This window comes from Escherichia sp. WS3227_2, from assembly GCF_046486495.1.
Taxonomy (GTDB): domain Bacteria; phylum Pseudomonadota; class Gammaproteobacteria; order Enterobacterales; family Enterobacteriaceae; genus Escherichia; species Escherichia coli.
The window spans coordinates 1-54,160 of sequence record NZ_JBJQLG010000016.1; the positions used below are offsets into that span (position 1 = coordinate 1).

68 protein-coding genes and 1 pseudogene (1 of these 69 cut by a window edge) are annotated in these 54,160 nt (G+C 52.8%); 30 read left to right on the plus strand and 39 right to left on the minus strand.

The annotated features are described in order from the left end of the window. Positions 1-193: 193 nt before the first annotated feature. On the minus strand, positions 194-745 hold the full coding sequence (gene smrB, locus ACJHXB_RS19860; RefSeq protein ID WP_000730820.1) for an endonuclease SmrB: 552 nt from the start codon (positions 743-745) through the stop codon (positions 194-196). A 165-nt stretch (positions 746-910) separates the two neighbouring features. Between smrB and prmB the strand changes: the two genes are divergently transcribed. From prmB to ACJHXB_RS19890, 6 genes are read left to right on the plus strand one after another with little or no spacing between them, the layout of a single operon-like run. Next, entirely contained in the window at positions 911-1,843 is a 933-nt protein-coding gene (gene prmB / locus ACJHXB_RS19865; RefSeq protein ID WP_001306448.1) for a 50S ribosomal protein L3 N(5)-glutamine methyltransferase, read from the plus strand. 34 nt (positions 1,844-1,877) lie between these two features. Then, positions 1,878-2,963, plus strand: a complete 1,086-nt coding sequence (gene aroC / locus ACJHXB_RS19870; RefSeq protein ID WP_001297933.1) for a chorismate synthase — start codon at positions 1,878-1,880, stop codon at positions 2,961-2,963. Positions 2,964-2,966: 3 nt separating this feature from the next. Beyond that, positions 2,967-3,791, plus strand: a complete 825-nt coding sequence (gene mepA, locus ACJHXB_RS19875; RefSeq protein WP_001043808.1) for a penicillin-insensitive murein endopeptidase — start codon at positions 2,967-2,969, stop codon at positions 3,789-3,791. Continuing rightward, entirely contained in the window at positions 3,791-4,600 is an 810-nt protein-coding gene (locus tag ACJHXB_RS19880; protein WP_000447361.1) for a sulfite exporter TauE/SafE family protein, read from the plus strand. The genes mepA and ACJHXB_RS19880 overlap by 1 nt, the downstream gene beginning before the upstream one ends. Continuing rightward, the gene (epmC, locus tag ACJHXB_RS19885) at positions 4,600-5,148 is read left to right on the plus strand and encodes an elongation factor P hydroxylase (protein WP_001089232.1); all 549 of its coding nucleotides are present in this window, start codon (positions 4,600-4,602) and stop codon (positions 5,146-5,148) included. Before ACJHXB_RS19880 ends, epmC begins: the two co-directional genes overlap by 1 nt. Before the next feature lie 33 nt (positions 5,149-5,181). Further along, positions 5,182-5,460 carry a YfcL family protein gene (locus ACJHXB_RS19890; RefSeq protein WP_000559764.1) on the plus strand — a complete coding sequence of 93 codons (279 nt, stop codon included), beginning with the start codon at positions 5,182-5,184 and terminating at the stop codon, positions 5,458-5,460. 55 nt (positions 5,461-5,515) lie between these two features. Here ACJHXB_RS19890 and mnmC read toward each other — a convergent pair whose 3' ends face one another. After that, on the minus strand, positions 5,516-7,522 hold the full coding sequence (mnmC, locus tag ACJHXB_RS19895; protein ID WP_000683760.1) for a bifunctional tRNA (5-methylaminomethyl-2-thiouridine)(34)-methyltransferase MnmD/FAD-dependent 5-carboxymethylaminomethyl-2-thiouridine(34) oxidoreductase MnmC: 2,007 nt from the start codon (positions 7,520-7,522) through the stop codon (positions 5,516-5,518). A 158-nt stretch (positions 7,523-7,680) separates the two neighbouring features. Between mnmC and fabB the strand changes: the two genes are divergently transcribed. Together fabB and ACJHXB_RS19905 are read left to right on the plus strand one after the other, a co-directional pair. Continuing rightward, on the plus strand, positions 7,681-8,901 hold the full coding sequence (fabB, locus tag ACJHXB_RS19900; protein ID WP_000817178.1) for a beta-ketoacyl-ACP synthase I: 1,221 nt from the start codon (positions 7,681-7,683) through the stop codon (positions 8,899-8,901). A gap of 274 nt (positions 8,902-9,175) precedes the next feature. Then, positions 9,176-10,354, plus strand: coding sequence for an arabinose transporter (locus ACJHXB_RS19905; RefSeq protein WP_000127765.1), 1,179 nt, complete (start codon positions 9,176-9,178; stop codon positions 10,352-10,354). Here the strand turns inward: ACJHXB_RS19905 and flk are convergent. The 6 genes from flk to ACJHXB_RS19935 all read right to left on the minus strand — a co-directional run bounded on the left by flk (position 10,351) and on the right by ACJHXB_RS19935 (position 14,194). Continuing rightward, positions 10,351-11,346 (minus strand): flagella biosynthesis regulator Flk, encoded by a 996-nt coding sequence (gene flk / locus ACJHXB_RS19910; protein WP_000615813.1) that lies wholly within the window; start codon positions 11,344-11,346, stop codon positions 10,351-10,353. The two genes, ACJHXB_RS19905 and flk, sit on opposite strands and share 4 nt — an antisense overlap. Before the next feature lie 229 nt (positions 11,347-11,575). After that, the gene (locus tag ACJHXB_RS19915; RefSeq protein ID WP_000215750.1) at positions 11,576-12,367 is read right to left on the minus strand and encodes a DNA-methyltransferase; all 792 of its coding nucleotides are present in this window, start codon (positions 12,365-12,367) and stop codon (positions 11,576-11,578) included. Next, the gene (locus tag ACJHXB_RS19920; protein WP_001353016.1) at positions 12,312-12,509 is read right to left on the minus strand and encodes a Com family DNA-binding transcriptional regulator; all 198 of its coding nucleotides are present in this window, start codon (positions 12,507-12,509) and stop codon (positions 12,312-12,314) included. The genes ACJHXB_RS19915 and ACJHXB_RS19920 overlap by 56 nt, the downstream gene beginning before the upstream one ends. A 250-nt stretch (positions 12,510-12,759) precedes the next feature. Next, positions 12,760-12,900, minus strand: coding sequence for a Hok/Gef family protein (locus ACJHXB_RS19925; RefSeq protein WP_000078916.1), 141 nt, complete (start codon positions 12,898-12,900; stop codon positions 12,760-12,762). A gap of 190 nt (positions 12,901-13,090) precedes the next feature. Next, positions 13,091-13,351 (minus strand): ogr/Delta-like zinc finger family protein, encoded by a 261-nt coding sequence (locus ACJHXB_RS19930; RefSeq protein WP_000488108.1) that lies wholly within the window; start codon positions 13,349-13,351, stop codon positions 13,091-13,093. Positions 13,352-13,393: 42 nt separating this feature from the next. After that, positions 13,394-14,194: a contractile injection system protein, VgrG/Pvc8 family gene (locus ACJHXB_RS19935; RefSeq protein WP_244448995.1), complete on the minus strand. Its 801-nt coding sequence runs from the start codon at positions 14,192-14,194 to the stop codon at positions 13,394-13,396. On the opposite strand from ACJHXB_RS19935, the pseudogene ACJHXB_RS19940 reads away from it, so the two are divergent. From ACJHXB_RS19940 to ACJHXB_RS19970, 7 genes and pseudogenes are all read left to right on the plus strand, one after another. Continuing rightward, positions 14,155-14,247 (plus strand): annotated as a pseudogene (locus ACJHXB_RS19940) (hypothetical protein); the annotation flags it as partial. The gene ACJHXB_RS19935 and the pseudogene ACJHXB_RS19940 overlap by 40 nt on opposite strands. A 413-nt stretch (positions 14,248-14,660) precedes the next feature. Beyond that, a complete protein-coding gene (locus tag ACJHXB_RS19945) occupies positions 14,661-15,845 on the plus strand; it encodes a phage tail sheath family protein (protein ID WP_000005413.1) in 1,185 nt (394 codons plus the stop codon). Continuing rightward, the gene (locus tag ACJHXB_RS19950; RefSeq protein WP_000290450.1) at positions 15,845-16,357 is read left to right on the plus strand and encodes a phage major tail tube protein; all 513 of its coding nucleotides are present in this window, start codon (positions 15,845-15,847) and stop codon (positions 16,355-16,357) included. Before ACJHXB_RS19945 ends, ACJHXB_RS19950 begins: the two co-directional genes overlap by 1 nt. A gap of 54 nt (positions 16,358-16,411) precedes the next feature. Further along, the gene (locus ACJHXB_RS19955) at positions 16,412-16,777 is read left to right on the plus strand and encodes a phage tail protein E (RefSeq protein ID WP_001504483.1); all 366 of its coding nucleotides are present in this window, start codon (positions 16,412-16,414) and stop codon (positions 16,775-16,777) included. A gap of 8 nt (positions 16,778-16,785) precedes the next feature. Next, on the plus strand, positions 16,786-16,941 hold the full coding sequence (locus ACJHXB_RS19960) for a GpE family phage tail protein (RefSeq protein ID WP_000333498.1): 156 nt from the start codon (positions 16,786-16,788) through the stop codon (positions 16,939-16,941). Then, complete coding sequence (locus tag ACJHXB_RS19965) at positions 16,928-19,735, plus strand: phage tail tape measure protein (protein WP_247849867.1); 2,808 nt, start codon at positions 16,928-16,930, stop codon at positions 19,733-19,735. Before ACJHXB_RS19960 ends, ACJHXB_RS19965 begins: the two co-directional genes overlap by 14 nt. Positions 19,736-19,747: 12 nt before the next feature. Next, positions 19,748-20,236 carry a phage tail protein gene (locus ACJHXB_RS19970; RefSeq protein WP_001504481.1) on the plus strand — a complete coding sequence of 163 codons (489 nt, stop codon included), beginning with the start codon at positions 19,748-19,750 and terminating at the stop codon, positions 20,234-20,236. Positions 20,237-20,304: 68 nt separating this feature from the next. On the opposite strand, the gene ACJHXB_RS19975 is transcribed toward ACJHXB_RS19970, so the two are convergent. The 16 genes from ACJHXB_RS19975 to ACJHXB_RS20050 form a co-directional block, all read right to left on the minus strand. After that, complete coding sequence (locus ACJHXB_RS19975) at positions 20,305-20,838, minus strand: tail fiber assembly protein (protein WP_000972118.1); 534 nt, start codon at positions 20,836-20,838, stop codon at positions 20,305-20,307. A gap of 2 nt (positions 20,839-20,840) precedes the next feature. Then, complete coding sequence (locus tag ACJHXB_RS19980; protein WP_410233532.1) at positions 20,841-23,168, minus strand: tail fiber protein; 2,328 nt, start codon at positions 23,166-23,168, stop codon at positions 20,841-20,843. A gap of 2 nt (positions 23,169-23,170) precedes the next feature. Further along, entirely contained in the window at positions 23,171-23,701 is a 531-nt protein-coding gene (locus ACJHXB_RS19985) for a phage tail protein I (protein ID WP_000071739.1), read from the minus strand. Further along, complete coding sequence (locus ACJHXB_RS19990; RefSeq protein WP_001111925.1) at positions 23,694-24,590, minus strand: baseplate J/gp47 family protein; 897 nt, start codon at positions 24,588-24,590, stop codon at positions 23,694-23,696. Before ACJHXB_RS19990 ends, ACJHXB_RS19985 begins: the two co-directional genes overlap by 8 nt. 3 nt (positions 24,591-24,593) lie before the next feature. Then, positions 24,594-24,944, minus strand: a complete 351-nt coding sequence (locus tag ACJHXB_RS19995; RefSeq protein ID WP_000213447.1) for a GPW/gp25 family protein — start codon at positions 24,942-24,944, stop codon at positions 24,594-24,596. Then, a complete protein-coding gene (locus ACJHXB_RS20000) occupies positions 24,941-25,507 on the minus strand; it encodes a phage baseplate assembly protein V (RefSeq protein ID WP_072056551.1) in 567 nt (188 codons plus the stop codon). The genes ACJHXB_RS19995 and ACJHXB_RS20000 overlap by 4 nt, the downstream gene beginning before the upstream one ends. A gap of 11 nt (positions 25,508-25,518) precedes the next feature. Continuing rightward, positions 25,519-26,154 carry a phage virion morphogenesis protein gene (locus ACJHXB_RS20005; protein WP_000356347.1) on the minus strand — a complete coding sequence of 212 codons (636 nt, stop codon included), beginning with the start codon at positions 26,152-26,154 and terminating at the stop codon, positions 25,519-25,521. Continuing rightward, positions 26,147-26,614, minus strand: coding sequence for a phage tail protein (locus tag ACJHXB_RS20010; protein WP_000920602.1), 468 nt, complete (start codon positions 26,612-26,614; stop codon positions 26,147-26,149). Before ACJHXB_RS20010 ends, ACJHXB_RS20005 begins: the two co-directional genes overlap by 8 nt. Positions 26,615-26,751: 137 nt before the next feature. Continuing rightward, on the minus strand, positions 26,752-27,159 hold the full coding sequence (locus ACJHXB_RS20015) for a DUF2570 domain-containing protein (protein ID WP_247849865.1): 408 nt from the start codon (positions 27,157-27,159) through the stop codon (positions 26,752-26,754). Continuing rightward, positions 27,156-27,548, minus strand: a complete 393-nt coding sequence (locus ACJHXB_RS20020) for a M15 family metallopeptidase (protein WP_000072327.1) — start codon at positions 27,546-27,548, stop codon at positions 27,156-27,158. Before ACJHXB_RS20020 ends, ACJHXB_RS20015 begins: the two co-directional genes overlap by 4 nt. After that, a complete protein-coding gene (locus tag ACJHXB_RS20025; protein WP_000104342.1) occupies positions 27,545-27,868 on the minus strand; it encodes a phage holin, lambda family in 324 nt (107 codons plus the stop codon). Before ACJHXB_RS20025 ends, ACJHXB_RS20020 begins: the two co-directional genes overlap by 4 nt. A gap of 2 nt (positions 27,869-27,870) precedes the next feature. After that, positions 27,871-28,071 carry a tail protein X gene (locus ACJHXB_RS20030; protein WP_000864897.1) on the minus strand — a complete coding sequence of 67 codons (201 nt, stop codon included), beginning with the start codon at positions 28,069-28,071 and terminating at the stop codon, positions 27,871-27,873. After that, entirely contained in the window at positions 28,071-28,565 is a 495-nt protein-coding gene (locus ACJHXB_RS20035; RefSeq protein ID WP_000063082.1) for a head completion/stabilization protein, read from the minus strand. The genes ACJHXB_RS20030 and ACJHXB_RS20035 overlap by 1 nt, the downstream gene beginning before the upstream one ends. Before the next feature lie 102 nt (positions 28,566-28,667). Continuing rightward, a complete protein-coding gene (gene gpM, locus ACJHXB_RS20040) occupies positions 28,668-29,468 on the minus strand; it encodes a phage terminase small subunit (protein WP_000632339.1) in 801 nt (266 codons plus the stop codon). A 45-nt stretch (positions 29,469-29,513) separates the two neighbouring features. Beyond that, positions 29,514-30,566, minus strand: a complete 1,053-nt coding sequence (locus tag ACJHXB_RS20045) for a phage major capsid protein, P2 family (protein WP_247849864.1) — start codon at positions 30,564-30,566, stop codon at positions 29,514-29,516. A 22-nt stretch (positions 30,567-30,588) separates the two neighbouring features. After that, on the minus strand, positions 30,589-31,425 hold the full coding sequence (locus ACJHXB_RS20050) for a GPO family capsid scaffolding protein (RefSeq protein ID WP_001262673.1): 837 nt from the start codon (positions 31,423-31,425) through the stop codon (positions 30,589-30,591). A gap of 154 nt (positions 31,426-31,579) precedes the next feature. On the opposite strand from ACJHXB_RS20050, the gene ACJHXB_RS20055 reads away from it, so the two are divergent. Both ACJHXB_RS20055 and ACJHXB_RS20060 read left to right on the plus strand, forming a co-directional pair. Beyond that, complete coding sequence (locus ACJHXB_RS20055; RefSeq protein ID WP_247849863.1) at positions 31,580-33,331, plus strand: terminase large subunit domain-containing protein; 1,752 nt, start codon at positions 31,580-31,582, stop codon at positions 33,329-33,331. Further along, a complete protein-coding gene (locus tag ACJHXB_RS20060) occupies positions 33,331-34,377 on the plus strand; it encodes a phage portal protein (RefSeq protein WP_085452401.1) in 1,047 nt (348 codons plus the stop codon). Before ACJHXB_RS20055 ends, ACJHXB_RS20060 begins: the two co-directional genes overlap by 1 nt. A gap of 216 nt (positions 34,378-34,593) precedes the next feature. On the opposite strand, the gene ACJHXB_RS20065 is transcribed toward ACJHXB_RS20060, so the two are convergent. Then, positions 34,594-34,737 carry a hypothetical protein gene (locus ACJHXB_RS20065; RefSeq protein WP_001369023.1) on the minus strand — a complete coding sequence of 48 codons (144 nt, stop codon included), beginning with the start codon at positions 34,735-34,737 and terminating at the stop codon, positions 34,594-34,596. 288 nt (positions 34,738-35,025) lie between these two features. Between ACJHXB_RS20065 and ACJHXB_RS20070 the strand changes: the two genes are divergently transcribed. Both ACJHXB_RS20070 and ACJHXB_RS20075 read left to right on the plus strand, forming a co-directional pair. Further along, on the plus strand, positions 35,026-35,523 hold the full coding sequence (locus ACJHXB_RS20070; protein ID WP_001068329.1) for a DUF4760 domain-containing protein: 498 nt from the start codon (positions 35,026-35,028) through the stop codon (positions 35,521-35,523). A gap of 39 nt (positions 35,524-35,562) precedes the next feature. Continuing rightward, positions 35,563-36,405, plus strand: coding sequence for a hypothetical protein (locus ACJHXB_RS20075; RefSeq protein WP_127675012.1), 843 nt, complete (start codon positions 35,563-35,565; stop codon positions 36,403-36,405). Between the two features lie 83 nt (positions 36,406-36,488). On the opposite strand, the gene ACJHXB_RS20080 is transcribed toward ACJHXB_RS20075, so the two are convergent. From ACJHXB_RS20080 to ACJHXB_RS20145, 14 genes are all read right to left on the minus strand, one after another. Beyond that, positions 36,489-36,803 carry a plasmid partitioning/stability family protein gene (locus tag ACJHXB_RS20080; protein WP_000211282.1) on the minus strand — a complete coding sequence of 105 codons (315 nt, stop codon included), beginning with the start codon at positions 36,801-36,803 and terminating at the stop codon, positions 36,489-36,491. Positions 36,804-36,807: 4 nt separating this feature from the next. After that, positions 36,808-37,767 carry a plasmid segregation protein ParM gene (locus ACJHXB_RS20085; protein WP_127675013.1) on the minus strand — a complete coding sequence of 320 codons (960 nt, stop codon included), beginning with the start codon at positions 37,765-37,767 and terminating at the stop codon, positions 36,808-36,810. Positions 37,768-37,843: 76 nt separating this feature from the next. Further along, entirely contained in the window at positions 37,844-40,684 is a 2,841-nt protein-coding gene (locus ACJHXB_RS20090; protein WP_262933916.1) for a replication endonuclease, read from the minus strand. Next, positions 40,681-41,070, minus strand: a complete 390-nt coding sequence (locus ACJHXB_RS20095) for a hypothetical protein (RefSeq protein ID WP_000564228.1) — start codon at positions 41,068-41,070, stop codon at positions 40,681-40,683. Before ACJHXB_RS20095 ends, ACJHXB_RS20090 begins: the two co-directional genes overlap by 4 nt. A 72-nt stretch (positions 41,071-41,142) precedes the next feature. Beyond that, positions 41,143-41,373: a hypothetical protein gene (locus tag ACJHXB_RS20100; RefSeq protein WP_000775058.1), complete on the minus strand. Its 231-nt coding sequence runs from the start codon at positions 41,371-41,373 to the stop codon at positions 41,143-41,145. 322 nt (positions 41,374-41,695) lie between these two features. Continuing rightward, a complete protein-coding gene (locus tag ACJHXB_RS20105) occupies positions 41,696-41,995 on the minus strand; it encodes a hypothetical protein (protein WP_000104305.1) in 300 nt (99 codons plus the stop codon). Beyond that, positions 41,992-42,237 carry a MarR family transcriptional regulator gene (locus ACJHXB_RS20110; protein WP_000153674.1) on the minus strand — a complete coding sequence of 82 codons (246 nt, stop codon included), beginning with the start codon at positions 42,235-42,237 and terminating at the stop codon, positions 41,992-41,994. Before ACJHXB_RS20110 ends, ACJHXB_RS20105 begins: the two co-directional genes overlap by 4 nt. After that, the gene (locus ACJHXB_RS20115) at positions 42,234-42,437 is read right to left on the minus strand and encodes a hypothetical protein (RefSeq protein ID WP_000985159.1); all 204 of its coding nucleotides are present in this window, start codon (positions 42,435-42,437) and stop codon (positions 42,234-42,236) included. Before ACJHXB_RS20115 ends, ACJHXB_RS20110 begins: the two co-directional genes overlap by 4 nt. A gap of 86 nt (positions 42,438-42,523) precedes the next feature. Beyond that, a complete protein-coding gene (locus ACJHXB_RS20120; RefSeq protein WP_000021656.1) occupies positions 42,524-42,637 on the minus strand; it encodes a hypothetical protein in 114 nt (37 codons plus the stop codon). Beyond that, positions 42,634-42,876 carry a DUF4754 family protein gene (locus tag ACJHXB_RS20125; protein ID WP_000514283.1) on the minus strand — a complete coding sequence of 81 codons (243 nt, stop codon included), beginning with the start codon at positions 42,874-42,876 and terminating at the stop codon, positions 42,634-42,636. Before ACJHXB_RS20125 ends, ACJHXB_RS20120 begins: the two co-directional genes overlap by 4 nt. An 11-nt stretch (positions 42,877-42,887) precedes the next feature. Beyond that, positions 42,888-43,175: a hypothetical protein gene (locus tag ACJHXB_RS20130; RefSeq protein WP_000158962.1), complete on the minus strand. Its 288-nt coding sequence runs from the start codon at positions 43,173-43,175 to the stop codon at positions 42,888-42,890. A 10-nt stretch (positions 43,176-43,185) separates the two neighbouring features. Next, the gene (locus ACJHXB_RS20135; protein ID WP_000813367.1) at positions 43,186-43,527 is read right to left on the minus strand and encodes a DUF4761 family protein; all 342 of its coding nucleotides are present in this window, start codon (positions 43,525-43,527) and stop codon (positions 43,186-43,188) included. A 252-nt stretch (positions 43,528-43,779) separates the two neighbouring features. Next, positions 43,780-43,986, minus strand: coding sequence for a hypothetical protein (locus tag ACJHXB_RS20140; protein WP_000200501.1), 207 nt, complete (start codon positions 43,984-43,986; stop codon positions 43,780-43,782). Positions 43,987-43,992: 6 nt separating this feature from the next. Beyond that, on the minus strand, positions 43,993-44,280 hold the full coding sequence (locus ACJHXB_RS20145; protein ID WP_000004249.1) for a Cox family DNA-binding protein: 288 nt from the start codon (positions 44,278-44,280) through the stop codon (positions 43,993-43,995). A 113-nt stretch (positions 44,281-44,393) separates the two neighbouring features. Here ACJHXB_RS20145 and ACJHXB_RS20150 point away from each other — a divergent pair, with 113 nt between their 5' ends. The 11 genes from ACJHXB_RS20150 to purF all read left to right on the plus strand — a co-directional run. Further along, positions 44,394-44,714 carry a helix-turn-helix domain-containing protein gene (locus ACJHXB_RS20150; RefSeq protein WP_001390705.1) on the plus strand — a complete coding sequence of 107 codons (321 nt, stop codon included), beginning with the start codon at positions 44,394-44,396 and terminating at the stop codon, positions 44,712-44,714. Between the two features lie 96 nt (positions 44,715-44,810). Continuing rightward, a complete protein-coding gene (locus tag ACJHXB_RS20155; RefSeq protein WP_046077162.1) occupies positions 44,811-45,815 on the plus strand; it encodes a tyrosine-type recombinase/integrase in 1,005 nt (334 codons plus the stop codon). 158 nt (positions 45,816-45,973) lie between these two features. Further along, complete coding sequence (pdxB, locus tag ACJHXB_RS20160) at positions 45,974-47,131, plus strand: 4-phosphoerythronate dehydrogenase PdxB (RefSeq protein ID WP_001534306.1); 1,158 nt, start codon at positions 45,974-45,976, stop codon at positions 47,129-47,131. Positions 47,132-47,196: 65 nt separating this feature from the next. Next, positions 47,197-48,210, plus strand: a complete 1,014-nt coding sequence (locus tag ACJHXB_RS20165) for an aspartate-semialdehyde dehydrogenase (protein WP_001289165.1) — start codon at positions 47,197-47,199, stop codon at positions 48,208-48,210. Then, complete coding sequence (gene truA / locus ACJHXB_RS20170) at positions 48,210-49,022, plus strand: tRNA pseudouridine(38-40) synthase TruA (RefSeq protein ID WP_001283590.1); 813 nt, start codon at positions 48,210-48,212, stop codon at positions 49,020-49,022. The genes ACJHXB_RS20165 and truA overlap by 1 nt, the downstream gene beginning before the upstream one ends. A gap of 82 nt (positions 49,023-49,104) precedes the next feature. Further along, positions 49,105-49,764, plus strand: a complete 660-nt coding sequence (locus tag ACJHXB_RS20175; RefSeq protein ID WP_000364327.1) for a DedA family protein — start codon at positions 49,105-49,107, stop codon at positions 49,762-49,764. Between the two features lie 155 nt (positions 49,765-49,919). Continuing rightward, positions 49,920-50,834, plus strand: a complete 915-nt coding sequence (accD, locus tag ACJHXB_RS20180; protein WP_000118404.1) for an acetyl-CoA carboxylase, carboxyltransferase subunit beta — start codon at positions 49,920-49,922, stop codon at positions 50,832-50,834. Positions 50,835-50,903: 69 nt separating this feature from the next. Then, the gene (folC, locus tag ACJHXB_RS20185) at positions 50,904-52,172 is read left to right on the plus strand and encodes a bifunctional tetrahydrofolate synthase/dihydrofolate synthase (RefSeq protein ID WP_000584550.1); all 1,269 of its coding nucleotides are present in this window, start codon (positions 50,904-50,906) and stop codon (positions 52,170-52,172) included. Further along, positions 52,162-52,812, plus strand: a complete 651-nt coding sequence (dedD, locus tag ACJHXB_RS20190) for a cell division protein DedD (RefSeq protein ID WP_000147000.1) — start codon at positions 52,162-52,164, stop codon at positions 52,810-52,812. The genes folC and dedD overlap by 11 nt, the downstream gene beginning before the upstream one ends. Before the next feature lie 258 nt (positions 52,813-53,070). After that, positions 53,071-53,559: a colicin V production protein gene (cvpA, locus tag ACJHXB_RS20195; protein ID WP_000262113.1), complete on the plus strand. Its 489-nt coding sequence runs from the start codon at positions 53,071-53,073 to the stop codon at positions 53,557-53,559. Between the two features lie 36 nt (positions 53,560-53,595). Further along, positions 53,596-54,160: the 5' end (the start) of an amidophosphoribosyltransferase gene (gene purF / locus ACJHXB_RS20200; RefSeq protein ID WP_000334221.1), read on the plus strand. 953 nt of this gene lie beyond the right edge of the window; 565 of the gene's 1,518 nt are visible here — the first part of the coding sequence; its start codon is at positions 53,596-53,598; its stop codon lies beyond the right edge, outside the window.

A 54,160-nucleotide genomic window follows, 5' to 3' on the forward strand; every position in this document is an offset into this window, starting at 1 on the left:
ATTTACAGCGGCAAGTTTTACTTCAAATGAATGTTTCATAAACTGCACCTTCAGATGTCAGATTATGTCCAACATTTGGGGTGCAGTTCATGACGCGTCTTATCAGGCCTAAGAAATGAATCACAATTTATTGAATTATCACATTTTATCGGCCGGATAAGGCGACGCCGCATCCGGCATTCGATGCCAGCATTCACGGTAATTCCGGCGGCAACCACTCATCCACTTCAATCAACACCAGCAATGCCGCATCACCACCGTACTCTTTTGGTGCCTGGTGAAATGCCATCACATGCGGATGTTGCGCCAGCCACAGCGGCGTTTGCTGCTTCAAAATATGCTTCCCATGACCATGCATCACGCAGGCACAAAACACATGTTCGCGGCGGCAGGCAGCAATCAATGCGCCTAATTCCTGCTTGGCTTGCAGCTGCGTCAAACCGTGCAAATCCAAAAACAGCTCCGGTGAATAATCGCCACGGCGTAACTTCTTCGCCTCAAAATGGCTTACATCCGGGCGAACATATTTCACCGGACCTTCGGTATTCAACAACGGCTGAAACTCATCGGAAAAATAATGGCTGGCATCGGCCTGCTCCTGAATCAACCGCTTTACTGGCACTTCGCTGATTTTCTTACGCTGCGGTCGGTGGACAATCGTGTCCTGCTTAAGCTTGCGAGTCCCCGCCATCAACTGGCGAAACAGCGCCTGGTCCTCCTCGCTAAGTGTTGTTTTCTTTTTCATTTATCTGTCTCTATTTCTAATTTTCCTACAGTTTACCCGACTCGTAGCGCAATCGATCGTTTTAAACGTATTTTTCCTCACTCACCGCGCGTGAATGCTGATTTATCGTCATCTTCATGGCAAACTAGCCGCCGAAATTATTGCGATCATGCCCTGGAGGAATACGTGGATAAAATTTTCGTTGATGAAGCAGTAAATGAGCTGCAAACCATTCAGGACATGTTGCGCTGGTCGGTGAGCCGCTTCAGCGCGGCAAATATCTGGTACGGTCACGGCACCGATAACCCGTGGGATGAAGCCGTACAGCTGGTGTTGCCTTCGCTCTACCTGCCGCTGGATATCCCGGAAGATATGCGCACCGCGCGTCTGACCTCCAGCGAAAAACACCGTATTGTTGAACGCGTGATCCGCCGCGTCAATGAACGCATTCCGGTGGCTTACCTGACTAACAAAGCGTGGTTCTGCGGTCATGAATTTTACGTCGATGAACGCGTGCTGGTGCCGCGCTCGCCGATTGGTGAACTGATCAACAATAAATTTGCCGGACTTATCAGCAAGCAACCGCAGCACATTCTGGATATGTGTACCGGTAGCGGCTGCATTGCGATTGCCTGTGCTTATGCTTTCCCGGAAGCGGAAGTCGATGCGGTAGATATCTCTCCCGACGCGCTGGCGGTTGCTGAACAGAACATCGAAGAACACGGTCTGATCCACAACGTCATCCCGATTCGCTCCGATCTGTTCCGTGATTTGCCGAAAGTACAGTACGACCTGATTGTCACTAACCCGCCGTATGTCGATGCGGAAGATATGTCCGACCTGCCAAATGAGTACCGTCACGAGCCGGAACTGGGCCTGGCATCTGGCACCGACGGCCTGAAACTGACGCGTCGCATTCTCGGTAACGCGGCAGATTATCTTGCTGATGATGGCGTGCTGATTTGTGAAGTCGGCAACAGCATGGTACATCTTATGGAACAATATCCGGATGTTCCGTTCACCTGGCTGGAGTTTGATAACGGCGGCGATGGTGTGTTTATGCTCACCAAAGAGCAGCTGCTGGCGGCCCGTGAACATTTCGCGATTTATAAAGATTAAGTAAACACGCAAACACAACAATAACGGAGCCGTGATGGCTGGAAACACAATTGGACAACTCTTTCGCGTAACCACCTTCGGCGAATCGCACGGGCTGGCGCTCGGCTGCATCGTCGATGGTGTTCCGCCAGGCATTCCGCTGACGGAAGCGGACCTGCAACATGACCTCGACCGTCGTCGCCCTGGGACATCGCGCTATACCACCCAGCGCCGCGAGCCGGATCAGGTCAAAATACTCTCCGGTGTTTTTGAAGGTGTTACTACCGGCACCAGCATTGGCTTGTTGATCGAAAATACCGACCAGCGTTCTCAGGATTACAGCGCCATTAAAGACGTTTTCCGTCCAGGCCATGCCGATTACACCTACGAACAAAAATACGGCCTGCGCGATTATCGCGGCGGTGGACGTTCTTCCGCCCGCGAAACCGCCATGCGCGTGGCGGCGGGGGCGATTGCCAAAAAATATCTCGCCGAGAAATTTGGCATTGAGATTCGCGGCTGCCTGACCCAGATGGGCGACATTCCGCTGGAAATCAAAGACTGGTCGCAGGTCGAGCAAAATCCATTCTTCTGCCCGGACCCGGACAAAATCGACGCGTTAGATGAACTGATGCGCGCGCTGAAAAAAGAGGGTGACTCTATTGGCGCGAAAGTCACCGTCGTTGCCAGTGGCGTACCCGCCGGACTTGGCGAGCCGGTCTTTGACCGCCTGGATGCCGACATCGCCCATGCGCTGATGAGCATCAACGCGGTGAAAGGCGTGGAAATTGGCGACGGTTTTGATGTGGTGGCGCTGCGTGGCAGCCAGAACCGCGACGAAATCACCAAAGACGGTTTCCAGAGCAACCATGCGGGCGGCATTCTTGGCGGCATCAGCAGCGGGCAGCAAATCATTGCCCATATGGCGCTGAAACCGACCTCAAGCATTACCGTGCCAGGGCGCACAATCAACCGCTTTGGCGAAGAAGTTGAGATGATCACCAAAGGCCGTCACGATCCTTGTGTCGGGATCCGTGCGGTGCCGATCGCAGAAGCGATGCTGGCGATCGTTTTGATGGATCACCTGTTACGGCAACGGGCGCAAAATGCCGATGTGAAGACTGATATTCCACGCTGGTAAAAAATGAACAAAACCGCGATTGCGCTGCTGGCCCTGCTTGCCAGTAGCGCCAGCCTGGCAGCGACGCCGTGGCAAAAAATAACCCAACCTGTGCCAGGTAGCGCACAATCGATAGGCAGTTTTTCTAATGGTTGTATCGTCGGCGCTGACACGCTGCCGATACAGTCCGAACATTATCAGGTCATGCGTACCGATCAGCGTCGCTATTTCGGACATCCGGATCTGGTGATGTTTATCCAGCGTCTGAGTAGCCAGGTGAGCAATCTGGGCTTGGGCACGGTGCTGATTGGCGATATGGGGATGCCTGCTGGTGGTCGTTTCAACGGCGGTCACGCCAGCCACCAGACCGGACTGGATGTGGACATCTTCCTGCAACTGCCAAAAACACGCTGGACCTCCGCGCAGCTCTTGCGCCCACAAGCGTTAGATTTAGTTTCCCGCGACGGTAAACACGTTGTTCCGACGCTGTGGAAGCCAGAAATTTTCAGCTTGATCAAACTCGCCGCCCAGGACAAAGACGTCACGCGCATTTTTGTTAATCCGGCGATTAAACAACAACTTTGCCTTGATGCGGGCACCGATCGCGACTGGTTGCGCAAAGTGCGACCCTGGTTCCAGCATCGCGCACATATGCATGTACGATTACGTTGTCCTGCCGATAGTCTGGAGTGTGAAGATCAACCTTTACCGCCACCGGGCGATGGTTGCGGGGCAGAACTGCAAAGCTGGTTTGAACCTCCAAAACCGGGAACAACAAAGCCTGAGAAGAAGACACCGCCTCCGTTGCCGCCTTCCTGCCAGGCGCTACTGGATGAGCACGTGATCTAATGGAAACGTTTAATAGCCTGTTTATGGTTTCCCCGCTGTTGCTGGGAGTTCTCTTTTTTGTCGCCATGCTGGCGGGATTTATCGACTCGATTGCCGGTGGCGGTGGGTTACTCACTATTCCGGCATTGATGGCAGCGGGGATGTCTCCCGCTAACGCGCTGGCAACCAATAAACTGCAAGCCTGCGGTGGTTCTATTTCCGCCACTATCTACTTTATTCGCCGCAAAGTGGTTAGTTTAAGCGATCAGAAACTCAATATCGCCATGACCTTTGTCGGCTCAATGAGCGGCGCATTGCTGGTGCAGTATGTTCAGGCTGATGTCTTACGGCAGATTTTGCCCATTCTGGTGATTTGTATCGGCCTCTATTTCTTGCTGATGCCAAAGCTGGGTGAAGAAGATCGCCAGCGCCGGATGTACGGTTTACCCTTCGCGTTAATTGCCGGTGGCTGCGTCGGTTTTTATGACGGCTTCTTTGGTCCGGCAGCGGGATCGTTTTACGCGCTGGCCTTTGTTACGCTGTGCGGATTCAACCTCGCCAAAGCCACGGCTCACGCCAAATTACTCAACGCAACGTCAAACATTGGCGGTCTGCTGCTGTTTATTCTCGGCGGCAAAGTGATTTGGGCGACGGGCTTTGTCATGCTGGTGGGGCAGTTCCTCGGCGCGCGCATGGGTTCACGACTGGTGTTGAGCAAAGGACAAAAGCTGATCCGCCCGATGATTGTTATCGTCTCGGCGGTGATGAGTGCCAAATTACTTTATGATAGCCACGGACAGGAGATCCTCCACTGGTTGGGGATGAACTAATGAACAGTACACACCACTATGAGCAGTTGATTGAGATTTTTAATAGCTGCTTTGCCGATGAATTTAATACCCGTCTGATTAAAGGCGACGACGAACCGATCTATCTTCCTGCTGATGCGGAAGTACCGTATAACCGAATCGTCTTTGCTCATGGCTTTTATGCCAGCGCAATTCATGAGATTTCGCACTGGTGTATTGCCGGGAAAGCGCGCCGTGAGCTGGTTGATTTCGGCTACTGGTATTGCCCGGACGGACGCGATGCCCAAACGCAAAGCCAGTTTGAAGATGTTGAAGTGAAGCCACAGGCGTTCGACTGGTTGTTCTGCGTGGCGGCGGGATATCCGTTTAATGTCAGTTGCGACAATCTGGAAGGGGATTTCGAACCGGATCGCGTGGTGTTTCAACGGCGGGTACATGCACAGGTGATGGATTACCTGGCAAACGGCATTCCGGAACGCCCGGCACGCTTTATTAAAGCATTACAAAATTATTATCACACGCCGGAACTTACGGCGGAACAGTTCCCGTGGCCGGAAGCGCTCAACTAAAGCCAGCGCCACGTTTTACAATGAGGAAAGAAGATGATCGCGGAGTTTGAATCACGCATTCTGGCATTAATCGACGGTATGGTTGACCATGCCAGTGATGATGAGTTGTTTGCCAGTGGGTATTTGCGTGGCCACCTGACATTAGCCATCGCAGAACTGGAAAGTGGTGATGACCACTCCGCCCAGGCGGTACATACAACCGTTAGCCAGAGTCTGGAAAAAGCGATTGGTGCCGGTGAGTTGTCGCCGCGTGACCAGGCGCTGGTGACCGATATGTGGGAAAACCTGTTTCAGCAGGCGTCACAGCAGTAAGTAATGTGCCGGATAAGGCGTTCACGCCATATCCGGCAAGCAATGCCAGAGCAGATTACCCCGCCTTAACCGCTTTCCCTTTCAACAATTTCCGCACCCATAACCGATTCGGATTTAACGCCGCCAGCGTACTGGCATCCATCGGAATCGGTTCTTCACTCATCTGTGCCGCCAGAATCTCGGCGCACAGTGGGGCAGAACACAAACCACGCGAACCTAAAGCAGCAAGCATAAAGAGATCGTCATAAACCGGCGCGCTTACCGCCTTATCTTTCTGCCCCGCCAGCGACGCATATTCCACGAGTGTTGCCTCATAATCGGGAACATTACCTACCATTGGCAGATGATCGCGGGTGGCACAACGCACACCGCAGCGCGCCTCTTTCTCACTGATATCAACCTCTTTTGCCCACTGTGCCTGCGGGAAACAATCAATCAACCGCTGGCGATTCTGCTGCTGATCTTCATCACTGTACGCCGTATCTTCGCTGCCGCGATGATAACTGGCACCAATACAATGATGCTGATTCGCCGGATTTTGTGGCGTGAGATAACCGTCATAGCACAGCACCTGCTTCAGTTTTGCCAGTTCCGGTGTCGTCGGAATATGGCTGACCTGACCGGCAACCGAATATACTGGCAGAGATGATGTTTGGCTGAAATGGCTGATTTGATGCCCGTTCGCCAGTACCACTACGCTGTGTGTTGCTTGCTGATCTCCTGCAAAATTCAACAACCAACAGTCATCCTTACGGGATAAATCCTGTAACTGATATTGATAATAAATCTGCAAACCCTGCTGTTGCGCCAGTTTCAGCACATTACGGGTCAGTTCTGCTGGGCACAGCCAACCACCTTGCGGATAAGTAATGCCGCTGCAATTTGTCGCAACGCCCGTAATTTGTTCAACCGCATTTGCCTCAACGGCTACAGCCAGTTCTTCGGGTAAATCCATTGACAACATCTGTGCGATTTTATGCTGGCTTTTTTCATCCCAGCCTAACTGCGTGACGCCGCACCAGTCATGATCAAATTTAACGGGTAATTGGTCGTAAAACCGACAAGCAAAAGTAAACGCATTAGAGAAAAAGCGGTTCAACGCCTCATCGTGTTTACTTAAGAGCGGATACAGCGCCCCCTGGCGATTGCCGGAAGCACCCAGCGCGGGGGCTTCATCCGCGCAATAAAGCGCTACCTGCCAGCCGCGCCGTAATAACGCCAGCGACAACAACGCGCTGGCAATACCGCCGCCGATAATCGCCACTTCCCGTTTGCTGCTGCCCGTGCGGTTAAACCACGGCGTGGAGCAGGGGAGGGGTAATGCTTGCTCCATCACCCCACAAAGCATTTCCCGTTTGCGCCCAAAGCCCTTACGTTTTTGCATCGTGAATCCGGCTTCCTGTAAACCACGGCGGACAAAACCGGCAGACGTAAATGTCGCCAGCGTGCCGCCCGGACGCGCCAGCCGGGCCATGGCGTTAAACAGATTTTGCGTCCACATATCCGGGTTTTTCGCTGGCGCAAAGCCGTCCAGAAACCAGGCATCTACTTTTTGATTTAGCGAATCGTCCAGTTTGCTGGTCAGTTCATTAATATCGCCAAACCATAAATCCAGCGTCACGCGGCCTTCATCGAGTAATAAACGATGGCAACCGGGCAAGGGCATTGGCCACTGCGCCTGAAGTTGTTCTGCCCACGGAGCCAGTTCCGGCCAGTGTTGATGCGCTAAGGCTAAATCCGCACGGGTGAGGGGAAATTTCTCAAAACTAATGAAATGTAAGCGTTGTAATTGCGCTTGCGGATGTGCTTCGCGAAACTGATCAAATGCCTGCCATAGCGTCAGGAAGTTTAATCCGGTGCCGAAGCCGCTCTCTGCTACCACAAACAGAGGATGTGGATGTTCAGGAAAACGTGCCTCTAAATGGTTACCCCCGAGAAAAACATAACGCGTCTCTTCAAGTCCGTTATCGTTGGAAAAATAGACATCGTCAAAATCTCGGGAAACAGGTGTACCCTCAGCATTAAATTCGAGGTTGGCAGGTTGTATGGAGTAGTGTTTCACGTAAGTTACTCGTCTTACAGGCGGTGGCTCGATCTTAGCGATGTGTGTCAGGCTGCGCAAATTTCTCTATTAATTGGCTGATCGGACTTGTTCGGCGTACAAGTGTACGCTATTGTGCATTCGAAACTTACTCTATGTGCGACTTACAGAGGTATTGAATGAAACGTGCAGTGATTACTGGCCTGGGCATTGTTTCCAGCATCGGTAATAACCAGCAGGAAGTCCTGGCATCTCTGCGTGAAGGACGTTCAGGGATCACTTTCTCTCAGGAGCTGAAGGATTCCGGCATGCGTAGCCACGTCTGGGGCAACGTAAAACTGGATACCACTGGCCTCATTGACCGCAAAGTTGTGCGCTTTATGAGCGACGCATCCATTTATGCATTCCTTTCTATGGAGCAGGCAATTGCAGATGCTGGCCTCTCCCCGGAAGCTTACCAGAATAACCCGCGCGTTGGCCTGATTGCAGGTTCCGGCGGCGGTTCCCCGCGTTTCCAGGTTTTCGGCGCTGACGCAATGCGCGGCCCGCGCGGCCTGAAAGCGGTTGGCCCGTATGTGGTCACCAAAGCGATGGCATCCGGCGTTTCTGCCTGCCTCGCCACGCCGTTTAAAATTCACGGCGTTAACTACTCCATCAGCTCCGCATGTGCGACTTCCGCGCACTGTATCGGTAACGCAGTAGAGCAGATCCAACTGGGCAAACAGGACATCGTGTTTGCTGGTGGCGGCGAAGAGCTGTGCTGGGAAATGGCTTGTGAATTCGACGCGATGGGTGCGCTGTCTACCAAATACAACGACACCCCGGAAAAAGCCTCCCGTACTTATGACGCTCACCGTGACGGTTTCGTTATCGCTGGCGGCGGCGGTATGGTGGTGGTCGAAGAACTGGAACACGCGTTGGCACGTGGTGCTCATATCTACGCTGAAATCGTTGGCTACGGCGCAACGTCTGATGGCGCAGACATGGTTGCTCCGTCTGGCGAAGGCGCAGTGCGTTGCATGAAGATGGCGATGCACGGTGTTGATACCCCAATCGACTACCTGAACTCCCACGGTACTTCGACTCCGGTTGGCGACGTGAAAGAGCTGGCGGCTATCCGTGAAGTGTTCGGCGATAAGAGCCCGGCGATTTCTGCAACCAAAGCAATGACCGGTCACTCTCTGGGCGCTGCTGGCGTACAGGAAGCTATCTACTCTCTGCTGATGCTGGAACACGGCTTTATCGCCCCGAGCATCAACATTGAAGAGCTGGACGAGCAGGCTGCGGGTCTGAACATCGTGACCGAAACGACCGATCGCGAACTGACCACCGTTATGTCTAACAGCTTCGGCTTCGGCGGCACCAACGCCACGCTGGTAATGCGCAAGCTGAAAGATTAATTCGCAGTAGGCCGGAGTAGGTCGGATAAGACGCGCCAGCGTCGCATCCAACATTACGCGCCAATGCGGCATCCGACACTAACGCAAAAGGGAACCTGATGGTTCCCTTTTTCACATTATTGACAATCGCCGCCTGTTCCAGGCAAACTTCCCGCTTTGTCGATTTCCTTCTGAAAAGACGTACGCGTTAAATCCTACCAACGCACCGTAACTCTGAAACCAGAGAGATGAGACGGGGAAATTCCTCGCCTTGCGCTGCATTCTGGAGTAATGCATGACTGCTGTAAGCCAAACCGAAACACGATCTTCTGCCAATTTTTCGCTCTTCCGCATCGCTTTTGCGGTTTTTCTCACCTACATGACCGTAGGGCTGCCGTTGCCGGTTATCCCGCTGTTTGTTCATCATGAACTGGGCTATGGCAACACCATGGTCGGTATTGCCGTCGGCATTCAGTTTCTGGCTACGGTGCTGACGCGTGGTTACGCCGGGCGACTGGCCGATCAATATGGCGCAAAACGTTCGGCGCTTCAGGGGATGTTAGCTTGCGGTCTGGCGGGGGGCGCGTTGCTGCTGGCGGCGATTTTGCCCGTCGCTGCACCGTTCAAATTTGCCCTGTTGGTCGTCGGGCGTTTGATTCTTGGCTTTGGTGAAAGCCAGTTACTGACGGGCGCTCTGACCTGGGGATTAGGCATCGTTGGGCCAAAACATTCCGGCAAAGTGATGTCATGGAACGGAATGGCGATTTACGGTGCCCTCGCTGTTGGTGCGCCGCTTGGCCTGTTGATTCATAGCCATTACGGTTTTGCCGCACTGGCGCTCACCACAATGGCATTACCCTTACTGGCGTGGGCCTGTAACGGCACAGTGCGCAAAGTACCGGCCCTGGCGGGAGAACGTCCATCGCTATGGAGCGTTGTCGGGCTTATCTGGAAACCAGGGTTAGGTCTGGCACTACAAGGCGTTGGTTTTGCGGTTATCGGGACTTTCGTTTCGCTCTACTTTGCCAGCAAAGGATGGGCGATGGCGGGCTTTACTCTTACCGCGTTTGGCGGCGCATTTGTCGTGATGCGCGTCATGTTTGGCTGGATGCCGGACCGTTTTGGCGGTGTGAAAGTGGCGATTGTCTCTCTGCTTGTAGAAACGGTGGGCTTGTTGCTGCTCTGGCAAGCCCCAGGTGCGTGGGTCGCATTAGCGGGCGCGGCGTTAACCGGAGCCGGATGTTCGCTTATCTTTCCTGCGCTGGGCGTGGAGGTGGTTAAACGCGTCCCCTCACAAGTTCGCGGCACCGCACTGGGCGGTTACGCCGCGTTTCAGGATATCGCCCTCGGCGTCTCCGGGCCGCTGGCGGGAATGCTGGCGACCACGTTTGGTTACTCTTCGGTATTTCTTGCCGGGGCGATCTCTGCGGTGCTGGGAATTATTGTCACGATACTGTCGTTTCGTCGGGGTTAACGAACCAGCCAGACCAGCATCAGGATAATCGCGACTAACAGTATCCACAGTGCGGGACGCGTTGCCATATTTTGCAACGTGTCCATCATCGGTGGAAAAGGATTAAGCAGCGGTTGCATATCACGCGGATCAATCCCTTTAACCCGCCGTTGATAAAGCTGATTAAGAATATCCTCGGCCTGGGCAGAAGAAAGCGATGATTGCGCAGAAAGGCCATATTTTTGCTGGATATATGCCGATAACGCCGCCAGTTCACTGGCATCTAAAGGTTGTTTTAGCGCCATCTGTAGTGATTCCAGTGTCGGCGTATTTTGCTGGCTTAGCGTCTGACGCGCCTGTAGCCAGGTCACCAGATGGTTAAACAGTTTCGCTGGAATTAACTCGCCATCTTTCACCCCGGAAAGTTCCAGCATCGATTGCCAGATCTGCTTGCTGGGTTCCCCCGTTGCCGCCGCAAGTTTGGTCACCAGCTGTTTAAGCGCATTGTGCTCCGCCGGTAATAAAGGACGGTCGGTCGCCTCGCGCTGCTGCGGTTGCGGAATAACCATCTTCCCTTCCTGCAACAGGGTGAGAATTGTTTTTAATTGCTCCGGTGAGAGCTGATTCAGCGGCGTCTGGCCAAAGTTATGACGGATATAATCCGTGACCGCCTGACGATTATTCCCCAGACGTAAATACTCCCCTAATTGCGCTAAAAGCTGGCGGGCAGAATGGCTTTTTTGCGCGGCCAGCAGACGTTGCGCCAGATTGTGCTCAGCGGCAGGGAAGTGACGCGAAAGCAGCGGTGAATCTCCCGACAGACCAATATCGTGCCTGATACCCGCCCACAGTTCTGCTCTTTGCTGTTGCGTCAGTGAGGTCACTTTCGTCATTAAGCTTTCCAGCGAAGTACGTTGCTGACTGGATAAAGGCTGATTGCCCGCGCCAGACGGCAGGTTATCTCCCTGACCTGGTGGTTGCCCAGGAGGAGGGCCGGAAATAGGTTGTATCATTACGTATCCTTATACCTGAAATCTTCGCAAGTATGCCTGGCCGCGAGATTATGGCACACTTGTCCGGTTAACTCTCGTCTCATACAGGTAACACAAACGTGAAAATCCTTGTTGATGAAAAAAACAAAGATTTAATTTATTGATATAAAAGGATTTGTATCAGCGTATGTCCACGCAGTGACCACATTTTCGAGAGGTAGAGTAAGCCCGCAACATTGCGGGCTTTGTCTTATGGTTCGATCGCCGTTTTGAGCCGTTGTGTTGCTACATCAAAATAATGATCACTGGTTTCTATACCAATAAATTTGCGTCCTGCTTTCAGTGCAGCCACACCCGTTGTCCCTGACCCCATAAAAGGATCAAGGACTGTTCCGCCACTATTCACAGTCCTGACCAGTTCCGCCATTAGTTCTTCTGGTTTTCCGGTTGGGTGCATTTTCTTTGACGGGATAACCGGGAACGTCATGCAGCCGTCGAACGGTCCCGAAGGCGATTTATCTAAATGGCCTTTGCTGCCCCAGACGATGTATTCGCACTGATGCCGGAAATACCCGGTATGTGGTGTTCGTGACCCCCTCCCTTTGTTCCACGCAATGATGCCGCGCCATGTAAAGCCACTGGCCTGAAACGCATCGGTTAAAGCTGGTAGTTGTCGCCAGTCAGTAAATACCAGGGCATAACCGCCCGGCCTGACTGCGCGGTGTGCCTGTGCCATCCATAATTGTGTCCAGTAAGCCCACGAACGGGCGTCCATGTTTTCACCCGCGAACCCATCAAAGCGGTGAAGGTTCTCGCCGTTCAGATATTTTGCATGGCTGCCCTGGTTGGTGCGTCCGGCCTTGTGTGTCGCACCCGAACTGTAAGGTGGGTCAGTGATTAAGGCATCAATGCTTTCTGGCTCAATCAGCGGCAATATTTCCAGCGCATTCCCACGACAGAGCGTGGCATTGTCAGTCTGATAAACCTTAGTGTGTTCCGGTGTATGTGCTGGTTGGTGCTGGATTGCGATCCCCACGGTCATAACTCCTCATGTGTGTGGGGTGCTCGATGGCTCTCGTTATCTGGTTAAGTGTTTTGCAGCGCGGACATTTTATTTCAATGTAGTGAAATGAGGCGCGGGCAAGTAGTTTGTTGCAATTTTTGCATCGTACATTTTGCGTCATTTGCGGCACCTCTTGTGTGGTTACTGCTGCCGATATGATAACAAATCGATCGTTTTTATCGATCGGATTTATTGCATCGATCTGTTATGCCTATTGCTTATGTATGGTGCCCTCATTTGTGAGGGCACCAAAAAGAAAACCCGCAGTTTTTACGCTGCGGGTTTGTTGTTCATGTCTGTGAGATAGGGTGCCTTATCGACCTTACCCTGGCAACCGATTGACGGGGGATTGCTCCCCCGTCGCGGTTTCCTTACTGCTTACACTGTAAGAACGCCGCAAACTCCGCTCCCCAGAAGCTCATCCGTATTTCGCACAGCGAACCGTGCAGCATCCAGATGATGAGGATTGCCGTCACGCAGAACGTGATGGCCGTAAGCGATTTTTGCGACATAGCGCTTGCTCCTTTTTCAGGGAGGCGCTAACCTATCACTTGCTAAGGTAATGCGGTTAGGGCCTCGGTTAAACAGAGATGTTTTCCGGGGCCTTTCCACATCTGGCCTTCGGGTATTCCCTCCGACCATCAGCCGAAAGGCACCCGCGCGTAATCTATCGCTTTTTTGTTACTCCGGCAATTCTGCCTGTTAATTCTGAGATAAAGGCAAACTCATCTGATTGTTTCCCCTGTGTGAAGCTGGCAGCTCATGCCACGGGATACCTTCTGATGAGTGAACGCCGGAGGCGTGTTTCGATGTGAATTTATGGAAAGCTTCCAGTGTTGAGAAGCATACGCCGCATTCCAGGTTGTTACACTGGTAATACTTTTGCCGCACGGTGTTTGAATCATTTTCCGGACGACTGGTGCGGATACGGGCAGATGCGCCACAAAGCGGACAACGGAACATAGCGACCTCCCTTAACGTGGTGCTGTCGCTATTCTAAGTTCCTCACTCTGTTTCCGCTATCCATTCCGGGATTTTTGCCTCAAGCTCAAGCTGCGTGGTAAAGCCACTGTTATCAATGGTGTGCTCGGCTTTTGCAATGATCCAGTCCTGATTATCAATCTCGCTTTTAAATCCTGTTACCGTACCATGCATTTCGGGGTAGAGTTCTGCACGTCCACGCGCCAGCGTGATGGAGAATGATGCGGCTCCGCGTTGTAGTTGCTGCCACTTTGCCGCCGCTGCGCGTCTTGCTGCCTGTTCGTTCTGATAGGTCTTGCGTAACACAAACACATTGCCTTCCGCGCCTTCCATATAATCACCTTCACGGCTGCTGCTTTTCTCCTTTTTGGGTTTTGGCGGTTTGCGGCGTTTCACGCTGACTTTTTTCTTTTTCCCGTAATTAAGATCAAGCCAGTAGGCGCGTACCCCCGTATACGCTTCGCGGTCCGCAATGCGGAACTGATGGCGATCGCCGCTGCTGCGTGTGATGGCGAACGATGGCAACGGCTGGCCCTGTGCGTTCACGCCACCGCCGGGCATGATGAATAACAGATTACCGCTTTTTACCGTGGTGATTGCGCCCAGCATTTCCGCCATGCGCGTAAGAAAGGACATGTCGCTTTCTTCGGTCTGGTCGGCGTGGTCGATTTCGATATCCATCAGCATTTCGCTGATTTGCGGTTTCAGACCGTACCGATGAGCGATGGCGGATACCACACGCTCAACGGTCACATCATGCCAGGACACCTCACGTTTAACGTTAAATTCATCCCGAAAATCTGCGCTTCTGGCTGAAACAGTCAGCCTGTCCGGCGGTCCTTCGTGAGCGATTTCATCAACAATGTAAGTGCCTTTTTCTGTCAGCGGTTCTCCTTTCCAGCCAATGAGAACCGTCAGGCGCGCGCCCCGTGGCGGTAGCTGCAACTGACCATCCGCATCATCCAGCGTGATGGTGAGCTGGTCCGCTTCAAATCCCCGGTTGTCGGTCAGTGACAGACTCATCAGGCGCTCTGCCACGCCTGACAGCGTTTTACCCTCCGCGAGAATATCAAAATCCGGCATTTTCACGGGGTCTGTGCCCTGACTGAGCAATTGCATGGTGGTATCGGTCATCTGTTCCCTCCCTGTGCGGCATGGTCGCATGTGCGTGCGGAGGGGGTTACTGCTTTTTGTTGTCGCCGGGTCGGGAGAACGGCGCAGGGGTGAGATTACGCGCGTGGTGGGTGATGATTGTTGCCGAATCATTTAACGGATACAAGGGGCTGAAGCTATGAGTGAAACTCGTTTTCATGGTGCCCGTGTTACGGAAAATACCGACCTGGTAACAGCGATTAACGATGTTGATTCCAGCGTTATCGGTATCGTGGCAACGGCGGATGATGCGGACGCGAAGCTGTTCCCGCTGAACAAGCCCACACTGCTGACCCGCGTCAATGACGTGCTGGGAAAATGCGGGACAACGGGGACGCTTTATCGTGCGCTTAAGGCCATTGCAGACCAGGTGAGCACAAAGGTGATCGTCGTTCGCGTGGCTGAACACAAAGAAGAAGACGGAAAGACGCAGGATCAACTGGTTATCGGTGGTTCTGAATCTGACGGCAGCTATACGGGGATGTATGCGCTGCTTGTTGCAGAGCAGGATGAAAGCATCGGATACCGTCCGCGTATTCTGGCCGCGCCGGAGCTGGACACGGAGGCGGTAACAAAATCCCTGTGCGTGATTGCGGGTAAACTGCGCGCGTTTGTGTATGCCTCATGTCACGGCTGTAACACGATGGCTGAGGCGATTACCTACCGCCAGAAATTCAACGAACGTGAGGTGATGCTCTTATGGCCGGACTTCATCGCCTACAACCCGAAAAGTGGCAAAAACGAAACGTTCCCCGCGCCTGCCTATGCGTGCGGCCTTCGTGCGTACATTGACCATGAGCAGGGATGGCACAAATCACTGTCCAACGTTCCGGTTAAAAATGTGCTGGGGATGTCGAGGCATGTGTTCTGGTCGTTGCAGGCCGAAGACAGCGATGCCAACAGCCTCAACAACAAAGAAATCACGACCATTATTCGTCGCAACGGGTTCCGCTTCTGGGGCAACCGCACACCGGAAACGAACGCCTACATCTTTGAGGTGTATACCCGAACCGCACAGGTGCTGGCTGATTCAATTGCAGAAGCGCAGTTTGAAACCATCGACAGTCCACTGACGCCTGCGAACGTGAAGGATGTTATCAGTGCCATCAGGGCAAAACTGGATTCACTGGTTACTGCCGGGAAACTGATTGGCGCGGAGTGCTGGTATGACGTGGTGGATAACAGCACCACGGATTTACGTCAGGGACGTGTGCGTATTCGCTACAAATATACGCCCGTTCCGCCACTGGAAGACATGGAGCTTTACCAGACGTTTACTGATGAATACTTTGAACCCGCATTTGCGGTGCTGGGAGGTGCCTGATGGCTGTGCCAAAACATCTTCGCTTTTTTACGCTGTTTGTGGATGGTGAAAACGAAGTGGGTAAGGTGACGTCCGTCACTCTGCCCAAACTGACGCGCAAAACCGACAGCTACCGGGGGGGCGGCATGATGGGTGCGGTAAGTATTGATCTCGGTCTGGACGACTCCGCGCTTGATGCGAGCTTTGTCATGGGGGGCGCAGTTCGTGAGCTGTTCCTTAAGTATGGCGGCACGATTGACGGCACGCTGCTGCGTTTTGCGGGTGAATACTACACCGATGCAGAAAGCGACCTGTATGAAGTCGAAATGCGCGGACGTGTGACGGAAATTGATATGGGGGAAGCCAAACAGGGCGAAGCCACATCACACACTTACGCCATTAAAAACACCTACTACAAGCTGAGTGTTAACGATCGCCCGTTGTGGGAGATTGACCTGCTGAACTTCATTTACCGGAAGGACGGCAAGGACATTGTGCCCGATCGCATCCGTTCCGCGCTTGGGCTTGGCTGATAAGTAATATGCAGGCGGCGCAGTGCGTCGCCTCTGACTGAAAGGAGTTTCCTGATGAAAGAGACGAAAAACATCGATAACGAAAACACGGTCGTTGCTGACACTGTGAAAGAAACCAGTGAGCGTGGCGTAAAACTTACCCAACCAATTGAGCGAGGCGGCGAAAAAATCACGTATGTGGAGATTACCGGAGCTATTGAGCAGGCTGGATCTCTGCGAGATTTGTCGCTGTCTGATGTGCTGAATCTGAAAGCGGAATCCATGTTTACGCTGCTGTCACGCGTGACTTCACCGCGACTGGATGAAGTGACGATCAAAAAAATGGCATCCCGTGACTTTATTCAGTTATGTGTGGTTGCCATAAATTTTTTGAGCGGTGCGGACTCTGGCGGGAAGAACGAACAGGCGACGGAAGCCTGATCACGGTTGTGTGCTTTGAGCACATAGAAGACTTTGTGGCAGATATTGCCGTTATTTTTAACTGGTCGCCCGCCGAAATCTTCATGATGACGCCCGGCGAAGTGGTTAGCTGGCGTGAGCGGGCGGCACTTCGCAGCGGGAGTGCAGACAATGAAGACTCTTGATATCCGGGTCGCTTTCAGCGCCGTTGACAGGCTGACCCGGCCTGCCGAAAACGCCCGCCGCCTGATGGGGCAGTTTGGTGACTCCATCCAGCGAACGCAGGGGGCGATCAAAAATCTCGAGCGTCAGGCGCGTTCATTTGAGCGCGCCCGCGACGCTGTCAGTAAAGCGGATGCGGGTATCGTGAAAGCACGACGCCAGCTTAACGCCCTTAATCAGTTACAACGCACGGGTACAGTGCTCAGCGAAAAACAACAAAAGCTGATGCAGCAGTTAAGCACCCGGCTTGAACGCCTGAATGAATCGCGCACACGGGAAATTCAGAAAATGCGGGAACTTGGCGGAGAGCTGAAACGCCACGGCATTTCCCTGACAGGCAGCGATAACACCATCCAGCAGGCCATCAGACGCACCGAACAGTACAACAACCAGCTTGAACGCGAACGGCAGGCGCTTGCGCGTGTAACGCGGGCGCGTGAGCGGTATTCGCGCGCGCAGGAAACAGCGGGAAAACTGAAAACAGGTGGTGCGCTGGCAATTGGTGCGGCAGCGGCGGGCGGCTATGCTGCCGGGCGTTTTTTGCAGCCTGCGATCGGGTTCGGCAAAGAGATGTCCCGCGTTCAGGCACTGACGCGAATCGACCAGAACAGCCCGCAGTTTAAGGCGCTGCGTGAGCAGGCGTTAAAACTTGGCTCTGAAACGCAGTTCACCGCAGGCGATGCCGCCAGTGGACAGGCATTTCTTGCAATGGCTGGCTTCACTCCGCAGGCCATTCAGGCTGCGCTTCCCGGCGTGCTGAGCATGGCAACGGCTGGCGGTATGGATCTCGGCGAGACGGCAGATATTGGCTCAAATATCCTGACGCAGTTCGGCCTTTCTGCTGACCAGATGGACCGGGTTGGTGACACACTCACCGCAGCGTTTACCCGTACCAACACTGACCTTCGCGCACTGGGCGAAACCATGAAATATGCAGGTCCGGTGGCGGGTAAGCTGGGAATATCGCTGGAGCAGGCCGCAGCGATGGCTGGCGTGCTGGCGAATATGGGCATCAGAGGGAGTGATGCCGGGACGGCAATGCGTGCCAGCCTGGCTCGTCTGGCATCACCGCCAAAGGCGGCGGCAGAAGCTCTGAAAGAGCTGGGCGTGTCCGTCTCGGATGCCGGGGGCAAAATGCGCCCGATGGAGGATGTGCTGGCCGACCTTTATAAAGCCACCCGCAAATACGGGGAAGTTGACCGGGTATCGTTCTTTAAGGACATTGCCGGAGAAGAGGCTTTCACATCGTTTATGGCGCTCGTTGATGCAGCGGGTGACGGTTCCTTACCCAAACTGAGAAAAGAACTTGAAGGCGCGCGCGGTGAGGCTGAACGCACAGCAAAGGTTATGGCCAACAACCTTGACGGCGATCTGAAATCACTCGGCAGTGCATGGGAAGGGTTGCGCATCCGCATTGCAGATCTGATTGACGGTCCGCTGCGTTCTGTCACGCAGTGGCTCGCGCGGGTGGTATCAAGGGTGACGGCGCTGGCGCAGGCCCATCCGGCACTGACGCGCCAGCTACTGATAGCAGGCGGTGCGTTGCTGGCAATGACTGCAACGGTTGGTTCGTTGTCGCTGGCTATTGGTGTGCTTGCTGGTCCGCTGGCAAAACTGCGTCTTGGTTTTTCTCTCCTGACCGGATCAATGAATGCTGTCAGGGTCCTGCCAGCACTATGGGGAATGGTGACGGGTTCCGTTTCTTTACTGGGAGGCGCTATCGGGGCGCTATTCAGTCCGGTTGGTCTTATCGTGGCTGCGCTTGCCGGAGCTGCCGTTCTTATCTGGAAATACTGGGATCCCATCAGGGCATTTTTTGCCGGGGTGTTCAGCGGGATTATGGAAAGGCTGACCCCGTTGCGCGAAACCTTTGAACGGTTTGGTCCTGTTTTTGACGCAATCGGAAGCGGGATCAGCCAGGTGTTTAACTGGTTTAAATCGCTGCTGTCACCGATGGAGTCCAGCAAGGAAACGCTGGATAAATGTACCAGTGCTGGCGAGATATTCGGTAACGTTCTTGGCGGTGCGCTACAGCTTGTTCTGACACCTGCAAAAATGCTACTGGATACGCTGGCGTGGATACTTGAAAAACTTGGCGTCCTTCCGGATGAAGCGGAAAAGGCGCGCAAGAAAATCGAAGACGCACAGCGTGCGGCCATTCTTCAGGACAAGGTTGCCTTGCTTCAGGGGGACCTTGCGAAAATCAATCCGCCGAAGCCTGTGGAAAATGGCAATGGCACCGGAGGTGATAAACCCAAAGACAACAAACCGCTCACAGACAGCAATACCGGGACGCTACGCAGACTCAGCAAAATTGCTGATAACACAGGTAAGCTGGTTGATGAGACGAAAAAACGCATTGGCCCTGGCGATATTGTCTTTAAGAACCTGCCCCGCGCACTTGCTGTTCGTGGGGAGTGGCAGGAGCGGAAGATTGCGCAGGTCAGTAAGCCTGCTTCCGCAATCAACATCACACCTGTGGTCCCGGCTCCGCTGCCTCCGGCGCTGGTCCCTGTTGTTGCGGCCAGCTCCCGCCCGGTGGCGGAGGCCATACGATCGCCAGTGGCATCAGTTCCTGCAACTTCCCGTAACCGGGAGCCTGCTGTCTCCGGATTTTGCGGTGAAATTCATGTTCATCTGCATAACGTTGTTACGCAGAATCCCCGCGAACTGGCGAAACTGGTCGGTGAAATGGTCAGGGCAGAACTGGATCGGCGTACCCGTGCCGGGCGTGGCAGTTTTTACGATAAAGATTGAGGAGTCATGGCCATGATGATGATCTACGGCATGTTTGTTTTTGAGCTGCGCACATTGCCGCATCAGCAGTTACAGCAAAACAAAAGCTGGCGGCATGTAAAAAATGAACGCGTTAACCGTTCAGCAAGCTGGCAGTATATCGGTGCAGGTGATGATCGCATCGTTCTTTCTGGTGTGCTTTATCCTGAAATTACAGGTGGCGAAGTGTCGCTGTCGCTGCTGACCACGCAGGCGTATACAGGACGCCCCTGGCCTCTGATTGATGGCGTCGGGCAGATTTACGGCATGTATGTCCTGACCGGAACGAATACGACCCGTTCCGAGTTTGATCGCTACGGTAAGGCGAAAAAGATAGAATTTTCACTGACCCTTGAACGCTGTGATGAGGATTTGCGGGAGCGCCTGCAATCCTCATCGTTCAGCGATATGCTGTCCGGCTTCAAAGATAAGGTGGCGTCATCCCTTAACAGTGCGGTCAGTTCTGTTAAGGGACTGTTCTGATTTAACGCAAATCACAAATAGTTAGATAAACAGAAATAACGATAAGGCCCGATATTCGGGCCTTTCGTTTATTCTGGTTGATCAGGGAACGTAACGGGTAATTCAGTGGTATCAGTGGTCTCAACTTGTTGCACGTACCGCATCCAGCGCATCAGTTGTTGCTTATCTGAATCACTGATAATCCCTAATGCAAGCTGGGTCTGCCAGAACTGCGTTTTTTCTCTGGCCTGCTGTAATAACCTTTGTTTCTGGTTTTCAGCCTGCAAGCGTTGCTCTTCTTCGGTATACACACGTTTAATGACTGAGCCATCTTTAAACATCCAGTTACCTGAAATATCAGCGCGTCGGTTTGCTGTAATATTAGGCAACTCGACAACACTTTTTCCTTCCGGGCAAATTGCAGTTACATCCGTTTGCACGTCGCATATGACATTATTTTCATCATATGCAATCTTTATGGTGTCTGGCTGAAAGTTCTTTTGTTCCTCATACCAGTTTTTACCATCTTCAGCGAATAACCAGACAACGCCGGAGTTTTTAGTTAACAGGTACTGTTCTTTTGTTTTTGGATTGCCCGGTTTTATATTTTTTAAATGCATCATAATCAAACACTCGATACGTTATACCATGTACCATTAATATTTTTTTGAATTGGTCTGTAATAAACACCACCAATATTATCGGCAGAGTTTGAGCCTGTATCCTGAACGATAATCCCGGTATATGCGCAACCAGATGGAGCCTGATGCGTCCATGTTGTACCGTTATTTGCTGGTTTATAGGATGACGCACCACCAAGTCTAATATCCCGAACATAGCGTGAATCAAAGTTGCCATAGTTAGATGGTGATACCTGCCCGTTAACAGCAAAAGTGATGCTGTTATCTGTATTTCTCTGACTGTAAAAATGCCAGCCTGCATCATCACCTAATTCAGCCACCACCGGACGACTTGCGTTTCCCCACAAATTGAATGCGGCTTCCTTCGTGGATGTATTGCTGCTGCTGACCGTGAACTTTTTCCCGCTACCGGCACGTACTTTGGTACTTGAGACAATATCACCTGTAACACTCAGGCCATGCCCCATTGACACTCCGCCATTGGCGTTATTGATAGTCAGCGGTCTTAAGCCGTTCCATGTCCCAAATTTATCGCCAGAGGCCGTCAGCATTAAATATGTGCTGCCGCCATCATTCCTGATAAAGAATCCATAATTGCCATAAGCAATGCGCAGACCATTAGCACTGAGTGATGTAATCTCACCTCTTGAACGGAGACCATAAGCGGAGCTGAGTGATAATTCTTCCTGAGCGTCATAGTTTCCTGTCGCCCAGCGAATTACCCCGCCCTGTACTGTTTCATGCCAGATAGTGTCCCCTTCTCCACCACGAAACTTTCTGAGATATTTTTTGCCGCCTCTGGTGCCTGAACATAAGGCCGTAGACATATAGGCATTCTGGCTTCCGCCATCCTGATTAATCGTTCCGGTCATTGAGTCGCCCTGACGATTCCAGTCACGACGCCAGCCGGGGGAGTAGACGTCCCCATGATTAATGTAAGTGAATTGCGCGCTGGTTGTACCGCCACCACTTGATGTTGTCGGCGTGGTCACTCGGATAGTGATTGCAGATTTAGTTCCCATGACCTCGACGACACAACCAGCCAGGTGGATATCACCACATCCGGTATCCGTAATGATTTTGTTATTTGCATATGACCAGGAGCCTTTGCACATCCAGTACGGATGATTAAATGCACCACGGGAATCCAGCCATTCAATAAACTGAGCGGTTGTCCAGTTTCCGGCTTCAGTGCTCAAAGCGCCGCTATAAGCACGACAGGCACCGATATTTTTCGTGAAGGTATCCTTTCCCGGAATATCCGCACCGTTCTGATCTTTCTGAAGACGTTTTTCAGCATTGTCATAGGCAGACTTCACCGCTTTTGGTGTTGCGGCCAGCGTTTCAGAATCGCTGTTGGTGGCGCTACTGAGCTGGACAAGGCCTTTTCGCGCTGTGGTGGCATCCTGCGCAGTGTATTTCCCGTTAGCAAGGTCATACGCGGCCTTTACCGCTTTCGGTGTTGCGGCCAATGCTTCAGACGTGCTGTTGGTGGCGCTACTGAGCTGGACAAGACCTTTTCGCGCTGTGGTGGCGTCCTGTGCAGTGTATTTCCCGTTAGCAAGGTCATATGCTGCCTTTACCGCTTTCGGCGTTGCGGCGAGCGTTTCAGACGTGCTGTTGGTGGCACTACTGAGCTGAACAAGGCCTTTTCGCGCCGTGGTGGCATCCTGCGCAGTATATTTCCCGTTAGCAAGGTCATATGCTGCCTTTACCGCTTTCGGCGTTGCGGCCAGTGTTTCAGACGTGCTGTTGGTCGCGCTGCTTAGCTGAGTAAAACCTTTTGCGGTCAGCGAGGCGTCCGGGTGACGTCGTGACTGTTCATGCTCTTTCAGTTTGTCATCCACGTAATCCACTGTGGCCATCACCATGGTGTTATCCACGGTAAGCGCCACGGTGGCTGTGCTGGATACGGTCAGAATGGTGCGAAATGTTTGTGCGCGTCCGGACCCTTCGGCAACGATTGGCTTGTAACTTTCGGCAGTATTGCCCACCGCGATCAAATCGCCGTTCTCATCAAACACACCAATTTCCCGGATCCAGAATCCGCCCGTTTCAGGAGGAATAAGCAGCTCCGCAATAATGCGGTTCTGATGTGTTGCGTCCAGGATGACGCGATTAACAGTATGTCGCCACACCTCATGCACCAGACGGGTCTGCTTACTGTCTGGTGTGGGCAACGTGCCGCCACCGTCGCCCACGGCCATATGAGTCAGGCGAACAGGCTTACCATCTGGCGCGGCTGCCTGAGCTAATTTTTTGGCACCTGTATCGGTGATAACGGTTTTAAATTTTCGTGTTGTGGTACTCATGCTTAATCGTCCGGATAAATGGTAATAACTTCACCGTCATAAGTTGCCGCCGCTGCGAAAATATCCCCCGGAATTTCCTGAATGATATTCAGCCCTGTCATGTGGCGGCTGACCGGACGGGCATCAGCAATCAACCGCTCCATTTCCAGATACATTTCCTCCGTCACGCCACTGTCCAGTGTGCCGACTTCAACGGTAAATGTTCCCGGTTCTCCGCCGAACTCCCACCACTCAGACACGCGAATGAGGTATCCCAGCGGCTCAATGGCCCTGCGCAGTGCGCTGATGGTCCCTTTGTGTCGGTGTATCAGCCATGCATCACGAATCACCTGTCGTTTTGTCTCTTCCGGCCAGTTGCGATCCCAGCGGTCAACGGAAAACGCCCAGGCGAGATAAGGCAGCAGATGCACCGGGCAGGTATCCGGCGACCACAGCGTGTTGAGGTCTACCGGGATGTCTGTAATGCGCGTTCCGACAGCTTCGGCACAACGCATGAAACTGCTGGCTGATGGTGGTAACAGTGAATTACTCATTGCGCCCACCTTCGCTGATGGTGAACGACTCACAGCGCGCCGCCTGTATGTCGCTGATGGCCATATTCTGTGTGGGTTCGATTATCTCCACGCGTTGCACACCGTGCACATGCAGTGCGGCAGCAATGGCGGACAACGCCACGTCCTGACCGATAAGCCCCTGCTCAGCCAGCCACTTCCTGAACGACGATTCCGCCGCAGCCAGAATAGGTTCGGATTCCGGGCCGGGGTAAAAGTACAGTTTTGCATTCAGCCGCCATGTCACGATTCTGGCGCTCTGTACGGTCAGGCGGTCGGCCACCGGGCGGGTGTCCTCTGCATTCAGAACGGCGCGAACGGTATTAAGCAACGCCTCCGTTGCTGTGCCGTCGCCTTCAGTGGACAGAATGGAAACCGTCACATTTGCCGGAGACGGACTGATAGCCCGCGCATCACGCACCAGACCGCTGGCGCTGCGTGCAAAATACTCGTATGCACCTGACGGGCCAGCAACACTCAGGCCGTCGTACGCCCGCTGCGCCCGCAGTCTCAGCGAGGTGTCGCTCTCCATCACCGCGTCGGTGGTATCCGTTGCCGGAGTGATAACCAGGCGTTTTGTGTTCATATTGCCCGCGAGGTTGTCCAGGTCTGTCCCGGCGCTGTGGCTTAACATGCAGGCGCGTGCCCCCTCGTTAACCCGCTGGCGTAACAGCATTTCACGAAACGACATGGTTTGAGCGATAACGTTAAGGGGTTCCGATTCCAGCTCCAGCGCGGCGGAAACGGCTTCACGCTGTTCGGCGGGATAAGCCGCAATCATCATGGCCTTTGTGTCAGCCAGAATTGCCTCAAAGTCAGGCTCCGCGATGATGGCGGGGTCCGGTAACTGTGAAAGGTCAACGGCGGGCATGATTTACTCCCTCAGCGTGATGGTTAATTCAACATTCTGCATGGTCTGCATGACAGTGCCCGACAGCGTCACCCCGGCGCGGCCTCCCGCTTTCCAGACAACGTCGATGGCATCCAGGGCAATGCGGGGTTCCCATCGTGTCAGCGCAATCACGGCAGCACTCATGCATTGCAGACGCGTGGTGTTATTCATGGGTTCGTCAATCAAATCAGGCACAAGGCTGCCATATTCCCGTCGCATAACCCGGCTTGCCAGTGGGGTGGTCAGGATGTCCCTGACTGACTGTTTCAGGTGCTCCATATCGTTCAGGTTTCCCGTTCCGTCCGGGTTCATTCCTGTGTAGCGGGTTGTCACTGCGGGCCTCCTGTCGAATCGCTGCCACCTTTCACGCCACCGTGTTTATGCGTATGCACGGTAATGCCGTTTGAGGTGAAATCGCCGCCGCTGTGCGTGATATTGCCGCTCATCTTTCCCCCTTTTGTGACGTCAAGCGTCGCCGTTCTCAGAAGGTTTGTGCATTCCACGACGGGCGTGTCCAGTGTCACGCTGACGGATGCCTGTAAAGTGGCCGTTTTCATGCCGCTGGCGCTCAGTGCGCCTGCGTCCGCGTCGTAGCGGAACACCGCGCCGTCCGGCGCGCTGATCACGATTTCTTTCAGGCTTTTGCCGGGGGCCGGACTGGCATCACTCCACAGGCTGCCAATTATCATGGCGGTTTCCGGGTTGCCGCCAATGCAGGCAATTACCACCTGTTCGCCGGGTGATGGCGGCAGCCACACATTGAAGGCTCCCGCGCGCGTGGTGTTCCAGCGCAACCAGCCTGTCTCCAGTTCGCCGCTGCGAACGCGCACGCGCCAGGACTTCTCATCAACTTCAGAGATGATCCCGGTGCGGATGATATTGCTCAGCAGTCGCATGAGTTCTGCGCTCACCGTACAGCCTCCGCAATCCGGCCCAGCACCGTGTTATAAATCAGGCGTTCATCTGCCTGACTGATGCCCAACAGCTCACGTACCGGGTAATCGGTGAAAATGCCCGGCGCAACCTGATCGCGCTCACCGAACTGATGAACGCGTGCAATACGTGCAGCCACGCCGCTGTAACCCACCGTCACACCGGAAGTATCCGCACGGGCTTTCAGGTAGCGGGCGGTGCGCAGTTTTACGAACATGGGGACGCGCTTTGTGCTGTCCTGGTTGATGCGCCGGGTGCGTATTTCCAGAAAGCGGTCGATGTCATCCCGGTAAAACGTGCGGATGTTGTTTTTATCCTCATCCCACCCGGTGATGGTTCGCCCGTATTTCCCCGTGTCGTGATGCCAGTTTTTCAGCGTGCGTGCTTCGTTATTCCAGATAAAGCGAATGCGTTCCTGTATCCGGGTTACGCGGCGTCTGCGTGGTGTCCATGCGGTCCCGTCCGGCGCTTTCTGTGACCGGATACGTGCCTGCTGGGCGCGACGTAAATCCTGTGCCAGCTTTCTGGCGATGTTATTGATGGCCTGCTGATTCAGGCTGTCGCGGATGGCCTCAAAGGTTTCATCCACGCGGGTGAATGCCTTATCCATCGCTTTCACCCCACGTCACATCCTGGAATACATGCGACCAGTCGCCTTCGGAAGATGGCAGGCGGGGTTTTGGCTCCGGCAGGTGTTCTGCCTGCGGTGTGCCCTGACTGCTGCGCGTGATGCGAACGCGTTCCCGCAAGGGGAGCGTAAACAGGAGATCGGCGCTGTCATCGTCATTGATAACGGCGGAGAATTTGATGTCCTGATTACGCTCAGGGTTGAGCAACAACTGTGGCTGATTTTGGGATAACCACGCCAGCAGCGGCAGCGTGAGGTCATCCAGCTCCCCGGCGTAATCCATGACAAACATCACCATCTGATAGCGGTAAACAAACGATGGGGTTTCTCCGGTCGTTTCAATGTTGCCGCTCTCCACGAAAATGGTGAATTTTTCCGGGTTGGCCTGACACCATCGGCATGAACGGGTCATGGCTTCACGCAGGGAATCAGTTTTCAGCATGGTTGTTATCCTCGTTGTTCAGTCGTTGCAGCCTGCGCTGTTCCAGTAATTCAATGGCCCGTTTATCCGCGTTACAGGTTTCCAGTGCATCCAGAAGGCGGTCGCCCCATATACCGAGATTTCCCCATGTGGGAGTATCAGGGAAGGGGGGAGGCGTTACCGGTATGGTCAGCGTCTGCGGTATAAGCCGAACTGACGGCGCTGGCCGTGGCGCGTTCTGCGTGCCTGCGCAGCCTGTCAGTAAAACGAGCGTCAGGCAAAGCGTGGGCGCATTCATCTTTTGCAATATCGTTGCGTAGCTGTTCACGTCTGGCCTCTCCGTCCTGATTGCGTTGCTGATTTTCCGCGCGGAGTTGTGCCAGCACCTGCTGCATATCCTGTACCCCGGCGCTGATGATATTCAGGGTGTCGACGGTACTTTTCAGGGTGCTGGCCTGCGCTTCGTTTCTGGCGTTCTCCCGGCCCAGTGACCACGACAGACGCATGGATGCTCCCCATGCGGCAATCAGAAGGAAAGCGACACCCAGCGTGGGCCAGAGCTTCATGCCGGATAGGCTCCGTGTGGTAACTGAAAATGCGGTCCGTCTTTCAGGGTCTTCCAGTCGCCGCCCCATTCCACCGGAATATTCAGTTCCCGGCTGGCCTGTCTGAATGCTGCTGCGATTTTTTCGTACAGCGGCCATTCCCATGACACCTGGCTGCCGATATAAGCCACAACATCCACGGCATGTCCCGTAAGGTGGCGGCTGTTCATGGTCTGGCTCTTACCCGTGGCCACCAGTTGCTTCTGGCGGTAACGGCTGCGCAACCCTTCGGTGATACCAAAATCCACTTCCGAGATTTCCAGTGCCCGTCGGGTCACTTTCACCAGATCAGGATTTACGCCCTGCAAATTCTTTTCGCTCCGGCTGCTGAATTTAAATGTGTTGCTCATTCGTCCTTCTCCTTCACCCTGCGATTAAAGGCCGCAATAACCTTGTCGCGTGCTTTCTCTGCCCCCATAAAACCGATTGATGCGCCGATAAACGTCACAGCATCTTCAGGAAACCCGAAGAAGCGCAACGACCCGGCCACGGCCATGGCAAGAACGCCGCACGCCAGCGATCCCGTTACGGTCTGAACCAGTGTTCGTCCGTCATAAAGACTCATCAGCGCGGAAATGCTGACTGCCGCGCCTGCTGCATACACCGTTGGCAGGTGGTCAAAGAGCCACGCAATAACCTGCTCTGTGATCCCTGTTTGAATGGTGCTCACTGCTACTCCCCCCACAACTGAATCATTTCTCGTTTCTTCTTCTCCGGCTCCGGCATCTCCACGTCCTGCCCGGCGTCCAGAAATACCTGCTGACAGAGTCCGGGGTTAGCATCCAGCACCTTTTCGGTGACGCCCTGCGTCGTGCCGTAGTACCGGAAACAGAGCGAATCCACGGTGTCGCCTTCCAGTGCCTTCACTTTCATCAGCACAATTCCGCAAAGATTCGCGGGCGGCACAGAATGTCAGAGATGGCCCAGCTCACATCGCGCCACAAATCCGATGTCTGTATATCCAGTGCGTCCGCCCGGCGGTCGCCCTTGTCCGTTGTGTCCGCATCGCGGTAACGCTCCAGAATCAGGGCGCGCGTGGCGGTATAAACAGCATTGCGCCAGTGCCAGAGATTGACGCTTTCTCCGTTAATTACGGGTGCCGGAACATCGGCCAGCGTCTGATGGCCAGCTGCCTGCTGTTCCTGCTGCCATGCTTCCAGCTCGCGGGTAACGTGTGCCACAGCCCCGGTGGCAGTATGCAGCAGGCGGGAGGTGGTCACGCGGCCCGGCAGTCGTACCGCCAGACGCAGCTCGCGCAGCACAATATCCGGCCAGAATGCACCCGCTGAAATGCGGGTATCGCCATCATCGGTATCGGTGATGTCGTCCTCTGCGGGTCTGGGTTCAGTTCTGGCAACCATACTCATGGGGTTCACTCCTGAAAAAAATCGGGCGGTGGGTGCGCGGTGTAAACGGTCACGGAGTCAAACCGGAAAACCGCGCACGCCGCCCGCTGACGGGGTCAGTCGTTAACCGCGCTTCGCCTTCTGCGTCGCGGTGGTTTTTCGTGTTGCAGGCTTCCGCGTTGTCTTTTTACTTTTGCTGCTTTCGTCCTGCGTCTGCTGTGCGCTGGCGTCTTCTGGTGCGGCTGCGGAATCGGCTTTTTTCAGGGCGCGGGAAAGGGTTGCAATCTCGCGTTTCACACCTGCGTTCGGGTTCAGGTGCATTGCTTCGCGCAGCAGCTTCAGTGACAGGGCCATGCTGTCCGTATCACTCAGGCCACGGCGGGCAAAGGCGCACGCTTTGCATAATTTGGCGCGCACTTCGTCCGGCATGTCCTGGTCGGTGACAATCTCCCGGAGGGTGTCCAGTGGTTCGATAAAGGCGGACAAATCCGCGTCGGCATCCGTCCCGGCCTGCGTCAGTACCGGATTACAGATTTCTTCGGTCAGTACCGTGGCAGCAGTACGTCCAAAGTTATCCGGCATGATGAGGTTGTGACGGACCACATATGCACCAATACGCAGCGCCAGCGGAAGATCGCCGCAGTCAATCGCCCAGACCATCAGCGTGGCAATCACTTCATCCTGCTGCCCGCCGTCAGCCTCCAGCGTTCCCTCAATCCAGCCGGAAAAGTCCGGCAATAACTCTTTTTTGATGGCGGCTTTCGCGCTTCTGGCCTGTACGCCCTTAAGCCGGGCCTGTGCCAGACGCAGACGATACAGCACCTCTTCATGCGCGGTACGCGCGGCGTGGTCCACGCCTTCATTCGCCCGGCCTGCGCGCTGTGCCATCACGTTCTGCCAGTGTTGCTGTGCAGGAGTAATCATTTTTTCTCTCCGTTACAGGCGGGCATGATGCCCGCCGTGAGGTGATTAGCTGTCGGCGAACTTCAGGCCAGTGACCATCGCGCACTTGCCATAGTCTTCAACGACATAAGCGTCATTGATGGACTGGTAGGTGGCGATGCGGTTGTATTCCGGCTCGTCTTTCATCAGGCGACGCATTGTTCCTTTCTGCCAGTAAATTGACAGGTTGTTGAACGAGGTGATCAGCATCGTTGCATCCGGGAAGAACGGCGCAAGGAATACATCCAGCCCGCCAATGGCGCGCGATGACAGGATGAGCTGTCCGGCAAGTAATTCCGCATTGGGATTCTGGCCGCTGATGCTGTTCAGCACGGGCAGACGCAGCGAGTTAAACAGGTTGCGCCCCATAATCACCACGAGGTCGTCAGCTTCCTTGTGCCATTCATCCAGCAGGGATGAGCGCGCGTCCTGTACCAGTGCATCAGCGTTCGCATATTTACCCGCGTGCGCCACGGTGTTGTCCATGTTGCGGGAGGTCAGCGTTACATCATTCATAACGCGCTCGCTGGCGTCGGTTCTGATGTGCTCCAGCCATCCCACGTTAACGTCCTGAAGCAGCTTGTTGGTGCTGAAGTTGGACTCATCCGCGTGAGACGTGCCGTTGAAACCGATCATGATGCGGTCAAGCGCCACCTGTCGGGCAATCTGTGCGCTGATGCGGGACTGAAAATCAGGGTGTGCCGCCCAGGCATCAAGCTGCGGATACGAAATAAACGTGTCGTAGTTCACCTGTTCGCACTGGTATTTGCGGTTTTTCAGATCAACCACGTTATTCGGGTTACGGCGTTTTGTGCCGTCATAACTGGTATTCGTGCGTGCAATTGGCCCGGTGGTGTCCAGGAGGATTTTTTCGCCTTTCTGGTCAGTCACACCGAACACGTTAATTTTTTTTGTAAATTCAGTGCTCTCCTTTACTGCGTTTTCAAAACGCTGCTGCACCGAGGGTTCTACGGTAAATCGCGATACCAGTGCAGATACCGGGATATTGTTAAGCGACGCCTGCTGCGCCATATAGCAACCCAGCTTGTTGCGGGTAATATCTGACATCACCAGATTCATAAAAATTTGCTCCTTTGTCTTATCAGAAGTCAGCCAGCTGGTCGGAGGCTGCGCCCGTTGCGGTGAAGCGGTTCTGCGGATCGCCGTCCTGCGTGCGCAGTTTTTCCTTCAGTGCTGTCAGCTCTGTGGTCAGTGACGTGATTTTCTGGCGGTCCTGCTGATGGCGGGTTTCCAGCACATTAAAACGGTCGATAATGTCGGCCTGTGACGTTGCGACGCCTTCCACCGCTTCCTGAATACGGGAGAAACTGGCGTCATCCGCTTTGCGGCCACGACCAATAATCCCCATTACGCGGTTAAACCACTGGGTGCCTTCTTCCTGGCGTTGTTCTGCCATTTCGATGATTTCAGACTCGATGGCTTCGGAAATGAGCGGTGCTTCACCCTGGACACTGTTGAACGTCATCACCGCCTGACGTTGCTGTGCCGTGAATTTCAGGCGCTCAGTGCCCAGGCTTGCCGGGGTGTCGGTCATCGCCAGCCCGACCAGATAGGCGCGCCCGTTAACGGAGAACTGCGGGTGCAGTTCGATACTGGAATAGATTTTCTTGCCGTCCGCGACAAGCTGCTTCATGCGCTCGGTCGGTTCGATTTCTGCATACAGCGCAGTACGTCCGGCCAGCGGACCTTCCGTAATGTCTTCCGTACTCAGTGCGGTGACATCGCCCATTGCGGAAAATTCGCTTGACGGGCATGGCGAGAGATAGTGCTCAACGTTCACGCGGGCAGCGTAAACATCCGGGTTGAAGTTCTCGGCGGCTTCACGCAGATGCACCGGACTGATTTCACGGCCATCAACAGTTGATCCGGAGACAGCCACGCGAAACTTTTTGCGGGATGTCTTTTTTTCATTAGCCATAGTTTTTGCCCCTCTGACTGGTTCTTCAGTCATGATGGCAAAGCGTAACAGGCTGATACAAAGGGCTTTTGTTGTAAGAAAACGGCCAGAACAGGGGGTTAAGGAGAACGGTTTCGCGCGCGGGTAATCTTCCTGTAATTACTCAGGGGGAGCAATGATTCAGGACGCTTTTGTGCGCCAGCGTGCGCGGCAACTTTACTGGCAGGGTTATCCGCCCGCAGAAATATCACGTCTGATGGGAATAAACCCGAACACGATTTATGCGTGGAAAAAACGCGACCAGTGGGATGAAACGCCACCCGTGCAGCGTGTCACGCAGTCCATCGATGCGCGCCTCATCCAGCTTACTGAAAAACAGAATAAAACAGGTGGTGACTTTAAGGAAATAGACCTGCTGACCCGGCAGCTTAAAAAACTGCATGATGGCCAGCCGGATGCGACGGCCACAGGAAAGAAAGGCCGGGCGAAAAAACTTAAAAATCATTTCACGCCGGAGCAGATTGCCGCACTGCGGGAAAAAATCATCAGCAGACTGGAGTGGCATCAGCGGGGCTGGTTTGACTCCCTGACCCTTTGCAGCGAAGCCGGGATACGTAACAGGATGATCCTGAAATCCCGACAGATTGGGGCGACCTGGTATTTTGCACAGGAAGCACTGCTGATGGCGCTGCGTGACGATGTGGCACAACCTTACCAGCGTAACCAGATTTTTTTGTCTGCGTCGCGTCGTCAGGCGTTCCAGTTTAAAAGCATTATTCAGAAGGCCGCGGCTGAAGTTGATGTGGAGCTGAAAGGGGGCGATAAAATCATCCTCTCCAACGGCGCAGAACTGCATTTTCTCGGTACTTCTGCTGCAACGGCACAGTCCTACACAGGCAATTTTTATTTTGATGAATTTTTCTGGGTCAGTCGCTTTGCTGAACTGCGCAAGGTGGCTGGCGCTATGGCAACCCTCAGCGGACTGCGACGCACCTACTTCTCCACGCCATCAACCGAAACGCACGAGGCATACGTCTACTGGAACGGCGACCGCTGGAACGAGAAAAAGGCCGCGCATAAACGCCAGCATTTTTCTGTGGACTGGAAAACGCTGCATAACGGGCTTATCTGCCCCGACCGGACGTGGCGGCAAATTGTCACGCTGGAAGATGTGGTTAATCACGGCTGGAAACACACCGATATTGATGAAATTCGTGATGAAAACACCGAAGACGAGTTCCGCAATCTCTATATGTGTGAGTTTGTCCGCGAAGGGGAATCGGCATTTAACCTGAATATCCTGATTGGCTGCGGTGTTGATGGATACGACGACTGGAAAGACTGGAAACCTTTTGCTCCCCGCCCGATGGGGAATCGTCCGGTATGGATTGGGTATGACGCAAACGGCAGCAGTGGCAACGGCGACAGCGGCGCTGTGTCCGTGGTGGTTCCTCCGGCTGTTCCTGGTGGCCGTTTTCGAACGGTGGAGACGCGACGCGTTCAGGGGCTGGAGTTTGAAGAACAGGCCAGAGTCATTGAAGAGTTCACGTATCGCTACAACGTGGAACACATCGGCATTGATGTGACGGGCGGGAACGGGGAGGCTGTTTATCAGATAGTGAAACGGTTTTTCCCTGCAGCTATTCCGTACACCTTCACCCTGTCATCAAAACGGTCGCTGGTACTGAAAATGCTGCAAATAATGCGTGCCGGGCGGTGGGAATACGATCGCGCCGAACGCGAGCTGGTCGCGGCCTTTAACGCCGTGCGTAAGGTGAAAACACCGGGCGGCTTTATCACTTACGAAACGGACCGTGCGAGGGGGATCAGCCACGGCGACCTTGCGTGGGCAACCATGCTTGCTGTCATTAACGAACCGATTGGCGGCGAAGGAGAAAACGAGCGTTTCACGGTTATGGAGTTCTGATGAGCAGAAAAAATAAAAAATTGCGCATGAGTTCACGCATTGATCTCGCTGATGCGCTCAGGAAAGAATCGTCGCTCAGTGCATTCACATTTGATGGTCCTTACCGCCTGACCGGGCATGACCTGCTGGACAATATGTACTGTGCTGATAACGGTCGGTGGTATGAAACCCCGGTGGACTGGTACGGTCTGGCAAGAGCTGCCCGGCAAACGTCCTGGCATCAGTCTGCGCTTTACTTTAAGCGCAATGTATTACTCGGTTGCTACATCCCGCACCCGCTGCTTTCCCGGCAGGATTTCTCGGCGCTGGCGCTGGACTGGTTTGTGTTCGGTAACGCATTTCTTGAGCTTCGAAGCAATATGCTCGGCGAACCGCTTAAATTACGGCACGCACTGGCGAAATACATGCGACGCGGAAGCGATCTTGAATCATGGTGGTATGTGCAGGATGGCAAGGACGCGTTTCGGTTTCGCCCTGGCAAAGTGTGCCACCTGATGAATCCGGACATTAACCAGGAAATTTACGGCATGCCGGAATATCTTGGCGCATTACTCTCGGCCAGCCTTTCTCATTCGGCGGACATGTTCAGAAAACTGTACTACGACAACGGATCCCACGCCGGGTGCATCATCTACATCGGTGCAGCGCAGGTAAACCGCGAAAGCATGGACTCCCTGAAAGAAACGCTACAGGGGGCACGTGGTGGTGGTGCGTTTAAAAACGTGCTCATTCATGCGCCCAACGGGGGCAAAGAGGGGGTGCAAATTTTGCCGTTCCAGCAGATCACCGCAAAAGATGAGTTCATGAATGTTAAGGCGGCATCCCGTGATGATGTGCTGGCTGCGCACCGCGTTCCGCCGCAACTGATGGGGGCGATGCCGGGCGAAAAAAGTGCGTTTGGTGATGTGGAGAAGGCCGCGCGGGTTTACGCAATTAACGAGCTGATGCCCGTCATGGAGGCCATGAAGCATATCAATGACTGGCTTGGCGAAGAGGTGATCCGCTTTAACCCTTACGCACTGTTAGATACCCAGCCCACATCCTGACGCGCTTCGCTTGTCTGCTGCTTCGCCGGGGCATAAAAAATTTATGCCCCGACTCTCCAGCTCCTGTATCAGTCAGATAATTTCACGACGCTTTCCTGCTTATTGCCATCATCGACGGTCAGACTCTTACGCAATCCCACTGCGCTGACTGCATGTTCTCGCCGCCTCAGTGCGATTTTGACGGCCTTACCTTTCACCCCATCAAACCAGAATCCCTCACGTATTTTTCACGCTCAGCGTGAGAAATACGGCCATTCTGTCGTGTCGCTGCGACATCGTTAAGGGAACGCTATTTACCCCCTGAAACGCGGGCTGTTCCCCCGTCACCTGCGCGCAGAAAAAGCGCGTTTTTTTGTGCATGCACGGATCCTTGACGGATCCAGCCGCCACGCGGGCCGGAAGGGCAAAAAGTCGTTCAAAAAAATTGTGCAAATTTGTGCACTTTTGTGCAGGTAAGCATGCCTATATATTTGACCGTGGCTTGCCTTTGATGTAGTTTATGCGTCACAAAAACCACAAAACGTGGTTATGATTTCTATGAGGGGGTTGATATGAAAAAAATGTATGATGAATTTGATGGTTTCTAAGCTACGTTGACCTCTAATGAGGCGGGGATTTGCTCCCCGCCTTTTTTATGGATGAAATAGGATGAACCCAATAACACTACAAATCATCAGCAATGCTATTGTTCTGCTTGGCGTTTTGGTTGCCATTGGAACCATTATCTACAATGTGCGTACCGCAAAAAAAACTCAAACGGCCAACTTTCTTTTTGAGAGTCGGCAAGATATGCAATATATAGAGTCATTGCATACCCTGAAACAAGTGCATCGTTCCGGCAAATCATTTCGTTCTTATGTTTTTCCTTGTGATGGTTGCATAATAACAGATGAAGAAATGGCCGAGCGTCGAAAATTTCAATATATTTTAAATTTTTACGAGCGAGTTGCTGTAAGTATTCGTGAAGGTATTTATGATGAAAAAATGATAAAAAGAACATCTTACACAACAGTTGTAGAGACATATGATATTGCCGAGCCATTAATTAAAGCAATCAGAGAAAGCATTAATTCGGATACTACATATCAAGAATTCGAATGGTTAGTAAGAAGATGGAAAGCTAATCCTTTACGGAAAAACAAATAATGTTTTACCCTTTAATTTACAAGTAACACAGGGGGAAGTGTGACACAGAATCCGTTTTCATTTTATGACTTTTTGGGCTATCTAATTCCAGGTGGGTTATTCCTGTTTATCCTTTTTTTGTTTTCTATTGAAATTAACCCTGTTTATATAGAAGGTATTCTTAACCATATCCTGAAATATAAAGAAATAATAAGTGTGTTTATATATGTGGTATTAATCGTTCTATCATATATTTCAGGTCACTTCATATCTATTCTATCATCCTGTTTAATTGAAAAATACATGAACAGTAAACTTGGGTATCCTTCAATTTATCTGTTTTCTAAAAGAAGTTCCCTGAAAATAAAACGACATAATACTAAGTTCAGTATAGTTAATTTTATCCGTGGAGTTTTTTTATTTCCTGTATCAGCTTTTGATAAAGCAGAACATCATAAAACCACACTGCATTCTATACTTATTAAAGTCTTTTGGCCGCAAATACGAGATGGTTATATAAATGTTTTTTCTGTATCTACGCTATATCGACGTAAGGGCTTGAGGGGCGATCTTTTTCGCCTTGCTTATCATTATGTGTATGAACATTCTAAAAATCATCAGGTGAAAATGCAAAACTATGTTGCTTTGTATGGTTTTTGTAGAAACATTACATTTGTTTTTCTCGCTTCAGTCTGGTTGCTTATGCTCCTGTTCCTTCTATCCTTTTTAATAGATATAAATATCAGGCTGTTACCTTTTTGTTTTCTTCTCTTGTTTTGTATTGCTGCATCCCGAGTATTTTATTATGGTTTTGTTAAGTATTATCGCCGCTATTCTCTTGAGGTTTTAATGGCATTTGCGGTACTTCAGCACGATAAAAAAACTTCGGCAATTTCATCATGATTTGAAACATTGGCACCCTGTTAGCAAGGGTGCCAGAATGATGTGTTGGTCTGTATTTTATTAGTTCACATACAATTATCAGATTATTCTGGGAATAAGGTCTGAATATTCTTTTTTATTTTATAAAAATTGCATTCAACTCCGCTAGGCTGATTATCCTGGTATGTTTCCTTGATGCTAACGGTATTGAAGGGGAGGTTGTCCTCTGGCCATTCGGCCATCCAGTAGGCAAATGCTGGGTTGCGCTTTATGAGCGCTAGCCCAGCCAGAAAGGCCGCGCGTTGCGCGCGGCTGCGTTCGGAGGCTGGCAGGCTATCGAGGTAATTGCACGCCTCCTGCTCACTCTTGACGGCGGCGGGCTTCAGATAGAAACTTATCCGTCTGGTTGGTGTCGTCATTGGTTTACTCCTTGTCCATTGTGTACAGCCCATTAACCAGAGCAAACTGTGGCACCCCGTCCGCGATGAAAGTCGCATTAACTCCGCAGACTTCGCGGATAGCGGGTGCCACAATCTCCGCCCCTCCACCGACAACCATCACCCGCCCGTAACCCGAAAAAACCGCCAGCGCGCGGATCACGCGTTGTTTCAGTGTTTCTTCCTTTTCACGAATAACCGCCATCAGGCTGGCGTAATGCGCGTCATTGTGGATGTGCTGGCGCAGCCAGGCTTCATCATGGCGATGTTCGATAATGGTATTGGCGATGTGGTGACTGGTGCGCATACCGTTAGTGGCCATCACCGACAGTACGGCATCGGCCATCAGGGAAACGCCTACGTGTGGATCGCAAAACACCTGGCTGATACCTGCCAGTTGCCCCTGAACCTTTGCCACATCCAGCGTGGTTCCGCCTAAATCCACAATCAGCAGGGATTCAAACGGACTCATGTCAGCCAGTGCTTTAAAGCCAGCCGGAATGGATTCAGGCATAACCCGCACGTTACGGATAGTGAATGCCTCACCGTTCTGGTACTCCACCGGGCGCATGACGTTCGCTTTTTTGCGGTTGATGTTGGCCATGTCCGGCTGTGCGTTTGTGTCGAAATACTCGCTCAGTGGCAGGGTGACAACCACATCCACCTCCTGTGGCGTGATGCCTGATTTGACCAGCGCGTGATGAATGGCAATGACATTCACATCGCTGTACTGGTATTGCGTGTCGGTCGTCTGGACAAAGCGATCGCTGACCGGATCAAAACCATAGCGCACGCCATCAAGCATGTAGTTCGCGGGCTGCGTGCCACCGAACGGCGCAGACCATTCCGACTTGAAACTGTTCGGGCTGATGGCGTTGCGGCGTTCGCCGTTCTCAGTCCATGCCAGCTTGATGTTGGTGGAGCCGTCGTCGATACAAATTTTCATGTCGCTTTTCCTTATGTTGATTAATTAATCGTTTACGGGATTTTCAAATCCCGCTTTTGCCTGTTTTGTGCGCACTTCATGTTTTATGGCGCGTTTTTTGCTCATTTACGGGATTTGTGAGTCCCGTTTCTGTCTGTTTTTTGTTTCCACTGGTCAGGCTACCCCGCAGCAGGTCTGCTTTGCGGTGGGCGCGTTCAGTGGTTTCACTGATTCTCTGTGCGTGCTCTGTGTCACGGATGGCGCGCAGCATGTCAGAAAGCACGGTAACGGGGGTTTTCATGGTGTTCTGGTCCTGCTGAAGTGTGGATGCCAGACGTGCGGCGGCTTCGGGGTCTGATGCCCCCAGTTGTTCCAGATAGCTGGCGACCGGGTTATGGCGGATCTCTGTGCTGCTTACGCCGTGATTACGGCTCAGGCGCTGCCAGAGCTGCGTGATTCGGCTGTCCGGGCGGGTATCCGGTTTGCGTACAATTTCAAATCCCTGCGGTGCAATGATGCTGCCGTCAACGTACAGGCTGCCGCCCCGTAACAGGTGCTGCATCTGCTGTTCACCGATATGCAGGTCGAGAGATTCGGCAGATTCCCGCCATTCTTTAGCGAGTAATTCGTGGTTATCAGGCAAAGGCCGCTGCTGTTTGCGGCTCTGTGTCCAGCTCTGCATTTCATCACTGCTGTTTTTTGCCTGTTTGTCACGAAGCGAACGCATCAGCGCCCGGCGTTCGTGCCGTTTCAGTGAGCGCATCCATTCGTTCACTTCAACGCCGTCAGGGAGCTGCGGCCACGGTGCTGGCCGTTCTTCCGGCTGTTCTGTCCCGTTGTTGTCCGTTTCCTGTACACGGGGACAGTTATTGCCACGAGTCCAAGGGGCGGCAGGGCCGCCCTGAAGGTCAAAACCATTTTCGTGGGTGCTGTCTTCCGCTTCCGGTTTACGTCTTACCAGCTTCCAGTTATCCGGGTGCGTGCACACACGGGAGGATTCCCCGATGAGTGGCGACCAGATCCCGTAAATCTGTACACTCTGTTCGCCGTAATCGTTCAGCTCATCTGCGAGGTCGTAGGCTGTGCGAATCAGGTAGTCCTTGCGCGGAACAAGTACGCCACCCTGTTTTTCAATGTAGGTGGCAAAACACCCGGCATCAGCGGCAGCAAGAACCGCATCCATTGCGTCATCCTTCAGCCGTTGCGGGCCTTCCGGGTTGCGTGCCATCTGGCTGGCAAGGCGGCGGAGTTCACGCCACACCTGACGGGAGGGAATGCCAAAGAACTGGAACTGGCGGACCCGGTGAAGGCGCGCCCAGCCGATGGCGCGTTCCACGCTCTCGGCCATTGATTTTCCGGTTTCGTGGTCAACGCGTGGCTTGCCCGTTTTTGGGTCGATGCCATCCACGGCGCGGCTGTCCAGGTTCTTTCCGATGTAGGTGGCGATGTAGCTGGTTGGTGTGCCTTTTGAGCCGTCGACATACTCCACCTTAAAGCGCGGAGTAATATCATTGCCCAGCTCGTGGCGGTCTTCCTGAATGGCAATATCGCGGGTGATGGCCACGATGCTGTCGATTTCTTCCGGATGAGCAAAGACCATCATGTGCCAGTGCACGGTGCCGTCATGGTGAGGCTCCACCGTGCGGATGCCATACCAGCGCAGGCCGTCGCGGTTCAGTTTTTTGCGGACCGCCGCAAAAAACGTGTTAACCAGGTAATCGCTGGAGTCGCGCATGGTGGCCCCGTTCCATTTGGGATTCGGATGACCGTTCTCTGTTGTGGCGTGGTATTTTGACGGGCAGGTGACAGTCAGAAACACCGCTTTGTCGCCACGGGCTTCGGCCAGAAGTTCCAGCCCCTTCATGGTGGCCATCATTTCTGCCTTACGGTGAACCGGGTTACTTACTCCCGCGTAATACACTGTCTCGAGATCAATCGTGAACCCGTCTTCGTTTTCCAGTATGAAACTTTTCAGGAAATCGCGTGTTTTCTCGCGCTGTGCGCGAAACTCGCTTAACGCGTCCTGGCTCAGATAGGGTGATGTTTTTCTGGAAACCAGACAGGCGGCGCGGAGTTGTTCTTCTCTCCACTCGCAACGTAACAGCCACAGTTTGCGTTTCCACCATTCCGCACAGGTCAGGCGAAGGATTGCGCCCGGCAGCAGCTCCGTGTCCGGTTCGTTCCTCCGGTCTTTGTCTGTTGTCAGTGCGTCATAATGTGGAGGCATGGCGTGCAGGTGTAACGCCATGCGGGCCAGCATCTGATACGCCTTCAGCGTTACATCCATGGTCAGTTCGCCATCAGTCGCGTCAAAGCCATCGCAGAGTTTTTCGAAGGTGCTGCTGAACATCGCCGCTGTCATGGTGGCCAGCGTCTGTATCTGGTGTTTGTTGAGCTGCGGCAGGTAAAGCAAATCGTCCAGGCGTTCGCGTCCGGCAAGGGAGCGATAACCCGGTGTCAGCCAGCGGCTGTCGGTGCGGTCCAGACGTTCGAATATTTTGCGCAGGGTTCCGCGTGCATAGCGTTCCGCCTGCCAGCTCTTTTTGCCTTTCTGACGATCGGCTTCCTGCTTCTTGCGCAGGAAAGAGAGGTGGCGGCTCAGAGGTTCTCGCAGATAAACGGGAAGCGCCTTCAGTGTGGCAAAGGCACGGGCTACCGGGTCTTGTTCTGTTGCCCGGCGCTTACTGATGATGCTCTGTGCCAGCTTTTCACGCTGTCCGGCTTCCTCAAGGGATGCCATGAGTTTTTTACCCATGGCGGATTGTGCGAAAAAGGCTTCTTCCTTCGCTTCCTGTTCTTTCTGTGCCCTTTTGTCCGCCTCAAGGTAGTAACGGATGGCGCGTTGCAGGTCGGTTTCAGTTTCCTGCCTGCGCTCCGTAAATCTGGCCGGATCAATAGCTGGTCGTGGTTCATTCCAGCTCCATGCAAACGCACTCATGGCTGGTATCCCGTCACGCGCTGCCACTCCTGCGAGAAGAGGGCGGAAAGGCGGTTAAATTCAGCGGTGTATTCACTCAGCGAGGCACACCCGCCAGCAGTGCGATGCGCCAGCATTGCTGCAAATACGGAGGCCGGGGAGTCGTAATACGCCAGCAGTGATTCGCCGTGCGGTGTCAGGCAGTGCAACGCCAGTCCGTGTGGTGTGAAGTCCACGCGGTAGCAGTCGTCTACTGTGAAATAAAGGGTGTCTGCATTCTCCGGTTTTGTGGTGCGTGCTCTGTTGTCACGACCACGGATGTAGAGATCAAATAACCCCTGAAGAACGGGAGCCAGACGGGTGTCCTGTGTGCGCACCCATCTTGTGAAGTCATGAGCGTCAATCATGCTGCAATTCTCTTTACTACAGATGTGCGAAGGCCTCCCGCCGCAAGGTGCAGGAAAGGCCCGGAACAGGAATTAATGGAGTTTGTTTTGCTGCTGGATGAGCTGTTGAAGCTCGTGCAGATCATCCGCCAGATAGCTGAAAACAGAGGCGGAATAAATGTTTGATAGTGCGTGGCTGCGCTCATGCAGCATATTGATGTGCATGATTTGCGCGACGCGTGATGCGCGGGAAAGTCTGCGGTTGATTTCAGTCTGGATGTGACGACGCTCCGCGATAGCGCGGTGCTGTTTGCGGTCTGCCATGGTGTGGCCTCTTTGCTCGGTGATAGAAATAACTCACCATCCAGAGTTGAGAATCTCGGGGTGGCGAGACGTACAGGGTTCTCAACACCGGAGAGCAAAGAATCCGGCCCGACCGAAGTCGGCCCCGTACGCCCCGCCATAATTCTGACGCGAAAAAGACGTGGCAATACAGTACGCACAAAAAAACCGCTTGCGCGGTTATGCGCTTTGCTCTGTATCGGGTTGAGAATCCCGGCACCCGTTTTATGAGGTGCAGCGGAAATGTAACCTGACCGATTGAGGCATGGCAAGCGGTTTTTTTGTGTGTGCATGTTCTGGTTTCTTACTGGTTCAGAAAAAAATCAAAAACGTTATCGATGCGTTGCAGCAGCTCTTGCTGCATTGCTTCCGGCGTTTCCGGTTCGCCAGGTGCCCCCAGCGTTGCGCAGAAATCAGCGATTTCATGATGGAGCGTGAGGCGAATGGCAGGAGCCGTGGTTCTGGCGTGCTCCAGCTGATCCAGCAGTGCCAGCACAGCAGACGGCGAGAGCATTGCGCGAAATGCCAGTAATTTTTGAGGCGTTGCCATTCGTTGCAGGGCAAATGCCAGTTCGCGTAGCTTCTGGTGGTTGATGGTGCTCATGCTCTGGCTTCCTTCAGTAGCTGGTTAAACATGTTGGTAAGTGGATTGCCGCACCCGAACGGCATCGGGTTTATCTGGTAAGAAAAGCGACCGCCTGTTTTGCGCTCTTTTCTTATGACTGAACCGCTGCGCCAGAGTCGGCGTAACTCCGCATTAATGGCTGTGGTTGGGGTATTCAGTGCTGCGGCGATTTCTCCACCGCTACACCCCGGATTGGCAGCGATATAATCCAGAATGGTCATCTGCGTGACTCCTGTACCTGTCGGATAAGGTTCACCTGCACCACATTCGTGGCGCAGAAGTAAGTGCCGTCAGTGAGATAGATGTGATGTGCATCCTTTTCTGAACGGTGTTTGTCGATTGTGGTAATCAGGCGTTCGTCGACTTCGTATTCACGTCCTCTGGAGGTAAAACGAACGACAGGAAAATGCTTAATTGCCATTACGCCTCCTTGGCGTATGCGAATACCTCCGCGAATGCGGATTGTTTTTACATTTTCTTATTTAACCTGTGGTTTTATTTGCTCTGTTATTCGCCAGTGAAAAAGCGTTCAATCTTTTTTACTGAATGAATAATTCGCATAATCCCAATGGCGCAGGCCACAGAAATAATCAGAACAAGCCATGAGATAAATATACTCATGCGATATTCCCCAGCTTATACGGTTCAATATGTTCCCCGCATTCTGCGGCACAGATTAGCTCGGAAAGTTCGTTAAGTGCATCCAGATCATCAGCGTAAAAAGCCACGTCATACAGACTCCGGATTGCCCTGGTCAATGAGTCACGGGCTGCACGTTCAGCATGAGAGCCTGATGCACTTAAGCGAAAATAAAAACGCTCAAGTGCTTTGTTGATGAGTGTTTTATATTCTTTGCCCATTGCAACACCCTTTAATCTGCTTTCTGAATTTCAGCTTCTGAATCCATGCAAATAATTTCGATATAGGGTTCATTGCCATTAGCCTGGCGCGCTTTTTCAGCTTTGCTAATGATTTCTCGTACGGTCTGGTACGGAAGTTCCACAAGCAGTCGCGTGCCGTTCAGATAAACGTAAGTGGCTTCGTCGGCTCCGTTTTTACCCGCCGGAGCCACTCCATCAATAGCGGATGCGCGTAATAACAGTTCACCGCGAAAATCAATAAAACGGATAAATACACCTTGTGCATGGTCTTTGGTCATAAAGCACCTGTTATAAATCAGCCTGTTTAATAAAACTTTGTCCGCGAAGCAGACGATCAACCGTGCGTAGTGCTTCGTATAATGTGAAATCCTGCCCGAACTGATTTTCGCCGCTGCTTAGAGCAAAAATGCGGTTTCCAGTAAACGGATTGCGTGGGCATTTGTGGACCACGATTCCAGCTTTCTCAATCAGCCAGGCATGCTCGCCGATTTGTTTTACTGGGTAGCCATCCGGCGTTGCGTGTGTATCACTCAGGCTGTAGCGGATGTTGCTGCGTGATGCACTGGTAGCGAAACGGTTAGCGTGACGTTCAGCACCATTACGAAAGCGTGAATTACGTTGCTGTTTCATGTTAAAGACTCTGTACAGATTTAATTATTCCGGCATAGCGGCCGAACTCAAAATATTTGCGATTAAATCGCATCGCATTGTTTTCACGTTGTGCGGACTGCTGGTTCATTTTCGTTTGCCTCCGCACATGAGAATTACGCCGCTTAAGAGGTAACCGAAGTTAATTGATAGTATTACAATTAACATAAGGTCCAATTTGTCCATGCCACACATAATTACCCTCATTGCAGTAGTTGTGGTTTATCAGGTTTCTCACCCGATAAACCAGATAACAAACGCTATAAACATCGCCCCAATAGCTGCCGGGAAAAGCCCTTTGGTATAAGCGGCGATATATTCAATGCTGAGTTCAATAAAGCGTTCTTCATGTCCCGTTAACTTACGAAACAAATAGATCGCTATTACGCCTATCTCAATAAAAACAAGGGTCAGAATGGCGCTGATGATATGGCTGGTCATTTATGACTAAAGCCCCAGCCACAACAACCATGCATCGCGGCGTTCTTTCGGTTGCTCAAAAAACGCTTTGCGCATGCCTTCGTTAAATGCTGGCAGATATACCCAGTTTTCTGATGCACGCGTCTTTACTGAACCTGGTTTCACAAAGTCAATTGTTGGTAGCTTTGCTGCGTCAATCATGGTTCTGACTGTGGATTCCTTGCGGCCGATCATCTTGGCGAATAGTTGATATGGCACTGCTTCAAGTGGATATGGTGCTACCTGAATGAAGCCCCCAAGCTCTGATTCGCTCATTGTGGTAATCTCCCTAATTCGTTCGAATGGCTCAAAATGGCTTATATCGGCTTATTTGAGTGTTTTTATGTTTGTGCCCGATGTGGCATGTTGCGATGGAGGATATGCCCGATATGGCATCTTTGTCAAGCATGGGTGAAAAATTTCGCCTGATTCGTGAAGCAGAAGGTATGACCCGCCAGGAGTTTGCGGATTGTGTTGGGCTGCCTTATGGGACGGTAACTAACTATGAGGTGAGGGGGAAGCAAGTAACAGAGGGTGCCTTACTTAAGGTTACGAAACACCCTAAATTTAAGAAATATGCTTATTGGTTATCAACAGATGAAACGATGCCGGAGGTTGGGCAAATTTCTCCGGCTCTCTCTCTTGATGGTTCCTGCAATTCGGAGGGAGATCGTGTTTCAACCGAAACAATCCAAAAATTATCCCGCTGAGGCCAGAAAACTGGTTAGACCTGCTTTTTGTCTGGTCTGATTATTGCTGGAAAGAGGCTGGAGAAATTGTAGAGCGGTTCATTGGAGGGCTTCGCAATGTCGATTAAGAAGCTCGAAGATGGTCGTTATTTGCTGGACATCAGGCCGAACGGACGCAAGGGAAAGCGCGTGCGTAAGGTATTTGACAAAAAATCGGTAGCGGTGGCCACTGAACGCTACATCATGGCGAACGCTGAAAAGCGGGAATATATACAGGGCTACCGTGATCGTCGAACGCTAAATGATTTGCTTGAGTTGTGGTGGATGTATCACGGCCAGCACAGGCGTAAGGCGGAAGAAGACCGAAAACAACTGCGCAACATAATCAATGAGCTTGGCGCTGATATGCAGGCTGTGGATCTTGATAAGCTAAAAATTATCGCGTGGCGTTCTCAAAAGATAGCTGATGGATTGAAACCGTCATCTGCTAACAGATACATGAATCGGTTATCCGGAATGTTTACCGTACTGAAGAAAATAGGCCTCTGGGATGCAGAACATCCGGTAAGGGGAATTTCTATTCTTTATGTATCTCCACGAGAAATGGCTTTCCTGTCCCAGAAGGAAGTGGCGTTATTGCTCGATACACTGGAGGGCGATTACTGGCGTGTTGCGCTTTTGTGTTTAAGCACGGGGGCGCGCTGGAGTGAAGCCAGTAAGCTTCGTGGTGAACAGATAGTTCATAACCGTGTAACGTTTCTTGAAACCAAAAATGGCCGAAAGAGAACAGTGCCAATTTCGCAGGCAGTTTGTGAGGCGATCAAAACCAGAGAAACAGGCGGCTTGTTTGAGGTGAAGTACCGGGAATTCTGCTTGGCGCTGAAAAGAGTTAAGCCCGATTTGCCAAAAGGCCAGGCTGCACATGTGCTGCGGCATACGTTCGCCAGCCATTTTGTGATGAACGGAGGAAACATTATTGCGCTTCAGAAGATTCTTGGCCACGCAACCATTCAGCAAACAATGGCATATGCACATTTTGCACCGGATTACCTGCAGGATGCGGTGGCCCTTAATCCGCTGAAAGGTGGCGTGAGTGTCCACGCAGTGTCCACGGGGGATTAATTTTATATAGCCTGAAACGGCTTAAAGGGCGATACTGAATAACAATTTTTCAGTATTGCCCGTCTAAATGGTTATGTTGTTATCTGTATGATTATGAATGTTTTTTCAGATTAAACAGCAGTTTGCAAATGGGCGTTTGTTAATAAAGGAGCCTTAGATTGTCAGAGACTGAAAAAGGGTTAAAAATCCTTGTTGATGAAAATATGCCTTATGCCCGCGACTTATTTAGCCGTTTGGGTGAGGTGACCGCGGTTCCCGGGCGTCCAATCCCCGTGGCTCAACTGGCAGACGCGGATGCGCTGATGGTGCGTTCGGTCACGAAAGTGAATGAATCTTTGCTGGCAGGAAAACCCATTAAATTTGTTGGCACTGCCACCGCGGGGACCGACCATGTCGATGAAGCGTGGTTAAAGCAGGCGGGAATTGGTTTTTCCGCGGCACCTGGCTGTAATGCGATTGCGGTGGTGGAATATGTTTTCTCCTCACTGCTGATGCTTGCCGAACGCGATGGATTTTCACTGCACGAGCGTACCGTGGGGATCGTGGGCGTTGGTAACGTTGGTCGCCGTTTACAGGCACGACTGGAAGCGTTAGGGATCAAAACCTTGCTTTGCGATCCGCCTCGCGCCGACCGTGGGGATGAGGGGGATTTCCGCTCGCTGGATGAATTAGTTCAGCATGCGGATATTCTGACTTTCCATACGCCACTCTTCAAAGACGGGCCGTACAAAACGCTGCATCTGGCGGATGAAAAACTGATCCGTAGCCTGAAACCAGGAGCGATTCTGATTAACGCCTGCCGTGGCGCAGTCGTCGATAATACTGCCCTATTGACCTGTCTGAACGAAGGCCAGAAGTTAAGCGTAGTGCTGGATGTCTGGGAAGGCGAACCGGAACTCAACGTGGAATTGCTGAAAAAAGTGGATATCGGCACGCCGCATATCGCAGGCTATACCCTGGAAGGTAAAGCACGCGGTACTACGCAAGTGTTTGAAGCTTATAGCAAGTTTATTGGGCATGAACAACACGTTGCGCTGGATACGTTGCTGCCCGCGCCAGAGTTTGGCCGCATTACGCTGCATGGTCCGCTCGATCAACCGACGCTGAAAAGGCTGGTGCATTTGGTGTATGATGTGCGCCGCGATGACGCACCGCTGCGTAAAGTCGCCGGAATACCGGGTGAGTTCGATAAGCTGCGCAAAAACTATCTTGAGCGCCGTGAATGGTCATCTCTGTATGTAATTTGTGATGACGCCAGCGCGGCATCATTGCTGTGTAAACTGGGTTTTAACGCCGTTCATCATCCGGCACGTTAATCTCTTCTTCATGCTCTCTGCTGTAATATTGGCAGGGAGCTTTGCTATTTCTGGAGTAAACCACCATGTCTGAAGGCTGGAACATTGCCGTCCTGGGCGCAACTGGCGCTGTGGGCGAAGCCCTGCTTGAAACGCTGGCTGAACGTCAGTTCCCGGTTGGGGAAATTTATGCACTGGCACGTAACGAAAGCGCAGGCGAACAACTGCGCTTTGGTGGTAAGACAATCACCGTGCAGGATGCCGCTGAATTCGACTGGACGCAGGCGCAGCTGGCGTTTTTTGTCGCAGGCAAAGAAGCTACCGCTGCCTGGGTTGAAGAAGCGACCAACTCAGGTTGCCTGGTGATCGATAGCAGCGGATTGTTTGCTCTCGAACCTGACGTACCGCTGGTGGTGCCGGAAGTAAACCCGTTTGTACTGACCGATTACCGCAACCGGAATGTCATCGCCGTACCGGACAGTCTGACCAGCCAACTGCTGGCGGCACTGAAACCGTTAATCGATCAGGGCGGTTTGTCGCGTATCAGCGTTACCAGCCTGATTTCAGCCTCCGCCCAGGGCAAAAAAGCGGTCGATGCGTTAGCGGGGCAGAGTGCGAAATTGCTCAACGGCATTCCGATTGATGAAGAAGATTTCTTCGGGCGTCAGCTGGCGTTCAACATGCTGCCGTTACTGCCGGATAGCGAAGGTAGCGTGCGTGAAGAACGTCGTATCGTTGACGAAGTACGCAAAATCCTGCAGGACGAAGGGCTGATGATTTCGGCAAGCGTCGTCCAGGCACCGGTATTCTACGGCCACGCCCAGATGGTCAACTTTGAAGCTCTGCGTCCGCTGGCGGCAGAAGAAGCGCGTGATGCGTTTGCTCAGGGCGAAGATATTGTGCTCTCTGAAGAGAACGAATTCCCGACTCAGGTGGGGGATGCTTCTGGTACGCCGCATCTTTCTGTTGGCTGCGTGCGTAATGACTACGGTATGCCGGAGCAAGTTCAGTTCTGGTCGGTGGCCGATAACGTTCGCTTTGGCGGCGCGCTGATGGCAGTAAAAATCGCCGAGAAACTGGTGCAGGAGTATCTGTACTAATGTCCGACCAGCAACAACCGCCAGTTTATAAAATTGCGCTGGGCATTGAGTACGACGGCAGTAAGTATTACGGCTGGCAACGGCAGAACGAAGTCCGCAGTGTGCAGGAGAAGCTGGAAAAGGCGCTCTCCCAGGTGGCGAACGAACCGATCACCGTCTTCTGCGCCGGGCGTACTGACGCAGGTGTACACGGCACCGGGCAGGTTGTGCATTTCGAAACGACCGCGCAGCGCAAAGACGCTGCGTGGACGTTGGGCGTAAATGCGAATTTACCTGGTGACATCGCCGTGCGTTGGGTTAAAGCTGTACCTGATGATTTTCATGCCCGATTTAGCGCCACGGCTCGCCGTTATCGCTACATCATCTACAATCATCGGCTGCGCCCGGCGGTACTGAGTAAAGGGGTAACCCATTTTTACGAACCGCTGGACGCTGAACGGATGCATCGGGCTGCGCAATGCTTGCTGGGCGAGAATGATTTCACCTCGTTCCGTGCGGTGCAGTGCCAGTCCCGAACCCCGTGGCGCAACGTTATGCATATTAATGTCACGCGTCACGGTCCTTATGTGGTGGTAGATATCAAAGCGAATGCCTTTGTACATCATATGGTCAGGAATATTGTCGGCAGCCTGATGGAAGTCGGTGCCCACAACCAGCCGGAGAGCTGGATAGCAGAGTTGCTGGCGGCAAAGGACAGAACGCTGGCGGCAGCAACGGCAAAAGCGGAAGGGCTGTATCTGGTCGCGGTGGATTACCCTGACCGGTATGATCTTCCAAAACCGCCAATGGGCCCGCTATTTCTGGCGGACTAACAAGAATAATGCTCGGAACATTTCAGGCTGTAGCCAACGTAGTTACAGCCTGAAAGATGACGAGTACAAGGCATAGGCTAATATGGACCTGATTTATTTCCTCATCGATTTTATCCTGCACATTGACGTGCATCTGGCAGAACTGGTCGCGGAGTATGGCGTCTGGGTTTATGCCATTTTGTTCTTAATTTTGTTCTGTGAAACCGGTCTGGTGGTAACGCCGTTTTTACCGGGTGATTCATTGCTGTTTGTTGCCGGTGCGTTGGCATCACTGGAAACCAACGATCTCAACGTCCATATGATGGTGGTGCTGATGCTGATCGCCGCGATTGTGGGTGACGCGGTGAACTACACCATTGGACGGTTATTTGGTGACAAACTGTTCAGTAATCCGGATTCGAAAATCTTTCGTCGCAGTTATCTTGATAAGACTCATCAGTTTTATGAGAAACATGGCGGCAAAACGATTATTCTCGCCCGTTTTGTGCCGATCGTCAGAACGTTCGCGCCGTTCGTTGCGGGAATGGGCCACATGTCGTATCGTCATTTCGCCGCTTTTAACGTCATCGGCGCGTTGCTATGGGTACTGATTTTTACCTACGCGGGTTATTTCTTCGGAACGCTCCCCTTCATTCAGAGCAACCTTAAACTGATGATTGTTGGCATTATTTTTGTTTCAATATTGCCAGGTGTTTTCGAATTTATTCGCCACAAACGCGCTGCGGCACGCGCCGCAAAATAAAAAGTAACTCCGCGGTTCGACCACTTTTTTATCCAAAGTTTCGGGCTGTTATGTTTTAATGTGCAACATTCATGGTCTGTTGGGGGCAAAAATGGCATTATGCGTCCCCAAAGATAAAACTGGCATCGAACCAGGTTCAGACAGAAAGGTCCCTAATGAGCTGGATTGAACGAATTAAAAGCAACATTACTCCCACCCGCAAGGCGAGCATTCCTGAAGGGGTGTGGACTAAGTGTGATAGCTGCGGTCAGGTTTTATACCGCGCTGAGCTGGAACGTAATCTTGAGGTCTGTCCGAAGTGTGACCATCACATGCGTATGACAGCGCGTAATCGCCTGCATAGCCTGTTAGATGAAGGAAGCCTTGTGGAGCTGGGTAGCGAGCTTGAGCCGAAAGATGTGCTGAAGTTTCGTGACTCCAAGAAGTATAAAGACCGTCTGGCATCTGCGCAGAAAGAAACCGGCGAAAAAGATGCGCTGGTGGTGATGAAAGGCACCCTGTATGGAATGCCAGTTGTCGCTGCGGCATTCGAGTTCGCCTTTATGGGCGGTTCCATGGGGTCTGTGGTAGGTGCACGTTTCGTGCGTGCCGTTGAGCAGGCGCTGGAAGATAACTGCCCACTGATCTGCTTCTCCGCCTCTGGTGGCGCACGTATGCAGGAAGCACTGATGTCGCTGATGCAGATGGCGAAAACCTCTGCGGCGCTGGCAAAAATGCAGGAGCGCGGCTTGCCGTACATCTCCGTGCTGACCGACCCGACCATGGGTGGTGTTTCTGCAAGTTTCGCCATGCTGGGCGATCTCAACATCGCTGAACCGAAAGCGTTAATCGGCTTTGCCGGTCCGCGTGTTATCGAACAGACCGTTCGCGAAAAACTGCCGCCAGGATTCCAGCGCAGTGAATTCCTGATCGAGAAGGGCGCGATCGACATGATCGTCCGTCGTCCGGAAATGCGCCTGAAACTGGCGAGTATTCTGGCGAAGTTGATGAATCTGCCAGCGCCGAATCCTGAAGCGCCGCGTGAAGGCGTAGTGGTGCCACCGGTACCAGATCAGGAACCTGAGGCCTGATAACTGATAAGGGCAGGGCCACTGGCTCTGCCCTTTTGCTATTCTCACCGTAACGAATCAGCGGATACCATGATTATCAAACGCACTCCTCAAGCCGCGTCGCCTCTGGCTTCGTGGCTTTCTTATCTGGAAAACCTGCACAGTAAAACTATCGATCTCGGCCTTGAGCGCGTGAGCCAGGTCGCGGCGCGTCTTGGCATTCTGAAACCAGCGCCATTTGTGTTTACCGTTGCGGGTACGAATGGCAAAGGCACCACCTGCCGTACGCTGGAGTCGATTCTGATGGCGGCAGGGTACAAAGTGGGCGTCTACAGTTCGCCGCATCTGGTGCGTTATACCGAGCGCGTACGTGTGCAGGGCCAGGAATTGCCGGAATCGGCCCACACCGCCTCTTTTGCGGAGATTGAATCGGCACGCGGTGATATTTCCCTGACCTATTTCGAGTACGGTACGCTGTCGGCGTTGTGGCTGTTCAAACAGGCACAACTTGACGTGGTGATTCTGGAAGTAGGGCTGGGCGGTCGTCTGGACGCAACCAATATTGTCGATGCCGATGTTGCGGTAGTAACCAGCATTGCGCTGGATCATACCGACTGGCTGGGGCCAGATCGCGAAAGCATTGGTCGCGAGAAAGCAGGCATCTTCCGCAGCGAAAAACCGGCAATTGTTGGTGAGCCGGAAATGCCTTCTACCATTGCTGATGTGGCGCAGGAAAAAAGTGCACTGTTACAACGTCGGGGCGTTGAGTGGAACTATTCCGTCACCGATCATGACTGGGCGTTTAGCGATGCTCACGGCACGCTGGAAAATCTGCCGTTGCCGCTTGTCCCGCAACCGAATGCCGCAACGGCGCTGGCGGCACTGCGTGCCAGCGGGCTGGAGGTCAGTGAAAATGCCATTCGCGACGGGATTGCCAGCGCAATTTTGCCGGGACGTTTCCAGATTGTGAGCGAGTCACCACGCGTTATTTTTGATGTCGCGCATAATCCACATGCGGCGGAATATCTCACCGGGCGTATGAAAGCGCTACCGAAAAACGGGCGCGTACTGGCGGTTATCGGTATGCTACATGATAAAGATATTGCCGGAACTCTGGCCTGGTTGAAAAGCGTGGTTGATGACTGGTATTGTGCGCCACTGGAAGGGCCGCGCGGTGCCACGGCAGAACAACTGCTTGAGCATTTGGGTAACGGCAAATCATTTGATAGCGTGGCGCAGGCATGGGATGCCGCAATGGCGGACGCTAAAGCGGAAGATACCGTGCTGGTGTGTGGTTCGTTCCACACGGTCGCACATGTCATGGAAGTGATTGACGCGAGGAGAAGCGGTGGCAAGTAAGTTTCAGAATCGGTTAGTGGGCACGATCGTGCTGGTGGCGCTGGGGGTGATTGTACTTCCAGGGCTGCTGGACGGGCAGAAAAAACATTATCAGGATGAGTTCGCGGCTATCCCGCTGGTGCCGAAAGCTGGCGATCGCGATGAGCCTGATATGATGCCAGCCGCCACCCAGGCGTTGCCGACGCAGCCGCCGGAAGGCGCAGCGGAAGAGGTGCGGGCAGGTGATGCCGCAGCACCGTCGCTCGATCCGGCCACTATTGCAGCCAATAACACCGAGTTTGAACCGGAACCTGCACCGGTCGCCCCACCGAAGCCGAAACCGGTGGAGTCGCCTAAACCGAAGGTTGAAGCACCACCTGCGCCGAAGCCGGTCGTGGAAGAAAAAGCAGCGCCAACGGGTAAAGCCTATGTTGTACAACTGGGCGCACTGAAAAATGCCGATAAAGTGAATGAGATTGTCGGTAAGCTGCGCGGTGCCGGTTATCGGGTTTATACGTCGCCATCCACGCCAGTGCAGGGCAAAATTACCCGTATTCTGGTTGGGCCAGATGCCTCGAAAGATAAGCTGAAAGGTTCGCTGGGTGAGTTGAAGCAACTTTCTGGCTTAAGTGGCGTGGTAATGGGCTATACGCCGAATTAATACGGTCTTGCCTGATGCGACGCTGGCGCGTCTTATCAGGCCTGCGCAGGGGTAGAGCCGTAGGTCGGATAAGGCGTTTACGCCGCATCCGACACGCATTGTCCGATGCCGCAAAGGCATAAAAAGTCGATGGCGTTGAATATTTTTTCAGCGCCATTTTTATTGATGCGCGGGAAGGAAATCCCTACGCAAACGTTTTCTTTTTCTGTTAGAATGCGCCCCGAACAGGATGACAGGGCGTAAAATCGTGGGACACATATGGTCTGGATTGATTACGCCATAATCGCGGTGATTGCTTTTTCCTCTCTGGTTAGCCTGATCCGCGGCTTTGTTCGTGAAGCGTTATCGCTGGTGACATGGGGTTGTGCTTTCTTTGTTGCCAGTCATTACTACACTTACCTGTCAGTCTGGTTTACGGGCTTTGAAGACGAACTGGTTCGAAATGGGATTGCCATCGCGGTACTGTTTATCGCTACCCTGATCGTTGGTGCTATCGTGAACTTCGTGATAGGCCAGTTGGTGGAGAAAACGGGGTTGTCAGGCACCGATCGGGTGCTGGGCGTCTGTTTCGGTGCGTTGCGCGGTGTGTTGATTGTTGCCGCCATTCTCTTCTTTCTCGACTCCTTTACCGGGGTGTCGAAAAGCGAAGACTGGAGCAAATCACAGCTGATCCCGCAGTTCAGTTTTATCATCAGATGGTTTTTTGATTATCTGCAAAGCTCGTCAAGTTTCTTGCCCAGAGCGTAAGTGCTCTGAGATGTGGCTTAACGAGGAAAAAGACGTATGTGCGGTATTGTCGGTATCGCCGGTGTTATGCCGGTTAACCAGTCGATTTATGATGCCTTAACGGTGCTTCAGCATCGCGGTCAGGATGCCGCCGGCATCATCACCATAGATGCCAATAACTGCTTCCGTTTGCGTAAAGCGAACGGGCTGGTGAGCGATGTATTTGAAGCTCGCCATATGCAGCGTTTGCAGGGCAATATGGGCATTGGTCATGTGCGTTACCCTACGGCTGGCAGCTCCAGCGCCTCTGAAGCGCAGCCGTTTTACGTTAACTCTCCGTATGGCATTACGCTTGCCCACAACGGCAATCTGACCAACGCGCATGAGTTACGTAAAAAACTGTTTGAAGAAAAACGCCGCCACATCAACACCACTTCCGACTCGGAAATTCTGCTTAATATCTTCGCCAGCGAGTTGGACAACTTCCGCCACTACCCGCTGGAAGCCGACAATATTTTCGCTGCCATTGCTGCCACAAACCGCTTAATCCGCGGCGCGTATGCCTGCGTGGCGATGATTATCGGCCATGGTATGGTTGCTTTCCGCGATCCAAACGGGATTC

Coding starts and splice junctions, on each gene's coding strand:
- ACJHXB_RS19970 (WP_001504481.1), top strand. CDS start 19,748: ATGATGATGATCTACGGCATGTTTGTTTTTGAGCTGCGCACATTGCCG.
- ACJHXB_RS20140 (WP_000200501.1), bottom strand. CDS start 43,986: ATGACCAGCCATATCATCAGCGCCATTCTGACCCTTGTTTTTATTGAG.
- ACJHXB_RS20145 (WP_000004249.1), bottom strand. CDS start 44,280: ATGAGCGAATCAGAGCTTGGGGGCTTCATTCAGGTAGCACCATATCCA.
- smrB (WP_000730820.1), bottom strand. CDS start 745: ATGAAAAAGAAAACAACACTTAGCGAGGAGGACCAGGCGCTGTTTCGC.
- ACJHXB_RS20055 (WP_247849863.1), top strand. CDS start 31,580: ATGATTCAGGACGCTTTTGTGCGCCAGCGTGCGCGGCAACTTTACTGG.
- aroC (WP_001297933.1), top strand. CDS start 1,878: ATGGCTGGAAACACAATTGGACAACTCTTTCGCGTAACCACCTTCGGC.
- ACJHXB_RS20135 (WP_000813367.1), bottom strand. CDS start 43,527: ATGAAACAGCAACGTAATTCACGCTTTCGTAATGGTGCTGAACGTCAC.
- truA (WP_001283590.1), top strand. CDS start 48,210: ATGTCCGACCAGCAACAACCGCCAGTTTATAAAATTGCGCTGGGCATT.
- ACJHXB_RS20030 (WP_000864897.1), bottom strand. CDS start 28,071: ATGAAAGTGAAGGCACTGGAAGGCGACACCGTGGATTCGCTCTGTTTC.
- ACJHXB_RS20035 (WP_000063082.1), bottom strand. CDS start 28,565: ATGAGTATGGTTGCCAGAACTGAACCCAGACCCGCAGAGGACGACATC.
- ACJHXB_RS20070 (WP_001068329.1), top strand. CDS start 35,026: ATGAACCCAATAACACTACAAATCATCAGCAATGCTATTGTTCTGCTT.
- ACJHXB_RS20150 (WP_001390705.1), top strand. CDS start 44,394: ATGGCATCTTTGTCAAGCATGGGTGAAAAATTTCGCCTGATTCGTGAA.
- mepA (WP_001043808.1), top strand. CDS start 2,967: ATGAACAAAACCGCGATTGCGCTGCTGGCCCTGCTTGCCAGTAGCGCC.
- ACJHXB_RS20120 (WP_000021656.1), bottom strand. CDS start 42,637: ATGAGTATATTTATCTCATGGCTTGTTCTGATTATTTCTGTGGCCTGC.
- ACJHXB_RS19985 (WP_000071739.1), bottom strand. CDS start 23,701: ATGAGTAATTCACTGTTACCACCATCAGCCAGCAGTTTCATGCGTTGT.
- ACJHXB_RS19915 (WP_000215750.1), bottom strand. CDS start 12,367: ATGACCGTGGGGATCGCAATCCAGCACCAACCAGCACATACACCGGAA.
- epmC (WP_001089232.1), top strand. CDS start 4,600: ATGAACAGTACACACCACTATGAGCAGTTGATTGAGATTTTTAATAGC.
- ACJHXB_RS20015 (WP_247849865.1), bottom strand. CDS start 27,159: ATGAAGCTCTGGCCCACGCTGGGTGTCGCTTTCCTTCTGATTGCCGCA.
- ACJHXB_RS20100 (WP_000775058.1), bottom strand. CDS start 41,373: ATGGCAGACCGCAAACAGCACCGCGCTATCGCGGAGCGTCGTCACATC.
- ACJHXB_RS20005 (WP_000356347.1), bottom strand. CDS start 26,154: ATGGATAAGGCATTCACCCGCGTGGATGAAACCTTTGAGGCCATCCGC.
- ACJHXB_RS20130 (WP_000158962.1), bottom strand. CDS start 43,175: ATGACCAAAGACCATGCACAAGGTGTATTTATCCGTTTTATTGATTTT.
- folC (WP_000584550.1), top strand. CDS start 50,904: ATGATTATCAAACGCACTCCTCAAGCCGCGTCGCCTCTGGCTTCGTGG.
- ACJHXB_RS19890 (WP_000559764.1), top strand. CDS start 5,182: ATGATCGCGGAGTTTGAATCACGCATTCTGGCATTAATCGACGGTATG.
- ACJHXB_RS20090 (WP_262933916.1), bottom strand. CDS start 40,684: ATGAGTGCGTTTGCATGGAGCTGGAATGAACCACGACCAGCTATTGAT.
- ACJHXB_RS20045 (WP_247849864.1), bottom strand. CDS start 30,566: ATGAATCTGGTGATGTCAGATATTACCCGCAACAAGCTGGGTTGCTAT.
- ACJHXB_RS20105 (WP_000104305.1), bottom strand. CDS start 41,995: ATGAGCACCATCAACCACCAGAAGCTACGCGAACTGGCATTTGCCCTG.
- ACJHXB_RS20000 (WP_072056551.1), bottom strand. CDS start 25,507: ATGCGACTGCTGAGCAATATCATCCGCACCGGGATCATCTCTGAAGTT.
- ACJHXB_RS20020 (WP_000072327.1), bottom strand. CDS start 27,548: ATGAGCAACACATTTAAATTCAGCAGCCGGAGCGAAAAGAATTTGCAG.
- ACJHXB_RS20080 (WP_000211282.1), bottom strand. CDS start 36,803: ATGACGACACCAACCAGACGGATAAGTTTCTATCTGAAGCCCGCCGCC.
- ACJHXB_RS19945 (WP_000005413.1), top strand. CDS start 14,661: ATGAGTGAAACTCGTTTTCATGGTGCCCGTGTTACGGAAAATACCGAC.
- ACJHXB_RS19980 (WP_410233532.1), bottom strand. CDS start 23,168: ATGAGTACCACAACACGAAAATTTAAAACCGTTATCACCGATACAGGT.
- ACJHXB_RS20065 (WP_001369023.1), bottom strand. CDS start 34,737: ATGCACAAAAAAACGCGCTTTTTCTGCGCGCAGGTGACGGGGGAACAG.
- ACJHXB_RS19990 (WP_001111925.1), bottom strand. CDS start 24,590: ATGCCCGCCGTTGACCTTTCACAGTTACCGGACCCCGCCATCATCGCG.
- ACJHXB_RS20175 (WP_000364327.1), top strand. CDS start 49,105: ATGGACCTGATTTATTTCCTCATCGATTTTATCCTGCACATTGACGTG.
- cvpA (WP_000262113.1), top strand. CDS start 53,071: ATGGTCTGGATTGATTACGCCATAATCGCGGTGATTGCTTTTTCCTCT.
- ACJHXB_RS19965 (WP_247849867.1), top strand. CDS start 16,928: ATGAAGACTCTTGATATCCGGGTCGCTTTCAGCGCCGTTGACAGGCTG.
- accD (WP_000118404.1), top strand. CDS start 49,920: ATGAGCTGGATTGAACGAATTAAAAGCAACATTACTCCCACCCGCAAG.
- ACJHXB_RS19950 (WP_000290450.1), top strand. CDS start 15,845: ATGGCTGTGCCAAAACATCTTCGCTTTTTTACGCTGTTTGTGGATGGT.
- ACJHXB_RS20010 (WP_000920602.1), bottom strand. CDS start 26,614: ATGCTGAAAACTGATTCCCTGCGTGAAGCCATGACCCGTTCATGCCGA.
- ACJHXB_RS20110 (WP_000153674.1), bottom strand. CDS start 42,237: ATGACCATTCTGGATTATATCGCTGCCAATCCGGGGTGTAGCGGTGGA.
- fabB (WP_000817178.1), top strand. CDS start 7,681: ATGAAACGTGCAGTGATTACTGGCCTGGGCATTGTTTCCAGCATCGGT.
- ACJHXB_RS19930 (WP_000488108.1), bottom strand. CDS start 13,351: ATGTTCCGTTGTCCGCTTTGTGGCGCATCTGCCCGTATCCGCACCAGT.
- ACJHXB_RS20125 (WP_000514283.1), bottom strand. CDS start 42,876: ATGGGCAAAGAATATAAAACACTCATCAACAAAGCACTTGAGCGTTTT.
- ACJHXB_RS19920 (WP_001353016.1), bottom strand. CDS start 12,509: ATGACGCAAAATGTACGATGCAAAAATTGCAACAAACTACTTGCCCGC.
- flk (WP_000615813.1), bottom strand. CDS start 11,346: ATGATACAACCTATTTCCGGCCCTCCTCCTGGGCAACCACCAGGTCAG.
- gpM (WP_000632339.1), bottom strand. CDS start 29,468: ATGATTACTCCTGCACAGCAACACTGGCAGAACGTGATGGCACAGCGC.
- ACJHXB_RS19905 (WP_000127765.1), top strand. CDS start 9,176: ATGACTGCTGTAAGCCAAACCGAAACACGATCTTCTGCCAATTTTTCG.
- ACJHXB_RS19975 (WP_000972118.1), bottom strand. CDS start 20,838: ATGATGCATTTAAAAAATATAAAACCGGGCAATCCAAAAACAAAAGAA.
- ACJHXB_RS20155 (WP_046077162.1), top strand. CDS start 44,811: ATGTCGATTAAGAAGCTCGAAGATGGTCGTTATTTGCTGGACATCAGG.
- ACJHXB_RS19925 (WP_000078916.1), bottom strand. CDS start 12,900: ATGTCGCAAAAATCGCTTACGGCCATCACGTTCTGCGTGACGGCAATC.
- ACJHXB_RS19955 (WP_001504483.1), top strand. CDS start 16,412: ATGAAAGAGACGAAAAACATCGATAACGAAAACACGGTCGTTGCTGAC.
- ACJHXB_RS20050 (WP_001262673.1), bottom strand. CDS start 31,425: ATGGCTAATGAAAAAAAGACATCCCGCAAAAAGTTTCGCGTGGCTGTC.
- ACJHXB_RS20095 (WP_000564228.1), bottom strand. CDS start 41,070: ATGATTGACGCTCATGACTTCACAAGATGGGTGCGCACACAGGACACC.
- ACJHXB_RS20060 (WP_085452401.1), top strand. CDS start 33,331: ATGAGCAGAAAAAATAAAAAATTGCGCATGAGTTCACGCATTGATCTC.
- ACJHXB_RS20165 (WP_001289165.1), top strand. CDS start 47,197: ATGTCTGAAGGCTGGAACATTGCCGTCCTGGGCGCAACTGGCGCTGTG.
- ACJHXB_RS19880 (WP_000447361.1), top strand. CDS start 3,791: ATGGAAACGTTTAATAGCCTGTTTATGGTTTCCCCGCTGTTGCTGGGA.
- ACJHXB_RS20115 (WP_000985159.1), bottom strand. CDS start 42,437: ATGGCAATTAAGCATTTTCCTGTCGTTCGTTTTACCTCCAGAGGACGT.
- ACJHXB_RS20085 (WP_127675013.1), bottom strand. CDS start 37,767: ATGAAAATTTGTATCGACGACGGCTCCACCAACATCAAGCTGGCATGG.